42 protein-coding genes and 1 pseudogene are annotated in these 41,133 nt (G+C 30.5%); 27 read left to right on the plus strand and 16 right to left on the minus strand.

The window, feature by feature from the left end:
- Positions 1-78: 78 nt before the first annotated feature.
- From B5E79_RS09095 to B5E79_RS09115, 5 genes are all read left to right on the plus strand, one after another.
- Positions 79-522 (plus strand): Hsp20/alpha crystallin family protein, encoded by a 444-nt coding sequence (locus B5E79_RS09095; protein ID WP_087297765.1) that lies wholly within the window; start codon positions 79-81, stop codon positions 520-522.
- A 137-nt stretch (positions 523-659) separates the two neighbouring features.
- Positions 660-1,292 (plus strand): CDP-alcohol phosphatidyltransferase family protein, encoded by a 633-nt coding sequence (locus B5E79_RS09100; protein WP_087297766.1) that lies wholly within the window; start codon positions 660-662, stop codon positions 1,290-1,292.
- On the plus strand, positions 1,289-2,149 hold the full coding sequence (locus B5E79_RS09105; protein WP_087297767.1) for a phosphatidylserine decarboxylase: 861 nt from the start codon (positions 1,289-1,291) through the stop codon (positions 2,147-2,149). The genes B5E79_RS09100 and B5E79_RS09105 overlap by 4 nt, the downstream gene beginning before the upstream one ends.
- A gap of 12 nt (positions 2,150-2,161) precedes the next feature.
- The gene (locus B5E79_RS09110) at positions 2,162-2,935 is read left to right on the plus strand and encodes a ParA family protein (RefSeq protein WP_087297768.1); all 774 of its coding nucleotides are present in this window, start codon (positions 2,162-2,164) and stop codon (positions 2,933-2,935) included.
- Positions 2,922-3,806: a ParB/RepB/Spo0J family partition protein gene (locus B5E79_RS09115; protein ID WP_087246033.1), complete on the plus strand. Its 885-nt coding sequence runs from the start codon at positions 2,922-2,924 to the stop codon at positions 3,804-3,806. The genes B5E79_RS09110 and B5E79_RS09115 overlap by 14 nt, the downstream gene beginning before the upstream one ends.
- A 689-nt stretch (positions 3,807-4,495) precedes the next feature.
- Here B5E79_RS09115 and B5E79_RS09120 read toward each other — a convergent pair.
- Entirely contained in the window at positions 4,496-5,782 is a 1,287-nt protein-coding gene (locus tag B5E79_RS09120; RefSeq protein WP_087297769.1) for an ABC transporter ATP-binding protein, read from the minus strand.
- The gene (locus B5E79_RS09125; protein ID WP_087297770.1) at positions 5,754-7,091 is read right to left on the minus strand and encodes an FtsX-like permease family protein; all 1,338 of its coding nucleotides are present in this window, start codon (positions 7,089-7,091) and stop codon (positions 5,754-5,756) included. The genes B5E79_RS09120 and B5E79_RS09125 overlap by 29 nt, the downstream gene beginning before the upstream one ends.
- A 257-nt stretch (positions 7,092-7,348) precedes the next feature.
- On the opposite strand from B5E79_RS09125, the gene B5E79_RS09130 reads away from it, so the two are divergent.
- The 4 genes from B5E79_RS09130 to B5E79_RS09145 all read left to right on the plus strand — a co-directional run bounded on the left by B5E79_RS09130 (position 7,349) and on the right by B5E79_RS09145 (position 12,910).
- Positions 7,349-8,182: a DegV family protein gene (locus tag B5E79_RS09130; RefSeq protein WP_087243927.1), complete on the plus strand. Its 834-nt coding sequence runs from the start codon at positions 7,349-7,351 to the stop codon at positions 8,180-8,182.
- 68 nt (positions 8,183-8,250) lie between these two features.
- Positions 8,251-10,908: a DEAD/DEAH box helicase family protein gene (locus B5E79_RS09135; RefSeq protein WP_241147478.1), complete on the plus strand. Its 2,658-nt coding sequence runs from the start codon at positions 8,251-8,253 to the stop codon at positions 10,906-10,908.
- 143 nt (positions 10,909-11,051) lie between these two features.
- On the plus strand, positions 11,052-11,393 hold the full coding sequence (locus B5E79_RS09140) for a DUF5684 domain-containing protein (RefSeq protein WP_241147479.1): 342 nt from the start codon (positions 11,052-11,054) through the stop codon (positions 11,391-11,393).
- 77 nt (positions 11,394-11,470) lie between these two features.
- Complete coding sequence (locus B5E79_RS09145; protein ID WP_087297773.1) at positions 11,471-12,910, plus strand: glycoside hydrolase family 1 protein; 1,440 nt, start codon at positions 11,471-11,473, stop codon at positions 12,908-12,910.
- Between the two features lie 9 nt (positions 12,911-12,919).
- Here the strand turns inward: B5E79_RS09145 and B5E79_RS09150 are convergent, their stop codons facing one another.
- The gene (locus tag B5E79_RS09150) at positions 12,920-14,080 is read right to left on the minus strand and encodes a CapA family protein (RefSeq protein ID WP_087297774.1); all 1,161 of its coding nucleotides are present in this window, start codon (positions 14,078-14,080) and stop codon (positions 12,920-12,922) included.
- Positions 14,081-14,164: 84 nt separating this feature from the next.
- On the opposite strand from B5E79_RS09150, the gene B5E79_RS09155 reads away from it, so the two are divergent.
- From B5E79_RS09155 to B5E79_RS09170, 4 genes are all read left to right on the plus strand, one after another.
- Positions 14,165-14,584: a GNAT family N-acetyltransferase gene (locus B5E79_RS09155; RefSeq protein WP_087297775.1), complete on the plus strand. Its 420-nt coding sequence runs from the start codon at positions 14,165-14,167 to the stop codon at positions 14,582-14,584.
- Between the two features lie 95 nt (positions 14,585-14,679).
- Entirely contained in the window at positions 14,680-15,051 is a 372-nt protein-coding gene (locus tag B5E79_RS09160; protein WP_087297776.1) for a GntR family transcriptional regulator, read from the plus strand.
- 2 nt (positions 15,052-15,053) lie between these two features.
- Positions 15,054-15,899 carry an ABC transporter ATP-binding protein gene (locus B5E79_RS09165; RefSeq protein WP_087297777.1) on the plus strand — a complete coding sequence of 282 codons (846 nt, stop codon included), beginning with the start codon at positions 15,054-15,056 and terminating at the stop codon, positions 15,897-15,899.
- A complete protein-coding gene (locus B5E79_RS09170) occupies positions 15,896-16,549 on the plus strand; it encodes an ABC-2 transporter permease (RefSeq protein WP_087297778.1) in 654 nt (217 codons plus the stop codon). The genes B5E79_RS09165 and B5E79_RS09170 overlap by 4 nt, the downstream gene beginning before the upstream one ends.
- Before the next feature lie 171 nt (positions 16,550-16,720).
- Here B5E79_RS09170 and B5E79_RS09175 read toward each other — a convergent pair whose 3' ends face one another.
- Positions 16,721-17,371, minus strand: coding sequence for an HAD family hydrolase (locus B5E79_RS09175; protein WP_087297779.1), 651 nt, complete (start codon positions 17,369-17,371; stop codon positions 16,721-16,723).
- Between the two features lie 135 nt (positions 17,372-17,506).
- Between B5E79_RS09175 and prfA the strand changes: the two genes are divergently transcribed.
- The 5 genes from prfA to B5E79_RS09200 all read left to right on the plus strand — a co-directional run bounded on the left by prfA (position 17,507) and on the right by B5E79_RS09200 (position 22,656).
- Entirely contained in the window at positions 17,507-18,583 is a 1,077-nt protein-coding gene (gene prfA, locus B5E79_RS09180; protein WP_087297780.1) for a peptide chain release factor 1, read from the plus strand.
- Positions 18,580-19,434, plus strand: a complete 855-nt coding sequence (gene prmC / locus B5E79_RS09185; RefSeq protein ID WP_087243916.1) for a peptide chain release factor N(5)-glutamine methyltransferase — start codon at positions 18,580-18,582, stop codon at positions 19,432-19,434. Before prfA ends, prmC begins: the two co-directional genes overlap by 4 nt.
- Before the next feature lie 4 nt (positions 19,435-19,438).
- Positions 19,439-19,939 carry a GNAT family N-acetyltransferase gene (locus B5E79_RS09190; RefSeq protein WP_087297781.1) on the plus strand — a complete coding sequence of 167 codons (501 nt, stop codon included), beginning with the start codon at positions 19,439-19,441 and terminating at the stop codon, positions 19,937-19,939.
- Positions 19,940-20,091: 152 nt separating this feature from the next.
- Complete coding sequence (locus tag B5E79_RS09195) at positions 20,092-20,757, plus strand: response regulator transcription factor (RefSeq protein ID WP_087243914.1); 666 nt, start codon at positions 20,092-20,094, stop codon at positions 20,755-20,757.
- 3 nt (positions 20,758-20,760) lie between these two features.
- Positions 20,761-22,656 (plus strand): sensor histidine kinase, encoded by a 1,896-nt coding sequence (locus B5E79_RS09200; RefSeq protein WP_087297782.1) that lies wholly within the window; start codon positions 20,761-20,763, stop codon positions 22,654-22,656.
- A gap of 22 nt (positions 22,657-22,678) precedes the next feature.
- On the opposite strand, the gene B5E79_RS09205 is transcribed toward B5E79_RS09200, so the two are convergent.
- Positions 22,679-23,140 (minus strand): YbaK/EbsC family protein, encoded by a 462-nt coding sequence (locus B5E79_RS09205; protein ID WP_087297783.1) that lies wholly within the window; start codon positions 23,138-23,140, stop codon positions 22,679-22,681.
- Between the two features lie 162 nt (positions 23,141-23,302).
- Between B5E79_RS09205 and B5E79_RS09210 the strand changes: the two genes are divergently transcribed.
- From B5E79_RS09210 to B5E79_RS09240, 7 genes are all read left to right on the plus strand, one after another.
- On the plus strand, positions 23,303-25,489 hold the full coding sequence (locus B5E79_RS09210; protein WP_087297784.1) for a SpoIIE family protein phosphatase: 2,187 nt from the start codon (positions 23,303-23,305) through the stop codon (positions 25,487-25,489).
- A gap of 70 nt (positions 25,490-25,559) precedes the next feature.
- Positions 25,560-26,795, plus strand: a complete 1,236-nt coding sequence (gene tilS, locus B5E79_RS09215; protein ID WP_087297785.1) for a tRNA lysidine(34) synthetase TilS — start codon at positions 25,560-25,562, stop codon at positions 26,793-26,795.
- A 27-nt stretch (positions 26,796-26,822) separates the two neighbouring features.
- Entirely contained in the window at positions 26,823-27,353 is a 531-nt protein-coding gene (gene hpt / locus B5E79_RS09220; protein WP_087297786.1) for a hypoxanthine phosphoribosyltransferase, read from the plus strand.
- Between the two features lie 15 nt (positions 27,354-27,368).
- Positions 27,369-29,327 carry an ATP-dependent zinc metalloprotease FtsH gene (gene ftsH, locus B5E79_RS09225; RefSeq protein ID WP_087297787.1) on the plus strand — a complete coding sequence of 653 codons (1,959 nt, stop codon included), beginning with the start codon at positions 27,369-27,371 and terminating at the stop codon, positions 29,325-29,327.
- Between the two features lie 132 nt (positions 29,328-29,459).
- Positions 29,460-30,332, plus strand: a complete 873-nt coding sequence (gene hslO / locus B5E79_RS09230) for an Hsp33 family molecular chaperone HslO (protein ID WP_087297788.1) — start codon at positions 29,460-29,462, stop codon at positions 30,330-30,332.
- A 173-nt stretch (positions 30,333-30,505) separates the two neighbouring features.
- Positions 30,506-31,030, plus strand: coding sequence for a flavodoxin domain-containing protein (locus B5E79_RS09235; RefSeq protein ID WP_087297789.1), 525 nt, complete (start codon positions 30,506-30,508; stop codon positions 31,028-31,030).
- Positions 31,031-31,060: 30 nt separating this feature from the next.
- Entirely contained in the window at positions 31,061-31,600 is a 540-nt protein-coding gene (locus B5E79_RS09240; RefSeq protein ID WP_087297790.1) for a DUF1697 domain-containing protein, read from the plus strand.
- A gap of 182 nt (positions 31,601-31,782) precedes the next feature.
- Here B5E79_RS09240 and B5E79_RS09245 read toward each other — a convergent pair whose 3' ends face one another.
- Positions 31,783-32,229, minus strand: coding sequence for a nucleotide triphosphate diphosphatase NUDT15 (locus tag B5E79_RS09245; RefSeq protein ID WP_087297791.1), 447 nt, complete (start codon positions 32,227-32,229; stop codon positions 31,783-31,785).
- A gap of 218 nt (positions 32,230-32,447) precedes the next feature.
- Here B5E79_RS09245 and dusB point away from each other — a divergent pair, with 218 nt between their 5' ends.
- The gene (gene dusB, locus B5E79_RS09250) at positions 32,448-33,443 is read left to right on the plus strand and encodes a tRNA dihydrouridine synthase DusB (protein WP_087297792.1); all 996 of its coding nucleotides are present in this window, start codon (positions 32,448-32,450) and stop codon (positions 33,441-33,443) included.
- Positions 33,433-34,437 (plus strand): Ig-like domain-containing protein, encoded by a 1,005-nt coding sequence (locus B5E79_RS09255; RefSeq protein WP_087297793.1) that lies wholly within the window; start codon positions 33,433-33,435, stop codon positions 34,435-34,437. Before dusB ends, B5E79_RS09255 begins: the two co-directional genes overlap by 11 nt.
- Before the next feature lie 55 nt (positions 34,438-34,492).
- Here the strand turns inward: B5E79_RS09255 and B5E79_RS09260 are convergent, their stop codons facing one another.
- The 10 genes and pseudogenes from B5E79_RS09260 to B5E79_RS09305 all read right to left on the minus strand — a co-directional run bounded on the left by B5E79_RS09260 (position 34,493) and on the right by B5E79_RS09305 (position 40,525).
- Complete coding sequence (locus B5E79_RS09260; RefSeq protein WP_087297794.1) at positions 34,493-35,113, minus strand: LytR/AlgR family response regulator transcription factor; 621 nt, start codon at positions 35,111-35,113, stop codon at positions 34,493-34,495.
- Entirely contained in the window at positions 35,113-35,739 is a 627-nt protein-coding gene (locus B5E79_RS09265) for a hypothetical protein (protein WP_087297795.1), read from the minus strand. The genes B5E79_RS09260 and B5E79_RS09265 overlap by 1 nt, the downstream gene beginning before the upstream one ends.
- Positions 35,740-35,901: 162 nt before the next feature.
- A complete protein-coding gene (locus tag B5E79_RS09270) occupies positions 35,902-36,219 on the minus strand; it encodes a hypothetical protein (RefSeq protein WP_087297796.1) in 318 nt (105 codons plus the stop codon).
- Positions 36,220-36,271: 52 nt separating this feature from the next.
- Positions 36,272-36,727, minus strand: a complete 456-nt coding sequence (locus tag B5E79_RS09275) for a family 1 glycosylhydrolase (RefSeq protein ID WP_087297797.1) — start codon at positions 36,725-36,727, stop codon at positions 36,272-36,274.
- A gap of 165 nt (positions 36,728-36,892) precedes the next feature.
- A complete protein-coding gene (locus tag B5E79_RS13585) occupies positions 36,893-37,057 on the minus strand; it encodes a hypothetical protein (RefSeq protein WP_164483500.1) in 165 nt (54 codons plus the stop codon).
- A gap of 30 nt (positions 37,058-37,087) precedes the next feature.
- On the minus strand, positions 37,088-37,633 hold the full coding sequence (locus tag B5E79_RS09280) for a P-loop nucleotide/nucleoside kinase family protein (protein WP_087297798.1): 546 nt from the start codon (positions 37,631-37,633) through the stop codon (positions 37,088-37,090).
- A 29-nt stretch (positions 37,634-37,662) separates the two neighbouring features.
- Positions 37,663-38,142 (minus strand): hypothetical protein, encoded by a 480-nt coding sequence (locus B5E79_RS09285; RefSeq protein ID WP_143746777.1) that lies wholly within the window; start codon positions 38,140-38,142, stop codon positions 37,663-37,665.
- A 394-nt stretch (positions 38,143-38,536) separates the two neighbouring features.
- Positions 38,537-38,827: a hypothetical protein gene (locus B5E79_RS09295; protein ID WP_087297800.1), complete on the minus strand. Its 291-nt coding sequence runs from the start codon at positions 38,825-38,827 to the stop codon at positions 38,537-38,539.
- A 779-nt stretch (positions 38,828-39,606) separates the two neighbouring features.
- Positions 39,607-39,762: pseudogene (locus tag B5E79_RS09300) on the minus strand (amino acid--tRNA ligase-related protein); the annotation flags it as partial.
- 121 nt (positions 39,763-39,883) lie between these two features.
- Entirely contained in the window at positions 39,884-40,525 is a 642-nt protein-coding gene (locus tag B5E79_RS09305; protein WP_087297801.1) for a CPBP family intramembrane glutamic endopeptidase, read from the minus strand.
- Positions 40,526-41,133 lie beyond the last annotated feature (608 nt).

The following is a 41,133-nucleotide window of genomic DNA, read 5'->3' on the forward strand; positions in this document are numbered from 1 at the left end:
AAGGCATTCCTTACTTCTCATATCAAACATTGTTCATTCTCTAACAATGCTTAGAATTATTCATAAGAGGTGATATATATGTTAATGCCTAGTATTTTTGGAGAAAGTTTATTTGATGACTGGTTTGATGATTTAGATAAGGAATTCTTTGGAAAGAAGAATCCGTTATATGGAAAACATTCAAGAAATATGATGAAAACAGATGTACGTGAAACAGAAGGAACATATGAATTGGATGTGGATCTTCCAGGCTTCAAGAAAGAAGATGTGGAATTGTCATTTGACAATGGATATTTGACAATCTCAGCTAAAAAGAGCTTAAATAAAGATGAGAAGAATAAAGAAGGACAATATATCCGACAGGAAAGATATGCAGGAAGCATGAGTCGAAGCTTCTATGTGGGAGAAAGTGTTCCACAGAGTGATATTAAAGCAAAATATGAAGATGGAGTCTTGAGAATATCAATACCAAAACAGGATATGAAAGTCATCGAAAACAACAATACAATTACGATTGAATAAATAGTCAGGGTTCGAGAAATCGAACTCTTTTTTTGTAGACAATTCATGAAATTTCTTCTATTATAGAAAAGTCCTATAAAAAAATGTAGAAGTATGCTATAATACAACCGTTAAAATAAAATGTGTGGGAGAAAGATATGATTGGTTTTTATAATTATACTGTCATATTAACTTATTTAAGTTTGATAAGTGCTTTGTTTGGAACGCATTTGGCATTTAAAGGGAATTTTAGTGGAGCACTTATTTGCTTATTATTAAGTGGTGCTTTTGATTCTTTTGATGGAATGGTAGCACGTACTAAAAAAGACAGAACAGAGGAAGAGAAAAAGTTTGGGATACAAATTGATTCATTAGCTGATATGTTTAGCTTTGGTATTTTTCCAGCTATTATTGGATATACCATGATGGATTCTATTGTGTGTGGTGTAACTTGGTTATGGTTTTTTATTTTTGCGTTATATGCTTTATGTGCTATTAGTAGACTGGGATATTTTAATGTGGTTGAAGAAATGCGACAAAAAGAAACCACAGAAAAAAGAAAATACTATCAAGGTTTACCTGTCACAAGTGCAGCATTAATCTTTCCAGCTATCTATTTATTAAGACATGTTTTGACAGCTGAGTTGACGTATAGTATATATGCATGGGTTATGTTTGTTGTCGCATGGGCATTTATTATTAATTTTCAAGTAAGAAAACCTGGTTTAAAAGGCATTTTAGTTATGCTTGTTATGGGTATTTTGATTTGTACAGGATTGTTGATGTTATGAGAATATTTGACCGAAGTGGACAAGAACTCATTGTCAATCAAAGACAAAATCAATTATTAAAATTTTTATACAGTCATTTTTTAGGAAGATGTGCACTAAAAGTGTTAACCCTTCCTTTTATTACCCACATTGGTGGCTGTTATATGAATAGTCGATTTTCAAAACGTAAGATACAGCCGTTTATTCAACAAAATCAAATTGATATGAGTCAATATGAAAAACAGGAATATAGCTGTTATAATGATTTTTTTACTAGAAAAATAAAAAAAGAAGCAAGACCTATTTGTATGGAACATGATCTTTTGATTGCACCTGCAGATTCTAAATTAACCTATTATCCAATTCATCAAGATACATATTTAACAATAAAGGATACCGTCTATTCTTTATCTGATTTATTGAAGAATCAATCGTTAGCTCAGGAATATGATGGTGGAACATGTCTGATTTTTAGGTTGACGGTAGACGACTATCATCGTTATTGTTATATTGATGATGGAACAAAAGAACAGGATATTTATATACCTGGTATTTTTCATACTGTTAATCCTGTTGCGAATGATTATTACCCCATTTATAAACAGAATTCACGTTCATATTCGTTGTTACATACACAACACTTTGGGGATGTTATTTATATGGAAGTAGGCGCAATGATGGTAGGAAAAATTGTGAATCATTCCAAGACATCATTTCAGCGCGGAGAAGAAAAAGGATATTTTGAATTTGGTGGATCAACAATAGTTGTTTTGTTTAAAAAAGATATAGTTGTTATAGATGAAGATATTATTAAAAACTCTCAAAATAATGATGAAACACGTGTGCTTATGGGAGAGAAAATAGGAATAAAAAGATAAGGAGGAAAGAAAATGTCAAAGGTTATAGCTGTTACAAATCAAAAGGGTGGTGTTGGTAAAACAACAACAAGTGTTAATTTAAGTGCAGCTCTTGCATATATGGGTAAAAAAGTTTTATTAATTGATATTGATCCTCAGGCAAATGCGACACAGGGATTAGGTGTTGATCGTGCATCTTTGGAATACACAATTTATGATGCTATCGCACAGCAAATGCCTATTCAAGATATTAGTATTCCTTCTGGTGTAGATAACCTTGACATTGTTCCAGCAAATATTGATTTGGCTGGTGTTGAAATTGAACTTTCACAAGTCAAATCTGGAAGAGAACAAAGACTGAAAAAGGCATTAGGTGAATATAGAAATAAATACGATTATGTGATTATTGATTGTCCGCCGGCACTTGGTTTATTGAATACAAATGCTTTAACCGCTTCGGATTCTGTATTGATTCCTGTACAGTGTGAATATTATGCCTTAGAAGGACTTACACAGTTGTTGAATACAATTTTATTAACACAAAAGGTTTTTAATGAAAACTTAACTATAGAAGGTGTTTTACTTACAATGTTGGATGCACGTACCAATTTAGGAGTGGAAGTTTCACAGGAAGTTAGAAAATACTTTAGAGAAAAAGTATATGATGTTGTGATTCCTAGAAATATTAAATTGTCTGAAGCACCATCTGAAGGATTAAATATTTTTGATTATGATGCTCATTCTGAGGGCGCAAAAGCATATGCCAAATTGGCTAAGGAAGTGGTGAAACGAAATGGCCGCAAGTAAAAAGAAAAAAAGTGGTTTAGGTAAAGGTTTAAATGAATTATTTCAAGGTGAAGATATTCAAACAATGATTGATGCAATTGAGAAAAAACCATCTCAATTTGCACAAGTTCAGATTCCCATTGATCAGATTCGTCCTAATCCTTATCAACCTAGAAAACATTTTGATGAAGAAAAATTGAATGAATTAGCACAATCTATCAAAGAACATGGGATTTTTCAGCCAATTATCTTAAAAGAAGCGATTCAAGGTTATGAAATTGTCGCTGGAGAAAGACGTTATCGTGCAGCTTCAATTGTTGGTTTAACAGAAGTTCCAGCTATTATCGTAGAATTTACAGATCAGCAAATGATGGAAATTGCATTGCTGGAAAATATTCAACGTGAAGATTTAAATGCAATTGAAGAAGCTCAAGCTTATCAGAATATGATGAAAAAGCTCAAATTAACGCAAGAAGAATTAGCAAAGCGTATTGGTAAGTCTAGAGCTCATGTAGCGAATACTGTTAGACTTTTAAAGATGCCTCAAAAATTACAGGACTATGTTTTAGAAGGCACACTCACAATGGGACATATCAAACCTTTAATTACTATTGATGAAAAGAAAGCTTTAGAAGTTGCAAAAAAAGCTATTGAACAACAATTATCTGTAAGAGAAGTTGAAGATATTGTCAAAGGAATCAAGCTTCAAGAAGCAAGAAAGTCTAAACCTAAAGAAGTGAAACCTCAAGAATATGTTTATGTAGAAGGATTATTACGTAAAAAATACCGTACAAAAATTAAAGTTGATGATCATACAATTACTTTGAAATATACAGATACTAAAGATTTAAATAGAATCTTAGAATTAATGGGAGTTATTGAAGAATCATAAGACTTAATATACTGAACATGAAATGACAATATAAAGACAAGTGGAGGTAAAAATGAAAAAATATATTTTTTTATAAAGATTTGTTTCTTTATTGTTGTTATATCAGTGTCCATATATTTAAAAGAAAACGATTTATTAACATATATAGCTCCAATAGGTGCGTTCGATCAAACTAGCACGATTATTCAATTTAATGAATTTTCAAATGTTCTGATAGGGAGTAGTTTGCTATTACTTGCTATATTCTTTGTTTATTATAGAATGAGTATACACTTATCGTATATTACATCATTAGATAAAACAGTCTTATTTTACTATATTATATATTTTATTATTATATTAATTACTAAATTCTCATTTTATGAATTTACTGCTGATATGGCCCAATTAACATTTATGTTATCTTCTATCACATTTTTACAATCTCACTTTTTAAAAATATTACCTATTGGAATAATCATTTATATTCCAATAATATATTTATTTTTTATTCAAAAAAAAGATTGTAAGAGATGAAAGAATCATGATGATAAGATGACTGACTTCAATGACATTATGTCAGAATGATTATTAATCAGTTGATAATGATATGATGACTTAAAATATACAGATACTCAAGATGAAAATAGAATCTGAGAATTCATTTGAATGATTGAAGAACATAAAAACCTGTTCATATGAGCAGGTTTTTATTTCTTTTTCAATAGATCTTTGTGAGTTCTTTTATAATATTTTTGACGAGAATAATCATCAGGATATTGATGATAAGCTTCTTCGATATGTCGAGGATCAATAACTTTAACATGATTTTGATGGAAGTAATCAATAATATGAATGAAATCATCTTTATTTTTTACTTTAAGTTTATATGTTCCTTGAGGGCTGACACAATCTAATAGAATATGAAAGACATATTCACTATATATACCAAAAATAACAAACTGTGCAGTTAAATCCATTCTGACTTCTTGAATATCCTTGAAATCAAACTCAATATCATCATGATGAACATTCTGATAAGATATATGGGTACCATGAATATAAAGTGGTGTACTATTTTTTAAGATATTTTCATCACTTTTGAATCCATCCAATACCATATAAACAGTTTGTCTGGATATAAATGCTTTATCTTGATTATCAACTTTGATTTTTTTAGTTGTAGGAGCAGGATTAGTAGATTGTAAAGGGCTTGTCTGATCAAATTCATAAAGCAATGTATCTTGATGAACGACTTGATTGATTTGGTCTAAAAACTCCCTTTGCGTTGCCTGATTTCTTTGAACAACAGCTTTAATACCACCATCATATAAATACATCATTGTTTTTCCATAACTGGCAATCATAGGATCGTGTGTCACTAAAACAATTGTTGTATCACGTTGATTGAGATGAGATAGAATTGTTAAAAGCTTATGAGAATTTTTAGAATCCAAATTACCTGTAGGTTCATCACAAAATAGAATTTCTGGTTCATTGACTAAAGCACGTGCAATAGCGGTTCTCTGGCATTCACCACCTGAACATTCATGTGGGAATTTATCAAGAATACTTTCGATTTCTAAATCTTTCGCAAGAATTTTGATTCTATTTTCAATATCTTGACTCTTTTGATTACCTAGAATAATAGGAGCAGCAATGTTATCATAAATAGATAGATAAGGAATTAAGTTATGATTTTGAAAAACAAAACCTAATTTTTGATATCTAAATTCACATAAGTCATTTTTATGCATTTGAGAAATATACTGATTAAAGATTTGTATATCACCACGACTAGGTTGATCTAATGTTGATAAACAATTTAATAATGTACTCTTCCCAGAACCAGAAGGTCCCATAATACAGATAAAATCACCTTTTTGAAGTTGGAAATTGACATTATTTAAAGCATAGATATTTTTTCCTCGTTTTAAGAATATATCCTGATCATATATTTTTGATATATTATTCGCCTCTATTAAGATATTTGACATTGTTGATGACCTCCTTTATACAGTGTCTTTCTTTCAAGATAATATAAATCATAAGCAAAGTATATAAAACCAAATATAAACATTCTAAACTATACATCACTTGGCTTGTGAGAAATTGATGAGTGATAATATAATCCCCTAAAGAATAGATGTAAACAAATGGTATAAAGATAACTAATATAAGAAATAAAAGATTTTTAAATATAGAAATTTGAAACAGTTTACTTGGACTATAACCTAAAGCATATTGTGTTGCGTAAATATGCATTATGGATTTGATATATAGTGAATACTTGATAATAAAACATAGTAACAACATGATTAGCATCATAATAAAACACGGGATAATGAAGGGGGTTATATAACTCATGTCACCACTCATTAATACAAGGATAAACATTGTAGGTAAGACAATGGAATGAATATTGGCAATAGAAACAAGCTGATTGGTTAAATCAATAAAGCTTGAAATGCTGTTGAATAAGAGTGGGTGATGAAGAAGTGTCGAGTGAAATAGATCGAATAAAAGTGGAATGAAAGTATTAATAATGGAAGCAATAGAAGCAATAGATATTAGAAATAATGCAAAATAAATGAATTTATTTTCAAATAACGAATCAGTCGCTAATGCATATAATGAGTAGAAAAAGATATGGAGAGTGAATAGGGATGAAATGATCTGACCGGTTGGAACCTTACGTTTTTGATCATGACGACTCATAGAAATCATATAAGGTGTCACTTTTTGCATATTCTTATGATTTATTGTTTCTATAATATGAGTATCAATCTCCGTAAACTGTTGAGCACTTATTGCTAAAATAAAGATCACAGTAAAGATTAAAAAGAAAGTATACAAGAAAAATGTATTTAAGAAATGATATTGGAAAATATAATTCATATGAATATGGATCAGATAAATATTGATACCTTTCATAATCAAGATACCTAAAATGAATCCTAGAAAAAAAGCAATCAAAGACATGATACCATATTGAATTATCAGATAAAGAAATAAATCTTTGGGTTTTCTTCCAAAAAGTAATAACATTGAAAATTCGTGTTTTTTATTTTGAATAAAATATTTCGCAACAAAAACACTCAATACAACTGCTATCATTAAGGTTAAAAATGGAATAAAGGCAATTGCCCTGAATGTCATCCAGTCAATTTTTAAATCTAAACGCGAAAGATGATCATACATGGCAATAAAACAAAATTCAAAAGAAGCTATCAATGTTAAGATACTTAATAAAAGTAAATAGTCTTTCTTTTGATGAATAACAATTTTTTTAATGAATGTAAGCATATGTTTTCCCTTCTTTCATTCTTATTAAACACTATAGAGTAACTACAAGGTCAAGAATTTTTATGAAAAAGTTCTCTTTCTACTAATATAATACACCTATACATAAATAATTAAAATAATTTCTGCAATAATGAAATAAAAAAATAAATTGATTTTTTCTCTATCAAATATGGTTTTAAAAACTACATTTATATTGACATTCCCATATATATTTGTTAATTTATAATTAAGAGATTATGGATACGAGGAGATTGGATATGAAGATTATTACGGATACGGGAGCTTTACTATCACCAAAGGAAGGAGAAAAAATAGGGGTTGATGTTCTTCCTTTAAATGTTATAGCTGATAAAAAGAGTTATAAAGAATATGTTGATGTGACAAGTCAGGAATTTTTAGATATTGTCAAAGAAGGGCATGTACCTAGTTCATCACAGCCTTCTATTGGTGAAACAATGGAATTATTTGAAAAATATCCAGAGGAAGACATTTTGGTTATTAATATGGCTGATGGATTATCAGGAACATATCAAAGTACAGTGAGTGCAAAAGAAAGTGTAGAGCATAGTGAAAATATTCATGTTATTAATTCTATGACTTTATGTGGACCACAAAGGTACTTAGTAGAAAAAGCTGTTGCTTTAAGAGAACAGGGATTGGATATTCATCATATTATGAAAGAATTACATAAAAGCATTGCATGTGAAAAATCATTTTTAATTCCTCAAGACTTTGGCTTTTTAAAACGTGGAGGACGCTTAACACCACTTGCAGCAACACTTGGTGGTATGTTGAAGATTACACCTATTATGACAACTACAAAAGATGCTAAAAGATTAGAAAAATATGCTATGAAAAAGACTTTTAAAAGTGCTGTTAAAGAAATTATGAAAGCTTTCCAAGAATTAGGTGTGAATGAAGACTTTAAAATTTATGTGACACATGCAGGGGTTTTGAAACAGGCTCAAGATGTTGTCAAACAGTTACAGACTGTTTTTGAAAATACAGTCATTGAAATGTATGATCTTTCTCCTGTTTTTATAGCTCAAGGCGGACCAGGTTGTATTGCTGTTCAAGCGATTAGAAAATAAAGGAATAAGGCTGTTAATAATGTCATTAACGGTCTTTTATTATATAATGAAAACGAGAGGTGATGATGGTGAACTGTCAAGATATATTAGAGTTTCAAGGTGTTTGGAGAGATTATCAACAAAGAGTATTGAATCAATTAGATATTTATAAAAAAGATCATAAAATTCATATTGTCGCTGCGCCTGGTTCAGGAAAAACGACTTTAGGTATTGAAATTATCAGACGCGTTAATAACCCAGCATTAATTCTTGTACCAACAATTACTATTCGACAACAATGGGTGACAAGAATCAATGAAGCTTTTTTAAAAGCAGGATTGAAAAGTGAGAAATATATATCACAGGATTTAAAACATCTTCGATTGATTAATGTTTCAACGTATCAATCTATTCATAGTGCCATGCGAAAGGTTAAAGATCAAGAAGATGAAGAAAATGTAGATTATCAGGATTTTTCTTTAATTGAAGCTATAAAAGAAGCAGGAATAGAAACATTATGTTTAGATGAATGTCATCATTTAAGAACTGAATGGTGGAAAGCGTTGGAGGATTTTAAAAAGCAAATCACTACTGTTTTTACAATTTCCTTAACTGCAACACCACCATATGATTCTTCCATAGCCATGTGGACAAGATATTTAGATATGTGTGGAGACATTGACATAGAAATTACAGTACCTGAATTAGTCAAAGAAGGGAGTCTGTGTCCACATCAGGATTATGTTTATTTTAATTATCCAACAGCTAAAGAAGAAGCAAAGATGAAAGAATTTCAAGATGATGTACAAAATGTTTTTTCATTTTTCATGCATCATCAAAAATTCCAACAGGCTATTTTATCACATCCATATGTAAGATCTATTCAAGATTTAGATAAAGCATTAGAAAATCCAGCGTATTTATCTTCTCTATTGATTTACTTGGAAAGTCAACAACTCTCTTATCCAAGAGAATATTTAAAAATATTGGGAACAAAGAAGTTGGAGAAGATGTCTATAAAATGGATGGAAATTTTATTGCAGGGATTTTTCTTTGATGACAGGGATTCTTATACTATCAATGAGGAAGATTTTGAAGAGCTTTACAAATATGTCAAATCACATGGATTGATTGAGAAAAAGAAAGTTATTATGCAAGTTGATATTGCTTTTGAAAAGATGCTGATTTCTTCGGTTGGAAAATGTGAAAGTATTCGAGATATTGTATGCCATGAATACAAACATATGAATAGAGAGTTAAAATTATTAATTTTAACGGATTATATCAAAGGTGAATATGAAAAAGCTATTGGTGATGATACAATGAGTGTGCATGCTTTAGGGGTTCTTCCTTTCTTTGAAATGTTAAGAAGAGAAAGTATTCAACATCATCAACCATTTCATTTGGCAGTCTTATGTGGATCTATGATTATCATTCCTGCTTTTTTAAAAAATCAATTAAGACAACTTGTCTCACAACAAATAGAAATGACATTTCAGCCATTTAAGGCCATTGATGATTATGTTAAAGTGAATGTGAAAGGAAATCATCATGAAATCATAGAAGCAGTGAGTGATTTATTTGAACAGGAAGATATTCAAGTTTTAATTGGGACAAAGTCATTGCTTGGTGAAGGTTGGGATTCACCTTGCGTAAATACTTTAATTCTCGCAAGTTTTGTTGGTTCATTTATGTTAAGTAATCAAATGCGTGGAAGAGCCATTCGTACCTATCATAAAAATCCAGATAAAGTGAGTCATATCTGGCATCTTGTCTGTGTTCCTCCTCAAAAAGGAATTATCAATCATAGACAGGAGATCAATCAGACTGAAAGTGATTTTGAAAACTTGAGAAGAAGGATGGAACATTTCTTAGGCCTTCATTATGAAAAAGACTTTATTGAAAACGGTATTGAAAGATTGACTGCAATTCAGTATCCATTAGATCGCTCACATATTAAAAAAACCAATCAAAAAATGTTGGAATTATCCTCTCAAAGAGAACAGTTAAAAGAAAGATGGGACCGTTCTTTAGCTATATATGATAAAATTGAAGTTGTTGAAGAAGTAGACATGGAAGATCAAAATATGACAAGTGTCTTATTGTATGATGCGATTAGACATGTGTTATTCACTATACTGAGTTTTGTACTTACAGGTATTTTGATATGTGTACTAGCAATGCTTTTACACATTCAAAGCAAGTCTATGATTTATGTTTTATTTTCTTGTATTTTCATTGGTGTTGTGAGCGTGTTATGGAGATTAAAAAAAGTATTTACATGGATGAATCCTTTGAATCGTTTACAGTCTTTTGGTGATGGCATTTATCAGGCTATGTTAAATATGCATTTGTTTGAAATGTTAAATTGTCGTGTACAAACAGAATCACAAGCGGTTTTATACTCTATTTATTTAAGTGGAGGAACTGCTCATGATAAGGCTTTATTTGCAAAATGTGTGAATGAATTTTTTGATGAAATTGATAATCAACGCTATATCCTTTACAACAAACATCAAAGAAATAAGATGGATAGATATTTTGTCGTTCCTGATATTTTTTCTAAACGTAAAGAAGATGCGATGATTTTTGCGCAGTGTATGCAGCCTTATATAGGAAAATATCAATTGATTTATACAAGAAATGAAGCAGGAAGAAAGATTTTGCTTCAAGGAAGAAAAGATGCTTTAGCTAATAGACAAAATAGACTCTTAACAAGAAAGAAAGTTAAAGGGGCTTTGGAATAGATTTATTTTGATGTCAATGCCTATATAAAATTTATTTCAGTGTTTGAAAATAAGAAGAAATCATCTGGTTTTGATTTAAGATTATTGGACTATTGTTATTGTCAATAGTCCTTTATGCTATAATAAGAAAAAAGGAGAGGATTATGATGCAGGAATTTTCAAAGATATTTTTAACAGGTGGATTCATTATATCATTAATAAGTATCATAGCGTGGTGGCAATTATTCAAAAAGGCTCATTTAAAAGGATGGTATGCCTTGATTCCAATTTATAATATTTATTCTTTTTGTAAGATGGTTACAAGCTCTGGATGGACAATGTTGATAGTCCTGATTCCTTTTATTAATATCATATTTATCATTTATCTCCTTATGAGATTATCTTATGCTTTTGGACATGGATTATTATTTGCCTTAGGATTATTTTTCTTTTACCCAATCTTTATTTTGATTTTAGCTTTTGGTCAGTCAAGATATATAGGTTAAAGACTTTCAAGTTATGAAAATGAATATGAAAAAATGGGAATATTGATTATAATATGGAAAAAGGAGGAATGAAAGATATGAGTTTCCCAAGTGGGTTTTATTGGGGTGGAGCAACTGCTGCTAATCAATTAGAAGGTGGATGGCAAGAAGGTGGAAAAGGTATTTCTTGTCCAGATATCTGTACAGGTGGTACAGCAACAACAAGTAAAAGAATTACACCAGTTTTAGAAGAAGAAACTTTTTATCCTAGTCATGATGCAATTGATCATTATCATAGATATAAAGAAGATATTGCATTATTTGCTGAAATGGGATTTAAAATGTATCGTTTTTCAATTGCATGGACAAGAATCTTTCCAAATGGTGATGAAGAACAACCTAATGAAGAAGGATTAAAGTTCTATGAAAGTTTAATTGATGAATGTTTAAAATATGGTATTGAACCAATGGTCACTATTTCTCATTATGAAGTACCATTCCATCTCACAAAGAAATGGAATGGTTGGGCTGATCGTAGAATGATTGACTGTTATTTAAATTTCTGTAAAGCTATCTTTACACGTTATAAAGGAAAAGTCAAATACTGGTTAACATTCAATGAAATCAATAGTGCGACAACACCAATGGGTGGATTTTTATCTCAAGGGATTTTAAATGAAATTAAAACAATGGATTTTATGGATCAGGTCGATAATCCAAACAATCGTTTTCAAGGATTACATCATCAATTTGTTGCCAGTGCTTTAGCTGTAAAAATGGCTCATGACATTGATCCAAACTATCAAGTAGGATGTATGCAAATTATGGCAACAAGTTATGCTTTAACTTGTCATCCTGAAGATGAAATTGTTAATCAACAAAAAGGACACTTAATGAACTGGTTCTGTAGTGATGTTCAATGTCGTGGAAAATATCCAAACTATATCAAGAGATATTTTAAAGATAACAACATTACAGTACATATGGAACCAGGTGATGATGATATTTTAGCGGCTGGACCTGTTGATTTCTACACATGTTCTTATTATATGTCAAATTGTCAAACAGCTGACAAATCTAAAGAATCTGGTAAAGGAAATATCTTAGGTGGTGTTCCAAATCCATATCTAAAGGCTAGTGACTGGGGATGGCAAATTGATCCTATTGGACTTCGCTATTCATTAAATGAAATCTGGGATCGTTATCAAAAACCAATCTTTGTCGTAGAAAATGGACTAGGCGCTTATGATAAGATAGATGAAGATGGTAAAGTTCGTGATGATTATCGTATAGATTATTTAAGAAGTCATATCCAACAAATGCATGAAGCTGTTTTAGATGGTGTTGATTTAAGAGGTTATACACCTTGGGGATGCATTGATTTGGTTTCTGCTTCAACAGGAGAAATGGCTAAACGTTATGGATTTATCTTTGTTGAAAGATATGATGATGGAACAGGAGATTTCTCTCGTCGTAAGAAAGAATCTTTCTATTGGTATAAAAAAGTTATTGAAACAAATGGTGAAGATTTAGATTAAAAAGACTGCTTAGGCAGTCTTTTGCAATACGTGATCTGATAAGGATTGAGGAATGAGTTGTTGATAAGTTTCTTCAATCCATTTTTTTGTTAAACCATTTTGATAATGATAATGTGTTGTTTCATATTGAGATGTATATTGATCATAAGGAATCAGTTTAAAGTTTTCTAGATTTTGATCATAATAATTAATGATTGGGATATAATCAATATTTTGAATAGAGAACTGATGATTTTCTTTAACGATATCCAATGATACCATCATAGAAACATTATAGGCATTTTTAAATTCTTGATGCGTACGATCAACAATAGGATCAGCACTGACAAAGTTACCAAGTGAATACATACAAAGTGTTTTATTGTTAATCCATTCCATAGTTTGTGAACAATGTGGGTGATTACCTATAATAATATCTACTCCTAAATCACTTAATAACTTAGAAACATCTTCTTGTTGTTTCGATATTTCATAAGTAAATTCAGTTCCCCAATGCATCATTGCGATTAAAATATCACAGTTTTCTCTTGTTTGTGTGACTTCTTTCGTTAATAAATCTTTATATGCCTGTGTCATTTTTCGGTCACTAGGACGATTAAATAAAGCAACTTTGGCTTGATTTTCATCACTGACAATTTGATTTGTTGCATATGTATAAGATACAAAACCAAACTTTATTCCATGAATAGTCATATATTTTCCTTGATCTCTATCATCTTGATTATAGTAAGTTCCCACAGCTAAAATATCTTTTTCTTTTAAGAAATCAAGGGTATTATCAATGCCCTGATTTCCTCGATCATTAGCGTGGTTATTAGCAGTTGAAACGACTTCTAAATCAAGCGATGCTACCTGTTTACCAATTTCACGAGAAGCATTAAAAGAATAGCCTGTCCCAGAAATGTTCAGTTCTTTACCACCAATAGGTGTTTCCAGATTAGCAATGGATAAATCATCATTTTGTAGATAAGGTCTTACCAAATCATAATAGCCTTTATCTTGGCTATCATCTTCGATCCAGTCATAATAAGGCTTCTCATATAATAAATCACCAATAAAATGACAGCTTACTGTGTTTTTTATTTCTTCTTTTTGAGGTTGTGTTTGTGGTTGCGGTTGACATCCAACAAGCAAAAGGACCAAACAAACAAATAATTTTATTTTTTTCATGAAATCACCATAATGATTGTATAATATTGTCGAAAGCTGTTCAATACCTATGATATAATAAAATATAGAGAAAAGAGGGTTTATATGATTGAAAAAGCAAGATTAGAAGATTGTGATGAGATTTATGACTTAATGTGTATATTAGAAAATCAAAAATTGGATTATGATCATTTTAAACAAACTTATCACCAGGGAATCAATAGTAATGATGTGGTATATCTGGTTTATCGACAAGACAAAATATTAGGGTTTTTAAGCTTTCAGATTCATCGTTATTTACATCATAATCAAGATACAGGAGAAATTGTTGAACTGGTTGTTTTACCAGAAAGTCGAGGTCAGAGAATTGGCGGACAGTTATTACAGGCTATCGAAGCTAAGGCCAATGAATTGCGTTTAGAACAGATTGAATTATCAACATCGACTTATAGAAAACAGGCGCATCACTTTTATGAACAAAATGATTATGAGATGTTGCATTATAACTATACAAAAAATTTATAGAACTATAAGATAGTTCTTTTTTTGTATATAACAGTATATAACAGTTGACAACAGTTTCATACTGTTATATACTGTTTATGAACAGGAGGGAGAAAATGAAAATTATTATTAATCATTCTTTAATGACACCTATATATGAACAAGTTGTTGATCAGATTAAAACAATGATAAGAAAAGGAGAACTTAAAGAAAATGATCAGTTACCATCTGTTCGTACTCTCTCAAAAGAGTTGAAAATAAGTGCCCTGACTGTCAAGAAAGCGTACGATAACTTGGAAGAAGAAGGGTTTGTAGTGACAGTTCATGGAAAAGGAACATATGTGAGTGCGAATAATCGTGAATTGTTATTGGAAGAACAAAAAAAGGAAATCGAAGCCGATTTGGAAATGGCCATTCAAAAAGGTAGAAGATGTGGAATCAGTGATGAAGAATTAAAGAGTTTATTTGAGATGATTCTGGAGGGTTAATTATGTTAAAGGTAAAACATTTAAAAAAGAATTATGCTTCATTTTCATTAGACTGTTCTTTAGAAGTCAAACCAGGTTATGTCACTGGCTTGATAGGACAAAATGGAGCTGGAAAGAGTACAACATTTAAAGCTATCTTAGGGTTAATTCAATGTGATGGAGGATCAATTGAAATATTTGGTCAATCTGCTTTGAATGAAGAGGATAAACAGTTATTAGGTGTTGTTTTATCGGATTCAGGTTTTAGTGGATATTTAACAATATCAGATATTATTCCTATATTAGAGAATTTATATAAACAATTTGATAAATCATTCTTCTTACGTATGGTGAATCAGTTTGAATTGCCTAAAAATAAGAAAATCAAAGAATTTTCTACAGGGATGAAAGCAAAATTGAAAATTATCGTTGCGATGAGTCATCAGGCTCAACTGTTGATTTTGGATGAACCAACAGCGGGGCTAGATGTGATTGCGAGAGATGAATTGCTTGATATGATGAGAGATTATATGACAGAAGATGATCAAAGAGCTATTTTAATCAGTTCTCATATTTCCAGTGATTTAGAAACACTCTGTGATGATGTCTATATGATTCATGATGGTCAAGTAATTATGCATGAAGATACGGATGTCTTATTAAGTGAGTATGCTTTATTAAAGGTAGATGATCAACAATTTGAACAGTTGGATAAGGCGTATATCTTAAAATACAAAAAGGAAAGTTATGGTTATAGCTGTTTGACTCATCAAAAACAATATTATAGAGAAAATTATCCTAATATTGTATTAGAAAATAGTCATATTGATGATGTGATGACAATGATGATTAGAGGTGAAAAATCATGAAAGGTTTATTGATTAAAGATTTTAAATTGATGTTGATGCAAAAGAGTTTCTTTATCATTATTATTGTTGTGGCAGGTTTGATATCAATCAGTTCGCAAGATCCAACTTTTATGATTGGTTTTATAACATTTATACTATCATTATTTACCGTCAGTACAATTTCTTATGATGAATTTGATAATGGTTATCCATTCTTATTAACACTTCCTTTTTCTAGAAAAACTTATGTTTTAGAAAAGTATGTTTATGGATTGATTTTAGGAACAGGAGCCTGGATAGTATCAGTGATGATATGTAGCTTGATGCTTATTGTTCAGGGGAAGCCTGTGACTTCAGATATGTTGATTGGAGCTTTCGTGATTTTACCGATGTTTCTTGTCATAGAATCATTGATGATACCTGTTCATCTGCGTTTTGGTGGAGAAAAAGGAAGATATGCTCTCATTGCTTGTGTAGGTGTCCTTGTTGTGATTGGATTTGTGGTTATGAAAATAGTGGAAATCTTTCATATCGATGTTCTTCCATTGATTTTAGCTATTGATGCTTTAGGTCCAGTAATGTTTATGGTGATTCTTTTGATGATTGGATTTTTAATTATGTTGGTCTCTTTAAAAGTCAGTCTATCTATTATGAATAAAAAAGAATTCTAGGAGAATCATCAATGGATTTTACAATACTCATGGTTGTGTTGCTTTTAGGGGTTGGGATACCGACGAGAAATAAGGCTATTCGAGCTTATCGTCAAAGGAAGAATCGAAAGAATAGAAAAAATGATCAATGAAAAAAGATTATCAGTTTTTGAGGCTGATAATCTTTTATGTTTATAAATTGTCAATATAATCAATCACTTGATGAAGTGAATCAAGAATACAAGTTGTTTTGTTAGCATAATCTTCATCAGGGTATTTCATATCTGGAATACAAATCACAGATATATGAGCGTTATGGGCTGCTTGTATACCTGCTTCACTATCTTCTAAGACAAGTGCTTCACTTGGCTGAACATTTAACTTTTGACAAGCGTTCAAGAAAACATCGGGAGCAGGTTTTCCATGTTCGACCTCATCACCACAGATCACATCATCAAAATAATTGAGAATGCCATTATCAGTTAATAAAGCATTGACTCTTTCACGACGACTTGAAGTAGCAATCATTGTTTTATAATGATGTTCCTTTAAATAAGTCAACAATTTCACAAGACCATCTTTTAATGGAACACCATCTCTTGCAAATTGTTCATCCATTAACTGATGTACCTTTTTCGCAACTTCTTCAATAGGAAAATCTTCGCCATATTGATCAAACATAGCACGTCTTGTGGCTTCCATAGTACGCCCTAATAAAGTTGTATAAAACGCTTTTGTCATTTCTAAGTTCATCGTTTTTAAAACATCTTTATAACATTGATAAGTGACATTTTCTGTATCAATCATTAATCCATCCATATCAAAAATAACCGCTTTTAACATTTTTTATTCCTCCACTTTATATTGAGTATAAGAAAATGATCTATCTGTGTCAATGAAAAAACAAAGATTATGACAAGATTATTTTGCTTATTTTAAATGTTTATATTATAATGGTAACGGTTTGGAGGTTAGAGTATGAATAATATGATGGAAAGATTGGAAACAATCGCAAGAAGATATGAAGAATTAAATGAAATATTAATGGATCCAAGTATCGCAAATGATGTTCAAAAGATGACAGAAGCATCTAAAGAACAGGCAACTTTGGAAAATGCTTATCAGTTATATCAAGAATATAAAAAGGTTTTAGATGGAATTGAAGAAGCCAAAGAATTACTTAAAGAAAGTGATCCAGAAATTAAGGAAATGGCTGAATTGGAATTAAGTGAATTGGAAGAAAAGAAACCTCAAATTGAAGAAAAATTACATTTAGAATTAATTCCTAAAGATCCAAATGATAATAAAAATGTTATTGTTGAAATTCGTGGAGCCGCTGGTGGAGATGAAGGGAATATCTTTGCAGGTGACTTATATAGAATGTATGTCAAATATGCAGAATCACAGGGATGGAAGATTGAAGTTTTGGAAGCTCAGGATAGTGAAGCTGGGGGCTATTCATTGATTTCCTTTATGATTAAAGGGGAAGGTGTTTATTCAAAATTGAAGTTTGAATCTGGTTCACATCGTGTACAACGTGTACCTAAAACAGAAACACAGGGACGTGTGCATACTTCTACAGCGACTGTGCTTGTGATGCCTGAAGCAGAAGAAGTTGATTTTGAATTAAATCCATCTGATTTAAGAATTGACACATATCGTGCATCAGGTGCAGGAGGACAGCATATTAATAAAACAGATTCAGCAGTACGTATTACACATATTCCAACAGGTGTTGTGACAACTTCACAGGATGGACGTAGTCAGCATGACAACAGAGATAAAGCAATGCGTGCAATGCGTACAAAATTATATGAAATGAAATTACGTGAACAGGAAGAAGCAATTGGCAGTGAACGTCGTAGTAAGATTGGAACTGGAGATCGTAGCGAAAAGATCAGAACATATAACTATCCACAAAATCGTGTCACTGATCACCGTATTGGATTAACAATTCAGCAGTTAGACCGTATTATGGAAGGGAAACTGGATGATATTATTGAAGCTTTGATGAATGAAGATCAAAGATTGAAACTTCTAGGAGAAGAACAATGATTTTAAGAGAACTGATTCGTCAAAGTGAAGCCATGCTTGATGAAAAAGATAAAGACTGTAATGTTGCGAAAGTTCTGTTTTATCATTTGGCTCATAAAGAGCCTCATCAATTGTATCTGATGATGGATGAAGAAGTTGATGAAGAATTATTAAAACAGTTTCAGGATGGTATGCAAAGATATATGAATGGGGAACCTATTCAATATATTAATGGAAAAGAAAACTTTTTCTCTAGAGATTTTATAGTCAATGAAAATGTGTTGATACCACGTTATGAAACAGAAGAATTGGTAGAAAATATTCTTTATAAAATTGATGATTATTTTGATGATTATTCATCTATTGATTTATGTGATGTAGGAACGGGTTCAGGAGCGATTGCGATTACTTTGGCATTAGAAGAACCAAAATTAAATGTCGTCGCAACAGATATCAGTGAAGAAGCATTAGAGGTCGCTAAAGCGAATGCCAGTGAATTAGATGCTCAAGTGACTTTTTATCAAGGGGATATGTTAGAGCCATTGATAGACCGTCAACAGAAGTTTGATATCTTTGTATCCAATCCACCTTATATTCCACAAGATCAGGAAATTGAAAGTGTTGTGAAAGATAATGAACCCCATGTGGCTTTATTTGGTGGAAATGATGGTTTGTATTTTTATCGAAAGATCTTTAAAGATGTTCGTCATGTTTTAAAAGACCGTGCTTTACTTGCTTTTGAAATGGGATTTGATCAAAGAGAACTCATGTCACAGGCAGTAGAACAGTATTTTCCAGGTATTCCTTATGAAATTATCAAGGATATCAATGGAAAAGATCGCATGTTGTTTATTTATTATCATTTGAGTTAACATTATGGAAAAGATTTTAGAAACATCAAGATTATACTTAAGACGTTTAGAAGTTACAGATGCTATGCGTATGAGTGAGTATCGTCAAAAAAAGGAAGTCGCTTATTATCAATCATGGAAAAAGTATTCAGTAAAAGATGCAACAAAACGTATTCAGCAATGTTTAAAGTTAACAGATTTGAATCTACCAAAAACAAATTATCATCTAGCTATTATTTTAAAAGAAAATGATCAGATGATTGGTGATTTATTTGTAGATGTGGCTAATGAAAAGTTTTTTGTTTTGGGATATACAATAGATAGTATTTATTGGTCTCAAGGTTATGGAAGTGAAATTGTGGAAGCTTTTTGTGTGTTTATGAAAGAACAGTATCATTTTCAAAGAGTGATTTGTTATGTTTATAAGGATAATCAGCGTTCAAAACATTTGTTAAAAAAACTTGATTTTCAAAAGTTTGAAGAATCTTTCTTCTATCATGATGAAGGGTATGTCAAATATTTATAGCTCTATGTCAACAGCGATATGGATGCCTAGTTAAATGAGTAGCATATATTGCTTCAAATGATTGAATGAGGACTAAATATCCTCATTTTTTTTATTTTTCATATTTTTTCCATAAATTTATATTATAATAAAGAAAAATAGGAGGTGTTTATATGAAAGTCTTATTGGTTGAAGATGAAAAACTAATACGTCAGTTCATTGTAGAGTATTTTCAAAAACAGGGAGAAGAAGTTATTGAAGCGAGTGATGGATATGAAGGTTTATCATTATTAGATGATAGCTTTGATCTTGTTTTATTAGATATTATGATGCCTGGTATTGATGGTTATGAAGTTTGTAAACAGATTCGTCAAAAGAATGATATTCCTATTTTATTTATTAGTGCTTTAAGTGATGATGATAATAAATTAAAAGGATATGATCTTGGTGCTGATGATTTTATATCTAAGCCATTTACACCTTCATTATTATATGCAAAATGTAATGCTTTATTAAAACGCTTTAAAAAAGATGAGCAGGGGATGATTATTGAAGAAGGAATCATCCGTATTAATGATGATACGCATGAAGTTTATATTGATGGAGAAAAAGTATCTTTATCACATAAAGAATATCAGATGTTGATGTATTTTATTGATAATAAACGTAAAATTTTATCTAGAGATCAGCTTTTAGATCGTATCTGGGGTTATGATTATTATGGTGATCAGCGTATTGTTGATACTTATGTCAAAAAATTAAGAAAAAAATTAAAAGCAGCTTCAGTCTATATTCAAACGGTAGTCAAAATTGGCTATATGTTTGATTCTAAGGGGTAATCTATGAGGAAATTAAACTTTAGTTTAGTTATCAAAATAGCCTGTATTATTTTATTAGCTTTTTTAGCAGTATTAGGTAATGAAATTCGTTTAGGGATTGAGCGCTATATTAAAAACACATTAGAAACTGATGCTGAAATAACGATTCGTAACTTAGATAAGTTTGCCAAAAATTATGTTGAAAGAATTGCAGTGAATCCAGTTGATTTATCTTCCCAACAATTTTTAAGATTATATCATCATGCGCTTTCTGGGGATTTAACGAAAGTCAAATGTTTGGTTGATGCTGATGGAAAGATTTTAGATATGTCTAGAGATGGGGTTGAAGGACCATCATTATCTTTGATAGTTGAAAAAGATGATACGAATTATTCTGTTGGTATTGATTTTTCTTCATTGAGTCAAAAAGATTTGGAAAAATTGGAGAAGGTCATTATACAACATCAAAATTCACAATTAGATATATCTATTGATGTTCATATAGGCCAATATAATGAATTTAATGGTGAAATGAGAGATTTGGATTTTAAAGAAATAAAAGTCAACAATCAGACAGTTATTGAGCATCAGGTTGAAGGTGAAATAACACATATAGAAGGTGTTGCCAGTTCTTATATGAGTGCCAAGATGGAGCTGTTGTTTCCATATTCAGCAGATGGTTTATCATATTCTTCTAATTTAACACAAAAAGCAATGTTAACTGATTATCATGATGCTTTTAATGGATTAAAACAGCAAATTCAAAAAAATTTTGAACAATTTAAAGATTCAGGAAAAGAATTTAATTCATCAATTTATGATTATACACAATACTATTTGATTAATCCTTATGAATATAATGGTAAATATTATTCTACCATTATGATGCGATTAGAAGATTGGATCACACCTAATCAAACGCAAGAAGAAGTCACTGTAGATGCAGCAACAGTAGGTTATATTTTTATAACGCAGGAATATGAAAATCTACGTATGAAAAGTTTACAACAATTTATGTATGATAATTCATCAACATATATTTTAGCCATTGTTTTGATTATTATTATGTGCTTTATTGTAGCTTATATGATTGTCCGTCCAATCAAACAATTAGAATTAGCTGCCTGGCGCATTTCTCGTAAGCAGTTTGAATATCCTATTGATACTTCACGACATGATGAACTTGGTGATTTGGCTAGAAGTGTTGATAAGATGAGTAAGGAATTAGAAAAAACAATCAATGATTTGCATCAGGAAATTGAACGTGTTCAACAACTAGAGGTTGTCAGAAAAGAGTTCGTTTCTAATTTTACACATGAAATTAAAACACCACTAGGCATTATTAATGGTTTTAGTGAAATGGTTGAACTGGAACAGGATGAAAAGAAACGTAATGAATACATACAAATCATTCAAAATGAAACAAGACGCATTAATGAACTTGTTTTAGCTATGTTAGACTTATCAAAACTAGAATCTCAAAATATGACATTGGATCTTGAAGAAGTAGATTTATTAGATATCGTTGATGAAGCTTTAGAATCAATGGCTTGTCTGTTTGAAGCACAGAAAGTTCATTTGAAAACTGATTTAGATTCTAGTATTATCCAAGCCGACCCTTTTAAGATAGGAATGGTTATTACAAATTATATAAGTAATGCTTTGCGTTATACAGAAGCAGGCGAAGAAGTCATTATTCATTTGGACGAACATTGCTTCTCGGTAGAAAATACAGGGGCCCATATCCCAGAAGAAGACATACAAAAAATCTGGCTCTCTTTTCATAAAGTTGATAAAGCCAGAAATGAAGGTGGAACTGGTTTGGGGTTAGCTATCTGTAAAGCTATATTGGAATTGCATCATTTTGAATATGGTGTTGAAAATACACCACAGGGTGTTCTCTTCTATTTTAAATATTAGTTCCCTTTAGGGGGAACTTTTCTTATTGACAAACATCTATCCAGTCTTGAGGATGACAACACTCTTCTAATTCATGACAAGATAAACGAATCGCACTATGATCATTACCAGCAGCAGGATAGACGTATGCTAACTTTTGTAAAGAGATATCAAGATAAATTTGTACATTGTCTTTGACTACAAAAGGACATACACCACCAGGACTATGTCCAATATAGGATTCAACAAGTTCATTAGGAATCATTTTTGCTTTTTTATGGAAGTATTGTTTATATTTTTTATTGTCAATTTTGGCATCACCAGCCATAACAATCAGCAAAGGTTGTTCATCTATTAAAAAAGATAAAGTTTTAGCAATCTGTTGAGGTTGACATCCTAATGCTTTTGTGGCTAATTCAACAGTTGCGCTAGAATCCTTTAAATCAATAATACGATCTGCTAAATGAAGCTGATGAAAATATGTTTGAACACGTTTATATGACATAGTTATGACCTCCTTTGATTTCTCTCAGTTTTAGTATAATCTTTTGAATAGGATAAGTAAAATCTATAGAATGATGACTGTTTAAAAAAATAATGATTGTCTTTTAAATATGACAAATAATGCAAAAAGGAACCTCTATAATAATGGCAAGAGGTGGGAAAAATGGAACTGATTCTTAGTCCTAGTCGTATGAAAAAGATTAGGTACCAATTTATTTTTTATATAACTTTAATTTCTTTTTTAATTTCTATTGTACATATTTATTCAACATCATTATTATTTGCATTGCCTTTTTTTTATGTGTGCTTTATGTGTGGGTATCAGTCTATTATAGGTTATGCTATAGGGCTTGGTATAGGGGTTATATTCTTAGATGTTCCTTATGATGTTTTTGTGATAAGTGCTATATCTTTTGTTATTTTAGAATTCTGTTTACTGTTTCAATCCATGAAATCAAGATATGTGCCCTATCTTTTAACATTGATTGGAGGTATCTATTATGCTTATATTCAAATAGATTTACTTTCAACTTTATTACTCACTATTTTAACATATATCAATACAATGATTTTTACATCTTTAACACCGATATTTATGCATGGCGAAGCTGAGCTTTTGACTCATGAAAGAATGAAAGCTTTAACAGTTGTAATTCTTATATGTACAATGGGGTTATTGCCATATTCTCAAATGTCAACAATGATATTAATTCGTATTTTTATTTTAATTATGATTTATCATGAATGTTTAGATGATTTATTGCCAGGATTATTTTATAGTGCTATGTTGATGCTGTTGATGGATCTAGGATATAAAGATGATATTTTATCTTTTTTACTACCCCTTTTCTTTTTCTATATGATTCCTTGTCATAAAAAATCAACTATCGTCTCTCTATATTTTGTATCTCATCTTATTTTGCCATTCTTTTTAGATTTTCAATATACATATCATGGATTTATTGTCGTTGCCAGTGGCTTGATTTTTTTCATCTTACCGATGCGTTTACATAAACCTGTGTTGTCTTCAAGTTATCAGGAAATGACTTTTAAACAACAATTATCAAAACAGGTTGATTCTTTCTGTCATTTATTTGAACAGATGACAGCTCTGTTTACGAAAGCACCTGCACCTAATCGTTCTTTAGAATATGTGGGTTATATTTATGAAGATATGTGTCAGAATTGTTCAAGTCAAACCACTTGCTTTCATAAAAAATATGGACCACATCGTTTAGTCAAATTAATGAATAAAGGATTAAAAGAAAGTTATAGTGAAGCTGATGAAGATTTTATTCATCAATATTGTTTAAATCCAGAAAAATATCTAGCTTTAGTACAGCAGTATCGTAAAGATTATCGGAAAATCAGACGAGTTCAGGAAGAATATAAAGTGATGAAAAATGATCTCTATCATCAATTTTCATTATTAAATCATGTTTTTCATCAATTTTCTCATCAACTGGAAATTGGACATATTGAAGAAAAGCATATTTATGAACATATGGAAGGTTATCATTTTCAATTGGCACATCTTAAAAAATACTATGAATCACAATCAGTCTATTATTTAGAAATAGGGCTATATGATATGACTAGAGAAGAAATTGAAAATGAATTTATACCGATTCTTGAAGCTTATCTTAATGAAACATTGGATATAGAAGTTATCAAAACACCCATGCATCAGTTAGGTTATACATATCTTGTTTTAAAACATCATACCCGTTATTTTATTCAATACGGAGTCTCACAATGTGCTAAAGAAAGTATTGCCTGTGGGGATAGTTATACGATTTTTTCTATGAATGAAAATGACTATTTTGCCTTGAGTGATGGTATGGGACAGGGACAAAAAGCAAGTGATGATTCAAGCTTGACATTAGATGTCATGAAACAGTTAATTACAAATGGCATTTCTTTAAATGATACCATTCAATCAGTGAATGCTTTATTAAAAATTAAAAATCGTAATGATATGTTTACTACGGTTGATATGATAGAAATCAATCTGGTCAATGGAGTGACAACATTTATGAAATATGGGGCTTGTCCAACCTATATTTTACGTGATCATGAAATCATAGAAGTAGAATCTAAAACGTTACCGATGGGTATTGTTTCACCACTTGAAACAATGATTCAAAAACAAACTTTGAAAGAAAATGATATGATTTTTATGGTAAGTGATGGTTTTTCAGGACATTTTAGAGAATTTTTAAAGGATAATGAATATTTGATTGGTGATGATCATCCTAAAGATATTGCTCATTTATTTATGACATTGGCAAATGATGAACAAAGGAATGATGATATGACCATCATGGTTTTAAAAATATGTAAGCAATAATCCCAAAATATTGGGATTTTTGTTTTGGAATTATCATTTCTTTGATATAATGTCCTCATGGAGTGATAGCATGAATTTAGAGTTATTAGATCGTTCAAAATATTACGTGATTGGTGTGTCTGGTGGATGCGATTCAATGTATCTTTTAGATACTTTAAGAAAGGAAGGGTATCATTTACTGGTTGCTCATGTGAATTATAATTATCGTCATGATAGTTATATGGATTATGAGCTAGTCAGTGATTATTGTGCAATGTATGGAATTCCTTTCTATTATAAAGAATTTCATCCTCAAGATTATCATCAGGGTAATTTTCAAAATCAGGCAAGAACGTTAAGATATAATTTTTATAAAGAAATCTATGATCTTTATCATGTTGATGGTGTGATTTTAGGTCATCATTTAGATGATCATTTGGAAACTATTTATATGCAGTTATCCCATCATAATACGGTTCACTATTTAGGAATTAAACAGGAAACACATGTTCAAAATATGCGCATTATTAGACCTTTAATGTGTCTATATAAAGAAGAAATCATTAAAAGATGTCAAGATGGGCATATTCCTTATCATGATGATTATACAAATTTTGAAACAGATTTTGAAAGAGATAAAGTTCGTAATACTGTTTTGAATCATTATACATTACAACAAAAAGAAGAACTTTTAAAAAAGGCTGAAGCACATAATCAAAGAATCAAAGAATTAGAGTTTAAAGTTCAAACCTATTACCAACAATATAAAACAGATGGCATTATTTACTATTATTATATTCCTAAAGAGTTAAGAGAAATCTTTCTTTATTTAATTTTACGTGATGTGATGCCAACACAGTTAATTTCTTATTCTCTTATTCAGGAAATCAAGCATCAGATTGATAGTGTGAAACCAAATATTCAAATGAATTTACCAGTTAATTATCTGTTCATAAAAGAATACGATAATATCTACATCATTGATAAAGATAAAACCAAAGGCTATCATTTTGAATTTAGAGAATATATGCCTTTTGGTTGTGAGTATTTCCATTTATTAGATAGTGGTCATATCAATGAAGGGGTCTTTCTTGCCCCTGAAGATTATCCAATTACTATCCGTACAATGAAAGAAGGCGATAGCATTATGACATCTTCTGGAACAAAAAAACTCTCACGTCTATTTATAAATGCAAAAATTCCTGCTTTGAAAAGAAAAACATGGCCTGTTGTCGTGAATAAGGATGGAACTATTGTTTTAGTTCCACATATTGCAAAAAACATTGATTATTTGACTACAAAACCAAATGTATTTGTGATAAAATAAAAAGGCTTATTATAAGGAGTGAGAAGTATGCATAAAGATGTTAAAGAGATTTTATATACTCAAGAAGAAATTGTTGAGAAGTGTAAAGAATTAGCAAAACAAATTACAAATGATTATAATGATAAAGAAGTGATTCTGGTTGGTTTATTAAAAGGATCTGTTCCTTTTTTAGCGGAATTATCTAAATATATAGAATTAGATGTGACATTTGATTATATGGATGTCAGCAGTTATGAAGGTGTTGAATCACGAACAATTACAATCAAGAAAGATTTGGATCAGGATGTCAAAGGTAAAGATATCTTACTTGTAGAAGATATTCTAGATACCGGTAAAACATTAACAACAGTCAAAGCAATGCTTGAAGAACGTGGTGCAAATTCTGTTGAAATTGTTACAATGTTAGATAAAAAAGAAGGACGTACTTATCCAATTGAAGCAAAGTATGTAGGATTTGAAATTCCTAATGCATTTGTGATTGGATTTGGATTGGATTTTAATGAGAAATATCGTCAATTACCTTATGTAGGTATTTTAAAAGAAGAATGTTATCAGTAGTGAAAAGGAGATTATATGAACAATAAGAATAAGAGTTTAATAAAAGCCATATTGCCTTGGGTTCTTGTCATTATTTTATTGAGTTCATTAGTTCCATTATTAAATATGGGGCGTACAAATGAAGTGAACTATACTGAGTTTACGGAAATTGTCAATAAAGAAAATGTAACTGAAGTATCTGTGATGCCTGGTATTTATGTGACAAGTGTAGAAGGACAATATACAAAGACTAAAGAAGGTCAAGAAGTCAATTATACATTTAAAACAAATGTTCCACAGACTGATCAGGAATTAGATTCTTTAATTCAGTTAATGGAAGATAAAGGTATTACAGTTGAAGTTTTAGATGCAAAAAGTGAAAATATGTTGGTAGATACTTTATTAGGTTTACTTCCATATATTTTATTGATTGGTGTGATGTTTTTTGTAATGAGAAGTATTGGTGGTGGCGGGGGTGCCAATGCCAAAGCTTTCGATTTTGGAAACTCACGTGCGAAATTAGAGAAAGACAGCAAAACAAGATTTACAGATGTTGCTGGAGCAGATGAAGAAAAAGAAGAATTAAAAGAATTAGTAGATTTCTTGAAAAATCCAAAGAAATTTGCCAACATGGGGGCTAAAATTCCTAGAGGTGTATTACTTGTAGGGCCTCCAGGTACAGGTAAAACATTACTTGCAAGAGCAGTGGCTGGTGAAGCCAATGTACCTTTCTATTCTATTTCAGGTTCTGAATTCGTAGAAATGTTCGTTGGTGTTGGTGCTGGACGTGTGCGTGATATGTTTAAAAAAGCAAAACAAAATGCACCATGTATCATCTTCATTGATGAAATTGATGCTGTGGGGCGTCAAAGAGGAACTGGTGTCGGTGGTGGACATGATGAACGTGAACAGACATTGAACCAGTTGTTAGTTGAAATGGATGGATTTAGTGGTAATGAAGGTATTATCATTTTAGCAGCAACAAACCGTGCTGATGTCTTAGACCCTGCATTACTTCGTCCAGGACGTTTTGATAGACAAATTCAAGTTGCAAACCCAGATAAAAAAGCGAGAGCTGAAATCTTACGTGTTCACGCACGTAATAAGAAATTTACAGATGATGTGAATTTTGATAACATTGCACAACGTACTCCTGGTTTCTCAGGTGCAGAGTTAGCTAACGTATTAAATGAAGCGGCTTTATTAGCGGTTCGTTTAGGACATAAACGTATTACTTTAGATGATGTTGATGAAGCGATTGACCGTGTTATTGGTGGACCAGCGAAAAAATCACGTAAGTATACAGAAAAAGAAAGAAAATTGGTTGCTTATCATGAAGCAGGACACGCAATTATTGGTTTAACTTTAGAGGATGCCAATAAAGTTCAAAAAGTCACAATTATTCCTAGAGGCCAAGCTGGTGGATATAACTTAATGACACCAAAAGAAGAAACATATTTCCAAACAAAATCACAGTTAATGGCAAGCATCACTGGATTCATGGGTGGACGTGTGGCTGAAGAAATCTTCTTTGGTGATGTCTCTTCTGGTGCGCATAATGATATTGAACAGGCGACTCGTATTGCCAGATTAATGGTTACTGAATTAGGTATGTCTGATTTAGGACCAATTAAATATGATTCTGGTCATGATGCAGTATTCTTAGGTAGAGATTATTCATCTACAAGCAATACACATTCTGGTCAAATTGCTTATGAAATTGATCAGCAAGTTCGTAAGATTATTGATACTTGTTATGAACAATGTCGTCAGATTATCAATGAACAAAAAGATAAGTTAATTATTATTGCGAATGCTTTATTAGAGCATGAAACATTAAATAATGAACAAATTGAATCATTATATAACACTGGACATATGTTAGAAATGGATAATGGTGTGGATGATGATGATCATCATGATCAAAACCCACCAGTAGAAGAAAAGAAAAGCACAGTGAATTTAGATGATGATTTATTAGATGAAATGAAATAAGCACGTATGTGCTTATTTTTGTAAGAGGAGATTACAATGAAAAGAAGTACAATGAGTAAATTATTGGTTCTTATTATTATTGCGTCTATGGTTATTCCGTTAATTGGTTACTTTGCGCTAGGAGGTTAAAAGATGAAAGATTATTTAGTGAGAGGTTTAGTACAATCAAAAAACTGTCGTGTATTTGCATGTACAACACAGCATTTATTAGAAACAGCAAGACAAAAGCATGACTTATGGCCAACAGCTTCAGCAGCTTTAGGACGTTTGATGTCAGCTACTTTGATGCTTGGAGCGATGAATAAAAATCATGAGAAAATGACTGTCACAATGAACGGTGGTGGATCTATTGGCACATTGATGGCATGTACACATAGTGATGGGAAAATTAAAGCTTTTGTTGGAAATCCACATGTTCATTATACTTATGAAGATACAGGTAAACTCGGTGTTGGTTTAGCTGTAGGGAATCAGGGAACTTTACAAGTGATTAAGGATATGGGATTAAAAGAACCATTTGTTGGGACTGTACCTATCCAAACTGGTGAAATTGGTGAAGATTTTTCTTATTATTTTATGGTATCAGAACAGGTGCCATCTGTCGTTTCATTAGGTGTTCTTGTTGATACAACAAATGAAATCTTATCTAGTGGTGGATTTATTATCCAACTTTTACCTGAAGCCAGTGATGAAGATATTTCTTATATTGAAGATAAAATGAGAAATTTCCCAGCAGTTTCTGCTTTATTAAATGAAGGTCATACACCTGAAGAAATATTAAAAATGATTTTTGAAGATGTTGAAATATTAGATACGCAAGATTTATCTTTTGAATGTGATTGTTCAAAAGATAAAATGAGAAATGCATTAATGACAGTAGGAAAAGATGAAATTCAAGCCATGATTGATGAAGATCATGGTTGCGAAATGACATGTCAGTTCTGTAATTCAAAGTATACTTTTAGTGAAGATGAATTAAAATCATTATTAGAGGATATCCAGTAGGATATTCTTTTTTTGTTGTGAAATCATAGAGTGTTTTATGTATATAAAAACTTTTAAGATAATGATTTGTCAGAGGATGAAAAGAAATGATTGTATGATGTATTCATGATATAATTGTATTGTAAAAATATAATTTATCATGAAAATGCGTTATGAGAAAGTGAGATGAAAATATGGGAAATGGTATTATCATTTATCAATCAAAGTATGGATCAACAAAAAAATATGTCAATTGGTTAATTGAAGAAACTCAATTTGATTATATAGAAACACCACATGCGAAGATAAAAGATATAGAAAAATATAATACAATTGTTTTGTGTGGTGGTATCTATGCTTCTGGTATAGCAGGTTTATCATTTCTTAGAAAAAACTATCAATTATTAAAAAATAAAAAAATAGCTATACTTTGTGTTGGCGCATCACCATTTGACAAGAAAGCATTTAATGAAGTAAAAGCACATAATCTTAAAGAAGATTTAAAAAATGTACCAACATTTTATGCGAGAGGTGCCTGGGATGAAGAAAAAATGTCATTGAAAGATAGAACTTTATGCAAAATGTTACAAAAGGCTATAGCAAAAAAAGATCCTAGCACTTATGAACCTTGGATGAAAGCACTCATGAGTGCAGTAGGAGAAAAATGTGATTGGACTGATAAGGAATATCTAAGACCATTATTGGATTATATTCAATAGAAATAATCGTTTATAGAGGTGATGAAGAATATGACAAGATATGTTGCCTTATTGAGAGGAATCAATGTAAGTGGAAAAAATAAAGTCTCTATGCCAGCATTGAAAGAAGGCTTTGAACAACTTGCGTTTGAAGATGTTAAGACTTATCTTAATAGTGGAAATGTTATTTTTTCTAGTCACGAAGATAATATAAAGAAGTTGACAAATCAAATTGAACTCATGATTCACAATCAGTTTCGTTTAGACATTTCTGTTTTTGTTATATCAAAACAAGATCTTCTAGATATTTTACACAATTCACCTCAATGGTGGGGCAATAATAACAAAGATATTTATGATAATCTTATTTTTATTATACCACCAGCAAAATTCTTGGATGTCTATAATGAAATAGGGGAACAAAAAAAAGAATTAGAAAAGATAGAGAATTATAAAGAAGTGATATTTTGGTCTTTTAGTCGTAAAGATTATCAAAAAACAAATTGGTGGTCTAAGACAGCAAGTGCAAATATCAGTGCAAAACTAACGATAAGAATAGCAAATACAGTCAGAAAAATAGCCAATATGTAATCACTTTTCAAATAATGGAATAAAATGAAAAGTTATATAGATAAAGATAAATTGTTATAAAAAAAGAAGGCACAAGGGGAAGGTGCCTTCTCTTTTTTGGGGTTTACCAATATTAGGAATATAACTTTGATAACTTACATCTATTTTATATTGGGGAGGAAAAATAGAGGGGAAAGTGTAAGTTATCTGTTTATATGGTTGACAGATCTTTTATTTTTATTCAAATAAAATTCAATAAATTTGAGTGAGGGTAAATAAATATTTTTAGGTAACTCATTTAATGAAAACCAGCACCATTCATCTTGTTTATCAGGTTCCATAACTTGGAGCTTACCATCATATTTTTTAGCCACAACATGAATCGTTACAAAATGTTTATCTTTTTGAAAATCATCAACAACATTAACAATATGTAAATCATCAATATGAAGATTTGTTTCTTCTTTGACTTCTCTTTTGGCACATTCATATATTGTTTCATCAAATTCCTGTTTGCCACCTGGTAGACACCAGCAATCAGGTTGATAGATACCACCTGTATCTTCATAATGAGCATTTCTATGTCCCATGAGTATTTGATTATCGTGAATAATCATAACACCTACACCCACTTTTATGTGTTTTTCCATCTTGATCACCTCAATCATCATTATAACAAAAAAATACGATTCTTTTGATGAGAATCGCATTTGTTTATTACTAACAATGTATTTTGAATGGGAGAGGGAAAATATTACATTGCCAATGGAAAATTTATTTTTTTATCGCCTCCTATGTTTTATACTATATCAAGTATTTGTCTTTGTATTTTCAAGAAAGTATGTTATATTGTGTTATGGTGAAAAAAATGAAAATTGGAAATATAGAAATTAAAAATAGAATTATTATGGCGCCTATGGCGGGTATCACAAATGTTGCGTTTAGAAAGATTATTAAAGAATTTGGAGCTGGGCTAGTCGTTAGTGAAATGGTTAGTGATAAAGCCTTATGTTATGGTAATCAAAAAACGATTGAAATGTTGACGATTGATGAAGATGAACATCCAGTCAGTATACAGATATTTGGTGGGGATGTAGATTCCATGGTCAAAGCAGCCAAGTTTGTAGATGAACATTCCAACTGTGATATTATTGATATTAATATGGGATGTCCTGTTCAGAAAGTTTTAAAAGCTCATGCTGGAAGTTATTTATTGCAGTATCCAGATTTGGTTTATGATATTGTTAAAAATGTGGTGGAAGCTGTCAGTAAGCCAGTGACTGTTAAGATACGTATTGGTTATGACTTTGATTCTATTAACTGTGTAGAAATTGCAAAATTGATTGAAAAAGCAGGAGCGAGCGCTATTGCTGTACATGGAAGAACACGTTCACAAATGTATGAAGGTCATGCTAACTGGGACTATATCAGACAGGTGAAAGAAGCTGTCTCTATTCCCGTTATTGGTAATGGAGATGTCAAAACGGCTCAAGATGCAAAACGTATGTTGGAAGAAACAGGTTGTGATGCTGTGATGGTTGGAAGAGCAGCACTTGGGAATCCATGGGTTATTCAACAGATGGTTGCTTATGTTGAAAATGGAGTTTTATTAGAAGAACCAACAATGGATGAAAAACTCAATCAATGCTTATCACATGCTAAAAGATTAATGAGTGTTGAGGGCGAAAAAAATGCCATGAGACAAATGCGAGGGCACGCTCCATGGTATATCAAAGGTTTAAAATCAGCAAGTGCTATTAAGAATCATCTTTCTAAAGTCAATACATATAATGAATTAGAAGAGATTATAGAAAAATATCGTATTTATTTACATACAGGTGATAAAGCAGTTTTTGAGGAATGATAGGGGAAAACACTATGGGGAAATTAAAAAAGAAATTATTTTACCAATTTTAGGTATATTTGTTATTGTGTGCATTATAGGTGTTATTTTATGGAATAGGCAAGATTTTCATTTAATCAAAGATACATTAACTTTGGAATATGGAGAAACTTTACCAAATCAATTTGATGATTTTATTGAGACTAATGGTGATATTGAAAATATTGAATATAGTAGTCAAGATATAGATGATTTTGAAGAAGTATTAGATGTTGGAGATTATACAATTGATTTTCAATTGGGAAATAAAAAAGAAACTTTATATATTTCAGTAGAAGATACGACGTCACCTCGATTACAATTACGAGAAGAAGTAACTGCTTTACAAAATCATACTATTGATTATGAAGAATGCCTATCTATACAGGATTTATCGGAATATGAGACTACCATTATTGATGATGATGTCAATTACAATACACCAGGAAAATATGTTGCGAAAGCTATAGTTAAAGATGAATATCAAAATCAATCAACAATAGATATACCTGTTACGATTGAAGAAGTAACTTTGAAAGCTTCAAATGCGTCAATGACTTTGAAACCAAATGAAACACAGACATTAAAAGTAACGACAAATAGTCATCATGCAATTACATATGCATCAAGCAATCCAGATGTTGTGACTGTAGATGAAGCAGGTCATATATCTGCTTTAAAAGCAGGAACTGCAACAATAAGTGCTAGTGTTGATGGACATACCCAAACATGTCATATTACAGTTCCTTCTACACAAAAGAAATCAACAACATCATCTCATCATACAACACATCACTCTTCTACAAATGGAACAACACAATCATCAAATAATTATGTAGGAGAAACAGTTTATATAACAAAAACAGGTGAAAAATATCATCGCGATGGTTGTCGTTATTTAAGAAGAAGTCAGATTGCTATTTCATTAAGTGATACAAAGAATCGTGGATATACAGCATGTAGTGTATGTTTCTAAATATAAAAGTGATATAAATATATGAAAAAGAAATGCGAACATTTCTTTTTTTTCTTTATTTCAATTGTGATTTATATTTTTGACCAATAGGTAGGCATGTATGAGAGTTCATATAAACATAGGTAGAGGTCTTTTTTTGAATATAAGCCTTATTAATAATGTATGATTTATGAATTTGAATAAATCCTAATGGTTTTAACTTCCTTAATATTTGTGATAGTTTTTCTCTTACTTTAAATGTTGCGCTTTCGGTATGAATGAATACATAATGTCCATAAGATTCAATGTATTCAATTCTTTGTGAGTTAATTCTAATAGTTTGATAACCGGATTTAAAATTTAATATTGTCCCTAAACCACGTTCTTTATATTGTAGAATTTCTATTAAATGAATAATGTCTTTTTCAATATGTGAAAGCCTAACAAAAGTTAAAGGGTTGTATTCTAATAATTCAAACATATATTCTCCATTTTCAATTAAGAATATAAAATCTAAATGATAAAAAGATAATGTCTCCATTTCTTTAATATCTTGAATTGAGCGAATTTGTTTGATAAAGATGGCATTGACTAAATGGTTATTATATTGAATATAGGTTATGTTTTGAAAGTATGTGTTAAAATATCTTTTGAGTATTTGAGTATATTGAACTTCACACTGTAAAATAATATTCACTATTTTATTTTCTCCTTTTCAAGTGATTCAATGTATTCCTGAAATTGATAACTATTTGTACTTAACACAGACCTCAAATTGTATTTATCAACGATTTCAATATGTTGCTGTTCTAATAATTGTAGTGCTTGTTCATAATCACCTTTTTCTATCTGATTAATGCTTGTCGGGAAAATGGTAAAAACAGAACCATCATGCATTAAAAAAGTCATTTTTAATCTATAACCTTTCTGTGCCCATCCTGCGAATTGGGTAATATAAGATAGATTAACTTTTAAAATTTGATTTGCTTTCATAGAAGTGTTGGGAATGGCTTTTTTGTTTTTTAAAATACGAAAGACTTCGACAAGCTGATTCAAAAATCCTTTAGCGTGGTAATAATTAACACTTTGCATGGTAAACTCTAAAGTTTCATAGGAACCAATAATAGGTGTTAGAAATAACATAGTTAAAATATATATAAAAAAAGAAAAGATATAGTTATTGATAAGTGGTAAATTTGTATAAAGGTGAAAGATATTAAAAAATCCAACAGCAGTCAATAAGCCAAAAACAGATAAATATATCCAACTGAAAACAATTCCTTTTCTTGACATTCTTTCTCCAATGGTAACTTTCTTATCCATAGATTGTAGCCTCCTTACACCTTCATTATATTTTATAGAGTGTTTTAATGAATAGATTAGGCATGAACAGGACTTGAGATGTCATGAAAAATATTTTTAAGTTATATGCAATAATTGAGTACGTGGATATATCATTAATAAAACTGAAAAGAATAATTCTTATTATTTTGAATATTTTCTTCTTATAAAAGCTTCATAGATTCCTATGACAATAAACATTCCAGGTATAGTAGTGAAAATAGCTATGCGAAGAACAATTGTTTGATCTAAAATAACACCTTCTAAAACAAAAATAAGTCCATAAATAAATAATAATAATGCAGTTGCATGATTATGTGCAGTGACATCTGATATGTTTTTAGCGAGTAATGGACGTGTATTATGATAAATTGTTAAAGGTTTTTTAGATATATAATGATAAATTGCAGAAATTATTATGATGAATCCAATAATAATGACTAAATATTTTTCATTGCTCATATTATATTCCTCCATGATTGTTTTTTTTCATCTATTATTATATCATATTTGACTATAGGAGAAAATGACGTGAATTGAAATCTATTATTTTTCTATTTCTCCATGAATCATATTTATGAATCAGATGTAACGGAACATCAAAATGATTAATTATTATTAAGGGTTCAATATGATATTTTAAACATTCAACAACAATATTTTCATCGCCATGAGGAAAGATTCTTGACCAACAAATAGAAAAACGATAAACATTAAAGCCTATTTGTGCAAGTATGGTAATTTCTTCTTTATAATGATGATAACCATCAATAGCATATCTTGAAGGATATCTCTGATCTTTTAATATTTCTGGATCTAAGGCATCAGATGCGACAGGAGAATGATTTTCCTTAGCAGGAATAAAATCTACATTAGATAAACTTCTATTTTTTTCTAAATAAGCTCCTTCATATTGACTAGTAGCAGTTGTTCCACACCATAAGAAATTTTTTGGAAATTGATTCATCATTTTTTCCCTTCATTTTGTGATTATTCATGAGTATAAAAAATGCACTCAGTTATAAAACCGAGCGCACTCGACATCTTATCGACCTTGCAATTGCGACTGCATGACCTCCGATGACTGATAATTGTATGCTTTCATACAATAATATGTTATGTTTTTATTGTCAAGCTATTTTCTACGATCTTTGAAAAACCCAATTAAAATCAAAGTAATGCCAAGAATGGCAAGCGGAATATAAATTTTATTAGGAATATGATAAACAAGTCTATCTATTCCAGAGATTAAAATATAAATTATTATTCCAACACTTATAAAAATGTTTCTATCTTTCATAGCCTCACACTTCTTTAAATTAGAATTTGTCTAAAATAGTAAAACCAAACCGCTTGCAACCATTTCCCTTACTGCGGAAACAGTATCACTAATTGAGTGCGTGGTTGTGTCTATGACATTTGATTCATAGATTCCTAAATTGGAAAATTGCTCCCACATTGTTTCTACCAATTCAATATTTGTGTCTCTATCCAGCTTCGCTCTTTCCGTAGCTCGTTTCAAAGTTTCTTCCTTACTGGCTCTTAAAATAATATAGTGTACCTCATAATGTTCACGGACAAGATTTTGCCACGGTTCTAAAAACCACGGTCCGATAATGCCGTCTACAATAACATCATATCCCCCACGAGCGTATCGTTTTGCCGCATCTAAAAAAGCTTCAATAACAACTAAATTTTGCTCATTTGACTCTGGCAAATGCGGTGGAATTGCCCCTTTACTCAAATAATGATAAAAGTCATCTGTGTGCATATGCACGGACTTTTCCAAATCTGATTCTTTTGCAACAATAGATGCCGTTGTAGTTTTCCCTGTCCCCGGCGAACCTGTGATTACAATAATTCTACCTAGGTTCATCTATGTTTCACCTCCACAAATTCCAATTTTCAAACCATCTTACTCATTATTAAAGCAATAATTAAAGCAATTATTGCAAATCCAACTATGGTTCCCAGCCATTTGACTATTTTCATTTTTGTAGGAATATAAGGTTTTAATTCTTCTGTATTGGGTATATCCCACGCTTTTGTATGTTCTATCCAATACCAGTCAACAAAAAATCTATCAAATAGTCCCATTATATACATTATAAATAAACTTTGAATAAAAATATTTCCAAACTCTTTTGCATCATTTATATAGCAAACCATTAATGGCACTAGAATAAAACAAGGTAAGTATAAAACTATAATTGATATAATGGTTTGTTTCTTTATTTCTTTTTGAGTAGTATATCCTAATTTTATTGCTTTTTCTTGAACATTCTTTTCGTAAAATACAGTAAATTTTTCAGGACCATTTGCTATACCAATAACACAAAACATTAAAAGTATAAAACATAATACTATACCTTCCATTAGTAACATTAGAATTAACATTAAAATCAACTCGCTTTCAAATTCAAATTTACCAACGTGTCATATTTTTCTTAAACTTATTTGTATAAGAGTGTTTTAATTCATCTGTAGTTATTCCATAATAAAGAAGAACATCATTATAATACATAAGAACATCAGCAAGTTCTTCAATAAGTTTTTCTCTCAAAATGCTATCTGAAACAGCCTTTTCACTACCGTTTTTTTGATGATATCAATGACTTCTCCAATTTCACCAATCATCCAAAGTCATTTATTTTGTCCTACTTCAGGAGATATCTGTTCCTATTTATCTTTATATTTATCTTGCAATTCTTTTTGCATTGCTAACATCTCATTTATTCCAAAATCTACCATAAAAAACCTCCGTAATATATTTTAGTCATTATTGTTCACCTCTTGGTGCTTGTTCTGTATTATGAAAAGTAATAGTTATCACCATACGATAATCACAATCTACTTTTCTAAAATCTGAATATTCTAATGAATCATTTGGCATATCATCTTCTATATCCCCAACAACGCCTTGAGTTAAAGCTGTTTTAGAAATATAATTGATCGTACTTAACGTTGAAGACTCATTTTCAGTATTATTGTCCGATTTTTTTGGACTTGTACATCCTATCAATAAAAGCATACATAAAATTAATAATAGAATCTTTTTTATAAGAATCAACCTTTCTTTCCTTACTATTATTTTATCAATGATAATAATAATAATCAAAATAAACAAATCTTATAAAAATTTTAATATGAGTTTTCATTCTTTTTTTATCTGAATAAAATTATAAAAAAGCTAATCTTTTGAAAAAAGAAGAATAGCATAAATTTATGAATACCGTTGATGATGAATATAAAAGGGATATTGATATTATTAAGAATAACGTTACTTAAAACTCCATGCTCAAATGGAGCTATTGAGCTATCTGGTAGATTGGTAGAAAAATAAAAAAAGAGATATGCGATTATTTTCAACAAGAGAGATTGAATCAAGATTATTATTTATAAAAATCAAATCTATATCTCTATAGCTACATTTAGAAGATGGTTTAATGAAGATGCAGAAAAACTCTTGATGGCTATATCTCTCATATGTGAGCGAAAGAGTACAGATGAAGTGTTTTTTTGATTGTGAAATATCTTGCATTTGATATAATATGATTGTTATCGTTCCTCCTCTTGAAGGGAGGTGGTTCAATGTTATCTGATTTAATAGTTGCTGTCATGGCAGGATTAATGGTATATTACATATGCAAATGGTTAGACAGTTACTTTTAACGATAACTAGCCTAGTGTTAAGTTCACTCTAAAAACTAAAAAAGGTAAGGAGTCACGATCCTTACCTTTTTGCATTTGGTACAATGCTATCTGATTTACAAGCAGATTATAACATCTAACCTGCCTAATTTCAAGTATATCTACATTTTAGCTATTTATACATTTTTGATTTTATCACTATTTATTTCTTGGTTTCATCTGCGGGAAGAGGATAACTTCTTGGATAGATTCTTGACCAGTTAATAACATCACTAATCTATCAATATCCATACCCATTCCTCCTGTTGGTGGTAATCCGTATTCCAAAGCTTCTACATAATCTAGATCCATTTCAATCCATATATTATTTATATACACGTTTTACGTGTTTTTGTGTGATAATGAATATAGAAAAAAGGTGGGATTTGTAGGTTTTATATTTAATCACTTTGTTTTGCATACTACATAGATATTTTTATTTATTAAGCCAGTTATTCATACCATGCAGAATAGCAACTGGAACAAAGGAATCAAATGAATCATACATAAGTTGATTAATGATATGTGAAATCAATTGAGCTTGAACTTCAACTAAAAAGAATGCTTTAATAGCATGAAGCCCATACCTATAGCAATACATTGGAAGATGCATGAAAGCACATAATAAACCTACAACTAAATATCTCATAAAAGTGTTTTTAATAGGAAACTTTTTGCCTATAAAACCTCTAAATAATATTTCTTCTCCCAATCCCACAGCAAATATTTGATACAATAGATTTGGAATAGAAGCTAACGGTGTATAATTATTGTAAATATAATATCTTCTAAAGAACTGATATGCTATAAAGAAACAAGTCAAAATAGCCATATATATGATTTCTTTCTTTTTGTATTTTCTGATACCAAGTTCTTCAAGTCCACCCTTTTTGTATGATATATAGATAGGTAAAAATATGCCTATTAGATATAGTGTTGCTATGGAAAACCATATTGTTCTCAAATATATATATTCTATAAGAGTGCATACTATTAGTGCTATACACAATATAAAACTCTGTTTTATATAACTCATATTAATAAAATATTGTCCTACTTTTTTCAATTTTAAATTCATACATCTCCCTCCAAACATATCTTTTTGTAACTCATATCATATAAATTCTTTTTGCAAGATTTTAATCATATTTGAATTATAAAACAAAAAAATAAATATAATATAGCGGAGTCGCTATATTATATTTATTTAGTGTGTGTCAGTCATGACATGAATTAAGTTGAAAATAAACCAACAACAGATAGTTATTACCAAGTGTAGTAAACCAGAAGTCGTTGACATTGATGTTGAGGATGAAGTTACTTTAATAAACTGATGTAAAAGGTAAAGAAAAACTAAGACAATAAATCAGAACGTTATGAAAGAAACAGAATTTGTGAATTATTCTAGGAGGTCTTGTGGACGAGGTATCCTAGTAAACTGATAATAGTCTCAACGAAAAAATTACAACAAAAAGTCATGATACTAAAGAACAGAAGTTATAAAGATAGTCTAAGAAGTCACGGGGTTTTCCAAAACGAATAAGTTTTACGGGAAATCTCTTTTTTGGTTTTCTCTTATGCTGGTTTAAAATCACGGGAAATTCTATAATGGTATTATCAGGATATATCTTCTGAAATCTATAGAAAGAAAAAAAGATGAAACCCTCCCGACCAAAGTTGAGTCTC

Source organism: Massilimicrobiota sp. An134 (assembly GCF_002160815.1).
Lineage (GTDB): Bacteria > Bacillota_I > Bacilli_A > Erysipelotrichales > Coprobacillaceae > Allocoprobacillus > Allocoprobacillus merdigallinarum.

Bases quoted from the DNA above. Each gene is read 5' to 3' on its own strand.
- B5E79_RS09095 (WP_087297765.1), top strand. From the start codon at position 79: ATGTTAATGCCTAGTATTTTTGGAGAAAGTTTATTTGATGACTGGTTT.
- B5E79_RS09100 (WP_087297766.1), top strand. From the start codon at position 660: ATGATTGGTTTTTATAATTATACTGTCATATTAACTTATTTAAGTTTG.
- B5E79_RS09105 (WP_087297767.1), top strand. From the start codon at position 1,289: ATGAGAATATTTGACCGAAGTGGACAAGAACTCATTGTCAATCAAAGA.
- B5E79_RS09110 (WP_087297768.1), top strand. From the start codon at position 2,162: ATGTCAAAGGTTATAGCTGTTACAAATCAAAAGGGTGGTGTTGGTAAA.
- B5E79_RS09115 (WP_087246033.1), top strand. From the start codon at position 2,922: ATGGCCGCAAGTAAAAAGAAAAAAAGTGGTTTAGGTAAAGGTTTAAAT.
- B5E79_RS09120 (WP_087297769.1), bottom strand. From the start codon at position 5,782: ATGTCAAATATCTTAATAGAGGCGAATAATATATCAAAAATATATGAT.
- B5E79_RS09125 (WP_087297770.1), bottom strand. From the start codon at position 7,091: ATGCTTACATTCATTAAAAAAATTGTTATTCATCAAAAGAAAGACTAT.
- B5E79_RS09130 (WP_087243927.1), top strand. From the start codon at position 7,349: ATGAAGATTATTACGGATACGGGAGCTTTACTATCACCAAAGGAAGGA.
- B5E79_RS09140 (WP_241147479.1), top strand. From the start codon at position 11,052: ATGATGCAGGAATTTTCAAAGATATTTTTAACAGGTGGATTCATTATA.
- B5E79_RS09145 (WP_087297773.1), top strand. From the start codon at position 11,471: ATGAGTTTCCCAAGTGGGTTTTATTGGGGTGGAGCAACTGCTGCTAAT.
- B5E79_RS09150 (WP_087297774.1), bottom strand. From the start codon at position 14,080: ATGAAAAAAATAAAATTATTTGTTTGTTTGGTCCTTTTGCTTGTTGGA.
- B5E79_RS09155 (WP_087297775.1), top strand. From the start codon at position 14,165: ATGATTGAAAAAGCAAGATTAGAAGATTGTGATGAGATTTATGACTTA.
- B5E79_RS09160 (WP_087297776.1), top strand. From the start codon at position 14,680: ATGAAAATTATTATTAATCATTCTTTAATGACACCTATATATGAACAA.
- B5E79_RS09165 (WP_087297777.1), top strand. From the start codon at position 15,054: ATGTTAAAGGTAAAACATTTAAAAAAGAATTATGCTTCATTTTCATTA.
- B5E79_RS09170 (WP_087297778.1), top strand. From the start codon at position 15,896: ATGAAAGGTTTATTGATTAAAGATTTTAAATTGATGTTGATGCAAAAG.
- B5E79_RS09175 (WP_087297779.1), bottom strand. From the start codon at position 17,371: ATGTTAAAAGCGGTTATTTTTGATATGGATGGATTAATGATTGATACA.
- prfA (WP_087297780.1), top strand. From the start codon at position 17,507: ATGAATAATATGATGGAAAGATTGGAAACAATCGCAAGAAGATATGAA.
- prmC (WP_087243916.1), top strand. From the start codon at position 18,580: ATGATTTTAAGAGAACTGATTCGTCAAAGTGAAGCCATGCTTGATGAA.
- B5E79_RS09190 (WP_087297781.1), top strand. From the start codon at position 19,439: ATGGAAAAGATTTTAGAAACATCAAGATTATACTTAAGACGTTTAGAA.
- B5E79_RS09195 (WP_087243914.1), top strand. From the start codon at position 20,092: ATGAAAGTCTTATTGGTTGAAGATGAAAAACTAATACGTCAGTTCATT.
- B5E79_RS09200 (WP_087297782.1), top strand. From the start codon at position 20,761: ATGAGGAAATTAAACTTTAGTTTAGTTATCAAAATAGCCTGTATTATT.
- B5E79_RS09205 (WP_087297783.1), bottom strand. From the start codon at position 23,140: ATGTCATATAAACGTGTTCAAACATATTTTCATCAGCTTCATTTAGCA.
- B5E79_RS09210 (WP_087297784.1), top strand. From the start codon at position 23,303: ATGGAACTGATTCTTAGTCCTAGTCGTATGAAAAAGATTAGGTACCAA.
- tilS (WP_087297785.1), top strand. From the start codon at position 25,560: ATGAATTTAGAGTTATTAGATCGTTCAAAATATTACGTGATTGGTGTG.
- hpt (WP_087297786.1), top strand. From the start codon at position 26,823: ATGCATAAAGATGTTAAAGAGATTTTATATACTCAAGAAGAAATTGTT.
- ftsH (WP_087297787.1), top strand. From the start codon at position 27,369: ATGAACAATAAGAATAAGAGTTTAATAAAAGCCATATTGCCTTGGGTT.
- hslO (WP_087297788.1), top strand. From the start codon at position 29,460: ATGAAAGATTATTTAGTGAGAGGTTTAGTACAATCAAAAAACTGTCGT.
- B5E79_RS09235 (WP_087297789.1), top strand. From the start codon at position 30,506: ATGGGAAATGGTATTATCATTTATCAATCAAAGTATGGATCAACAAAA.
- B5E79_RS09240 (WP_087297790.1), top strand. From the start codon at position 31,061: ATGACAAGATATGTTGCCTTATTGAGAGGAATCAATGTAAGTGGAAAA.
- B5E79_RS09245 (WP_087297791.1), bottom strand. From the start codon at position 32,229: ATGGAAAAACACATAAAAGTGGGTGTAGGTGTTATGATTATTCACGAT.
- dusB (WP_087297792.1), top strand. From the start codon at position 32,448: ATGAAAATTGGAAATATAGAAATTAAAAATAGAATTATTATGGCGCCT.
- B5E79_RS09265 (WP_087297795.1), bottom strand. From the start codon at position 35,739: ATGGATAAGAAAGTTACCATTGGAGAAAGAATGTCAAGAAAAGGAATT.
- B5E79_RS09270 (WP_087297796.1), bottom strand. From the start codon at position 36,219: ATGAGCAATGAAAAATATTTAGTCATTATTATTGGATTCATCATAATA.
- B5E79_RS09275 (WP_087297797.1), bottom strand. From the start codon at position 36,727: ATGATGAATCAATTTCCAAAAAATTTCTTATGGTGTGGAACAACTGCT.
- B5E79_RS13585 (WP_164483500.1), bottom strand. From the start codon at position 37,057: ATGAAAGATAGAAACATTTTTATAAGTGTTGGAATAATAATTTATATT.
- B5E79_RS09280 (WP_087297798.1), bottom strand. From the start codon at position 37,633: ATGAACCTAGGTAGAATTATTGTAATCACAGGTTCGCCGGGGACAGGG.
- B5E79_RS09285 (WP_143746777.1), bottom strand. From the start codon at position 38,142: ATGTTACTAATGGAAGGTATAGTATTATGTTTTATACTTTTAATGTTT.
- B5E79_RS09305 (WP_087297801.1), bottom strand. From the start codon at position 40,525: ATGAATTTAAAATTGAAAAAAGTAGGACAATATTTTATTAATATGAGT.